Annotated in this window: 56 protein-coding genes, 1 other RNA gene and 2 pseudogenes (2 of these 59 cut by a window edge); 30 read left to right on the top strand and 29 right to left on the bottom strand. The window is 73.7% G+C overall.

Features of this window, described 5'->3' with window-relative positions; genetic code table 11:
- From AC069R_RS06300 to AC069R_RS06270, 7 genes are all read right to left on the bottom strand, one after another.
- Positions 1-390 carry the 5' portion of a contact-dependent growth inhibition system immunity protein gene (locus AC069R_RS06300; protein ID WP_478764980.1) on the bottom strand. 279 nt of this gene lie to the left of the window's left edge, so 390 of the gene's 669 nt are visible here — the first part of the coding sequence; it begins with the start codon at positions 388-390; the stop codon falls past the left edge of the window.
- A gap of 28 nt (positions 391-418) precedes the next feature.
- Entirely contained in the window at positions 419-718 is a 300-nt protein-coding gene (locus AC069R_RS06295; RefSeq protein WP_478764978.1) for an RNase A-like domain-containing protein, read from the bottom strand.
- An 8-nt stretch (positions 719-726) separates the two neighbouring features.
- The gene (locus AC069R_RS06290; protein ID WP_478764976.1) at positions 727-1284 is read right to left on the bottom strand and encodes a hypothetical protein; all 558 of its coding nucleotides are present in this window, start codon (positions 1282-1284) and stop codon (positions 727-729) included.
- Between the two features lie 17 nt (positions 1285-1301).
- Positions 1302-2981, bottom strand: a complete 1680-nt coding sequence (locus AC069R_RS06285; RefSeq protein ID WP_478764974.1) for an RNase A-like domain-containing protein — start codon at positions 2979-2981, stop codon at positions 1302-1304.
- On the bottom strand, positions 2981-3292 hold the full coding sequence (locus AC069R_RS06280) for a WXG100 family type VII secretion target (protein ID WP_478764973.1): 312 nt from the start codon (positions 3290-3292) through the stop codon (positions 2981-2983). Before AC069R_RS06280 ends, AC069R_RS06285 begins: the two co-directional genes overlap by 1 nt.
- A gap of 60 nt (positions 3293-3352) precedes the next feature.
- Positions 3353-3778 carry a WXG100 family type VII secretion target gene (locus tag AC069R_RS06275; RefSeq protein WP_478764971.1) on the bottom strand — a complete coding sequence of 142 codons (426 nt, stop codon included), beginning with the start codon at positions 3776-3778 and terminating at the stop codon, positions 3353-3355.
- Between the two features lie 104 nt (positions 3779-3882).
- The gene (locus tag AC069R_RS06270; protein ID WP_478764970.1) at positions 3883-4206 is read right to left on the bottom strand and encodes an ATP-binding protein; all 324 of its coding nucleotides are present in this window, start codon (positions 4204-4206) and stop codon (positions 3883-3885) included.
- A gap of 66 nt (positions 4207-4272) precedes the next feature.
- On the opposite strand from AC069R_RS06270, the gene AC069R_RS06265 reads away from it, so the two are divergent.
- A complete protein-coding gene (locus AC069R_RS06265) occupies positions 4273-4461 on the top strand; it encodes a DUF397 domain-containing protein (protein WP_478765291.1) in 189 nt (62 codons plus the stop codon).
- A 4-nt stretch (positions 4462-4465) separates the two neighbouring features.
- On the opposite strand, the gene rnpB is transcribed toward AC069R_RS06265, so the two are convergent.
- The 4 genes and pseudogenes from rnpB to AC069R_RS06245 form a co-directional block, all read right to left on the bottom strand.
- An RNA gene (gene rnpB, locus AC069R_RS06260) (RNase P RNA component class A) lies at positions 4466-4872 on the bottom strand.
- A gap of 67 nt (positions 4873-4939) precedes the next feature.
- A pseudogene (locus tag AC069R_RS06255) lies at positions 4940-5734 on the bottom strand (DMT family transporter); the annotation flags it as partial.
- Between the two features lie 55 nt (positions 5735-5789).
- The gene (locus AC069R_RS06250; RefSeq protein WP_478764968.1) at positions 5790-6635 is read right to left on the bottom strand and encodes a helix-turn-helix domain-containing protein; all 846 of its coding nucleotides are present in this window, start codon (positions 6633-6635) and stop codon (positions 5790-5792) included.
- Positions 6636-6720: 85 nt separating this feature from the next.
- Positions 6721-7377: a TetR/AcrR family transcriptional regulator gene (locus AC069R_RS06245; protein ID WP_478764966.1), complete on the bottom strand. Its 657-nt coding sequence runs from the start codon at positions 7375-7377 to the stop codon at positions 6721-6723.
- 47 nt (positions 7378-7424) lie between these two features.
- On the opposite strand from AC069R_RS06245, the gene AC069R_RS06240 reads away from it, so the two are divergent.
- The 3 genes from AC069R_RS06240 to AC069R_RS06230 are packed head-to-tail and all read left to right on the top strand — an operon-like array spanning position 7425 to position 10369.
- The gene (locus AC069R_RS06240) at positions 7425-9017 is read left to right on the top strand and encodes an FAD-dependent monooxygenase (protein ID WP_478764965.1); all 1593 of its coding nucleotides are present in this window, start codon (positions 7425-7427) and stop codon (positions 9015-9017) included.
- Positions 9018-9050: 33 nt separating this feature from the next.
- Positions 9051-9806, top strand: coding sequence for a MerR family transcriptional regulator (locus AC069R_RS06235; protein ID WP_478764963.1), 756 nt, complete (start codon positions 9051-9053; stop codon positions 9804-9806).
- The gene (locus AC069R_RS06230) at positions 9803-10369 is read left to right on the top strand and encodes a hypothetical protein (RefSeq protein ID WP_478764961.1); all 567 of its coding nucleotides are present in this window, start codon (positions 9803-9805) and stop codon (positions 10367-10369) included. Before AC069R_RS06235 ends, AC069R_RS06230 begins: the two co-directional genes overlap by 4 nt.
- Here AC069R_RS06230 and AC069R_RS06225 read toward each other — a convergent pair.
- Positions 10356-11254: pseudogene (locus AC069R_RS06225) on the bottom strand (RNB domain-containing ribonuclease). The gene AC069R_RS06230 and the pseudogene AC069R_RS06225 sit on opposite strands and share 14 nt — an antisense overlap.
- A 67-nt stretch (positions 11255-11321) precedes the next feature.
- Between AC069R_RS06225 and yaaA the strand changes: the two are divergent.
- Both yaaA and eda read left to right on the top strand, forming a co-directional pair.
- Positions 11322-12104 carry a peroxide stress protein YaaA gene (yaaA, locus tag AC069R_RS06220; RefSeq protein WP_478765290.1) on the top strand — a complete coding sequence of 261 codons (783 nt, stop codon included), beginning with the start codon at positions 11322-11324 and terminating at the stop codon, positions 12102-12104.
- A gap of 70 nt (positions 12105-12174) precedes the next feature.
- Positions 12175-12864 (top strand): bifunctional 4-hydroxy-2-oxoglutarate aldolase/2-dehydro-3-deoxy-phosphogluconate aldolase, encoded by a 690-nt coding sequence (gene eda, locus AC069R_RS06215; protein ID WP_478764960.1) that lies wholly within the window; start codon positions 12175-12177, stop codon positions 12862-12864.
- Here eda and AC069R_RS06210 read toward each other — a convergent pair.
- Genes AC069R_RS06210 through AC069R_RS06200 form a run of 3 tightly spaced genes read right to left on the bottom strand, consistent with a single transcriptional unit; the run spans position 12850 to position 15667 of the window.
- Entirely contained in the window at positions 12850-14058 is a 1209-nt protein-coding gene (locus AC069R_RS06210) for a bifunctional RNase H/acid phosphatase (protein WP_478764958.1), read from the bottom strand. The genes eda and AC069R_RS06210 overlap by 15 nt on opposite strands.
- A gap of 12 nt (positions 14059-14070) precedes the next feature.
- Positions 14071-14814 carry a zinc ribbon domain-containing protein gene (locus tag AC069R_RS06205; protein WP_478765289.1) on the bottom strand — a complete coding sequence of 248 codons (744 nt, stop codon included), beginning with the start codon at positions 14812-14814 and terminating at the stop codon, positions 14071-14073.
- Between the two features lie 13 nt (positions 14815-14827).
- Entirely contained in the window at positions 14828-15667 is an 840-nt protein-coding gene (locus tag AC069R_RS06200) for a Nif3-like dinuclear metal center hexameric protein (RefSeq protein ID WP_478764956.1), read from the bottom strand.
- A 186-nt stretch (positions 15668-15853) separates the two neighbouring features.
- Here AC069R_RS06200 and AC069R_RS06195 point away from each other — a divergent pair, with 186 nt between their 5' ends.
- Together AC069R_RS06195 and AC069R_RS06190 are read left to right on the top strand one after the other, a co-directional pair.
- Positions 15854-17152 carry a hypothetical protein gene (locus tag AC069R_RS06195; RefSeq protein ID WP_478764955.1) on the top strand — a complete coding sequence of 433 codons (1299 nt, stop codon included), beginning with the start codon at positions 15854-15856 and terminating at the stop codon, positions 17150-17152.
- A 96-nt stretch (positions 17153-17248) separates the two neighbouring features.
- Positions 17249-17407: a hypothetical protein gene (locus AC069R_RS06190; protein WP_478764954.1), complete on the top strand. Its 159-nt coding sequence runs from the start codon at positions 17249-17251 to the stop codon at positions 17405-17407.
- A 61-nt stretch (positions 17408-17468) separates the two neighbouring features.
- Here the strand turns inward: AC069R_RS06190 and AC069R_RS06185 are convergent, their stop codons facing one another.
- Positions 17469-18329 (bottom strand): MaoC/PaaZ C-terminal domain-containing protein, encoded by an 861-nt coding sequence (locus AC069R_RS06185; protein ID WP_478764952.1) that lies wholly within the window; start codon positions 18327-18329, stop codon positions 17469-17471.
- A 212-nt stretch (positions 18330-18541) separates the two neighbouring features.
- Here AC069R_RS06185 and AC069R_RS06180 point away from each other — a divergent pair, with 212 nt between their 5' ends.
- From AC069R_RS06180 to AC069R_RS06165, 4 genes are read left to right on the top strand one after another with little or no spacing between them, the layout of a single operon-like run.
- Positions 18542-19564, top strand: coding sequence for an ABC transporter ATP-binding protein (locus AC069R_RS06180; protein WP_478764950.1), 1023 nt, complete (start codon positions 18542-18544; stop codon positions 19562-19564).
- A complete protein-coding gene (locus AC069R_RS06175; RefSeq protein ID WP_478764949.1) occupies positions 19564-20280 on the top strand; it encodes an ABC transporter permease in 717 nt (238 codons plus the stop codon). The genes AC069R_RS06180 and AC069R_RS06175 overlap by 1 nt, the downstream gene beginning before the upstream one ends.
- 17 nt (positions 20281-20297) lie before the next feature.
- Positions 20298-21593, top strand: a complete 1296-nt coding sequence (locus tag AC069R_RS06170) for a sensor histidine kinase (RefSeq protein ID WP_478764947.1) — start codon at positions 20298-20300, stop codon at positions 21591-21593.
- Between the two features lie 24 nt (positions 21594-21617).
- Entirely contained in the window at positions 21618-22244 is a 627-nt protein-coding gene (locus tag AC069R_RS06165) for a response regulator (RefSeq protein WP_478764945.1), read from the top strand.
- Between the two features lie 327 nt (positions 22245-22571).
- Here AC069R_RS06165 and AC069R_RS06160 read toward each other — a convergent pair whose 3' ends face one another.
- Positions 22572-24002 carry an MFS transporter gene (locus tag AC069R_RS06160; protein ID WP_478764943.1) on the bottom strand — a complete coding sequence of 477 codons (1431 nt, stop codon included), beginning with the start codon at positions 24000-24002 and terminating at the stop codon, positions 22572-22574.
- Between the two features lie 222 nt (positions 24003-24224).
- Here AC069R_RS06160 and AC069R_RS06155 point away from each other — a divergent pair, with 222 nt between their 5' ends.
- The 5 genes from AC069R_RS06155 (at position 24225) to AC069R_RS06135 (ending at position 29291) form a co-directional block, all read left to right on the top strand.
- A complete protein-coding gene (locus AC069R_RS06155) occupies positions 24225-25970 on the top strand; it encodes an MFS transporter (protein WP_478764942.1) in 1746 nt (581 codons plus the stop codon).
- A gap of 88 nt (positions 25971-26058) precedes the next feature.
- Positions 26059-26712 (top strand): class I SAM-dependent methyltransferase, encoded by a 654-nt coding sequence (locus tag AC069R_RS06150; protein ID WP_478765288.1) that lies wholly within the window; start codon positions 26059-26061, stop codon positions 26710-26712.
- Between the two features lie 22 nt (positions 26713-26734).
- Positions 26735-27637, top strand: a complete 903-nt coding sequence (locus AC069R_RS06145; RefSeq protein ID WP_478764940.1) for an N-acetylmuramoyl-L-alanine amidase — start codon at positions 26735-26737, stop codon at positions 27635-27637.
- A 147-nt stretch (positions 27638-27784) separates the two neighbouring features.
- Positions 27785-28315 carry a hypothetical protein gene (locus tag AC069R_RS06140; RefSeq protein ID WP_478764939.1) on the top strand — a complete coding sequence of 177 codons (531 nt, stop codon included), beginning with the start codon at positions 27785-27787 and terminating at the stop codon, positions 28313-28315.
- Between the two features lie 184 nt (positions 28316-28499).
- Positions 28500-29291, top strand: coding sequence for a hypothetical protein (locus tag AC069R_RS06135; protein WP_478764938.1), 792 nt, complete (start codon positions 28500-28502; stop codon positions 29289-29291).
- 98 nt (positions 29292-29389) lie between these two features.
- Here AC069R_RS06135 and AC069R_RS06130 read toward each other — a convergent pair whose 3' ends face one another.
- From AC069R_RS06130 to AC069R_RS06115, 4 genes are all read right to left on the bottom strand, one after another.
- Positions 29390-29977, bottom strand: coding sequence for a hypothetical protein (locus AC069R_RS06130; protein ID WP_478764936.1), 588 nt, complete (start codon positions 29975-29977; stop codon positions 29390-29392).
- Positions 29978-30087: 110 nt separating this feature from the next.
- Positions 30088-31155, bottom strand: a complete 1068-nt coding sequence (locus AC069R_RS06125; RefSeq protein ID WP_478764934.1) for a prenyltransferase/squalene oxidase repeat-containing protein — start codon at positions 31153-31155, stop codon at positions 30088-30090.
- Entirely contained in the window at positions 31152-31898 is a 747-nt protein-coding gene (locus tag AC069R_RS06120) for a class I SAM-dependent methyltransferase (protein ID WP_478764932.1), read from the bottom strand. The genes AC069R_RS06125 and AC069R_RS06120 overlap by 4 nt, the downstream gene beginning before the upstream one ends.
- The gene (locus tag AC069R_RS06115; protein ID WP_478764931.1) at positions 31892-33328 is read right to left on the bottom strand and encodes a glycosyltransferase family 4 protein; all 1437 of its coding nucleotides are present in this window, start codon (positions 33326-33328) and stop codon (positions 31892-31894) included. The genes AC069R_RS06120 and AC069R_RS06115 overlap by 7 nt, the downstream gene beginning before the upstream one ends.
- Positions 33329-33548: 220 nt before the next feature.
- On the opposite strand from AC069R_RS06115, the gene AC069R_RS06110 reads away from it, so the two are divergent.
- Positions 33549-34199, top strand: a complete 651-nt coding sequence (locus tag AC069R_RS06110) for a TetR family transcriptional regulator (protein ID WP_478764930.1) — start codon at positions 33549-33551, stop codon at positions 34197-34199.
- Positions 34200-34240: 41 nt separating this feature from the next.
- Positions 34241-34687, top strand: a complete 447-nt coding sequence (locus tag AC069R_RS06105) for a nuclear transport factor 2 family protein (RefSeq protein ID WP_478764928.1) — start codon at positions 34241-34243, stop codon at positions 34685-34687.
- Here the strand turns inward: AC069R_RS06105 and AC069R_RS06100 are convergent.
- The 5 genes from AC069R_RS06100 to AC069R_RS06080 all read right to left on the bottom strand — a co-directional run bounded on the left by AC069R_RS06100 (position 34671) and on the right by AC069R_RS06080 (position 39936).
- Positions 34671-36077, bottom strand: a complete 1407-nt coding sequence (locus AC069R_RS06100; protein ID WP_478764926.1) for an NAD(P)/FAD-dependent oxidoreductase — start codon at positions 36075-36077, stop codon at positions 34671-34673. The two genes, AC069R_RS06105 and AC069R_RS06100, sit on opposite strands and share 17 nt — an antisense overlap.
- A 110-nt stretch (positions 36078-36187) precedes the next feature.
- On the bottom strand, positions 36188-37363 hold the full coding sequence (locus AC069R_RS06095; protein WP_478764924.1) for an MAB_1171c family putative transporter: 1176 nt from the start codon (positions 37361-37363) through the stop codon (positions 36188-36190).
- A gap of 15 nt (positions 37364-37378) precedes the next feature.
- The gene (locus AC069R_RS06090) at positions 37379-38515 is read right to left on the bottom strand and encodes a DUF6545 domain-containing protein (RefSeq protein WP_478764923.1); all 1137 of its coding nucleotides are present in this window, start codon (positions 38513-38515) and stop codon (positions 37379-37381) included.
- A complete protein-coding gene (locus AC069R_RS06085) occupies positions 38512-39060 on the bottom strand; it encodes a toxin (protein ID WP_478765287.1) in 549 nt (182 codons plus the stop codon). Before AC069R_RS06085 ends, AC069R_RS06090 begins: the two co-directional genes overlap by 4 nt.
- Positions 39061-39264: 204 nt before the next feature.
- On the bottom strand, positions 39265-39936 hold the full coding sequence (locus AC069R_RS06080; protein WP_478764921.1) for a phosphotransferase: 672 nt from the start codon (positions 39934-39936) through the stop codon (positions 39265-39267).
- Positions 39937-40278: 342 nt separating this feature from the next.
- Between AC069R_RS06080 and AC069R_RS06075 the strand changes: the two genes are divergently transcribed.
- The 7 genes from AC069R_RS06075 (at position 40279) to AC069R_RS06045 (ending at position 47573) form a co-directional block, all read left to right on the top strand.
- Complete coding sequence (locus tag AC069R_RS06075; protein WP_478764919.1) at positions 40279-41490, top strand: prenyltransferase/squalene oxidase repeat-containing protein; 1212 nt, start codon at positions 40279-40281, stop codon at positions 41488-41490.
- Positions 41487-42146, top strand: coding sequence for an SCO2322 family protein (locus tag AC069R_RS06070; protein WP_478764918.1), 660 nt, complete (start codon positions 41487-41489; stop codon positions 42144-42146). The genes AC069R_RS06075 and AC069R_RS06070 overlap by 4 nt, the downstream gene beginning before the upstream one ends.
- Before the next feature lie 110 nt (positions 42147-42256).
- Complete coding sequence (locus AC069R_RS06065) at positions 42257-43414, top strand: CbiQ family ECF transporter T component (protein ID WP_478764916.1); 1158 nt, start codon at positions 42257-42259, stop codon at positions 43412-43414.
- Positions 43411-45126, top strand: a complete 1716-nt coding sequence (locus tag AC069R_RS06060; RefSeq protein ID WP_478764914.1) for an ABC transporter ATP-binding protein — start codon at positions 43411-43413, stop codon at positions 45124-45126. Before AC069R_RS06065 ends, AC069R_RS06060 begins: the two co-directional genes overlap by 4 nt.
- The gene (locus AC069R_RS06055; protein WP_478764913.1) at positions 45123-45998 is read left to right on the top strand and encodes an ECF transporter S component; all 876 of its coding nucleotides are present in this window, start codon (positions 45123-45125) and stop codon (positions 45996-45998) included. The genes AC069R_RS06060 and AC069R_RS06055 overlap by 4 nt, the downstream gene beginning before the upstream one ends.
- A 292-nt stretch (positions 45999-46290) precedes the next feature.
- Positions 46291-46707, top strand: a complete 417-nt coding sequence (locus tag AC069R_RS06050; protein ID WP_397986164.1) for an aggregation-promoting factor C-terminal-like domain-containing protein — start codon at positions 46291-46293, stop codon at positions 46705-46707.
- Positions 46708-46850: 143 nt separating this feature from the next.
- Positions 46851-47573, top strand: a complete 723-nt coding sequence (locus AC069R_RS06045; RefSeq protein WP_478764911.1) for a YoaK family protein — start codon at positions 46851-46853, stop codon at positions 47571-47573.
- Between the two features lie 22 nt (positions 47574-47595).
- Here the strand turns inward: AC069R_RS06045 and AC069R_RS06040 are convergent, their stop codons facing one another.
- Positions 47596-49623, bottom strand: coding sequence for a bifunctional glycosyltransferase 87/phosphatase PAP2 family protein (locus tag AC069R_RS06040; RefSeq protein WP_478764909.1), 2028 nt, complete (start codon positions 49621-49623; stop codon positions 47596-47598).
- Between the two features lie 409 nt (positions 49624-50032).
- Here AC069R_RS06040 and proP point away from each other — a divergent pair, with 409 nt between their 5' ends.
- From proP to AC069R_RS06025, 3 genes are all read left to right on the top strand, one after another.
- Entirely contained in the window at positions 50033-51412 is a 1380-nt protein-coding gene (gene proP / locus AC069R_RS06035) for a glycine betaine/L-proline transporter ProP (protein WP_478764908.1), read from the top strand.
- A 232-nt stretch (positions 51413-51644) separates the two neighbouring features.
- Entirely contained in the window at positions 51645-52760 is a 1116-nt protein-coding gene (locus AC069R_RS06030) for a DUF2330 domain-containing protein (protein WP_478764906.1), read from the top strand.
- A 115-nt stretch (positions 52761-52875) separates the two neighbouring features.
- Entirely contained in the window at positions 52876-53547 is a 672-nt protein-coding gene (locus tag AC069R_RS06025; protein ID WP_478764904.1) for an O-methyltransferase, read from the top strand.
- Between the two features lie 9 nt (positions 53548-53556).
- Here AC069R_RS06025 and AC069R_RS06020 read toward each other — a convergent pair whose 3' ends face one another.
- Positions 53557-53949 (bottom strand): hypothetical protein, encoded by a 393-nt coding sequence (locus AC069R_RS06020; RefSeq protein WP_478764903.1) that lies wholly within the window; start codon positions 53947-53949, stop codon positions 53557-53559.
- 102 nt (positions 53950-54051) lie between these two features.
- Here AC069R_RS06020 and AC069R_RS06015 point away from each other — a divergent pair, with 102 nt between their 5' ends.
- Entirely contained in the window at positions 54052-54462 is a 411-nt protein-coding gene (locus tag AC069R_RS06015) for a DnaJ family domain-containing protein (protein ID WP_478764901.1), read from the top strand.
- 115 nt (positions 54463-54577) lie between these two features.
- On the opposite strand, the gene AC069R_RS06010 is transcribed toward AC069R_RS06015, so the two are convergent.
- Positions 54578-54617: the end of a hypothetical protein gene (locus AC069R_RS06010; RefSeq protein WP_478764899.1), read on the bottom strand. It continues 773 nt past the right edge of the window; the window shows 40 of its 813 coding nt (coding positions 774-813); its start codon lies beyond the right edge, outside the window — the gene reads right to left on this strand; it ends in the stop codon at positions 54578-54580.

Raw genomic sequence — 54617 nt, 5'->3', positions numbered from 1 at the left:
CAGCTCCGGGAAGTGGGCGTGCCACTCCCAGTGGGTGGCGGGGGCCGCGGGCGGCGGCACCTCTCCCGTCTCGATGCTGTGCTTGATGTGGTCGGCGAGGCAGCGCAGCCAGGGCTGGATCTCGGCCTGGGGCAGGCCGACGTCGGGGATCGCGTAGAACTCGCCGAGCCGCAGCCGGAGCCGCCCCGGCGGGTTGTCGGCGTACTCCCGCAACTGCCGTTCGGCGGCGGCGAGGGCCCACGGCCGGCTGTGCCAGGTGTGCCGGAGGTAGGCGGTCAGGGCCGGGCCGGGCTGTTCCGGGGTGTCGTCGGCCGGCTGCCCGAGGTAGGCGCGCATGACCTGGTCGAGTTCGCCGTAGCGGCGGTCGTGTTCGAGGGGGCTCAGGGGCACGGTGGTCAGCCTCTACGGGTCTACGGGTCTACAGATAGATCGGCAACGAGGAGTGCACGGTGAAGCCGTGCGGGCGGGCGGGGTCCCTCCTGAGGACCACCCGAGCGGCCCGCACCTCGACGGGCTCCCGGCCCGCCAGCATCATCGCCTGCAACAGCACCCGCCCGACCGGCTCCTCCCGCGCGGGCCAGGCCGCCTCGATGCTCAGCCGCGCCCGCGTGGACTGCGCGAGCCAGCGGTGGATGAGCTGCTCGTTGGCGGTGACGACCTGCTGGGTGGCCCATTGGGCGGTCTCGCGGTCGGGGTAGGTGGCGGATCGGGTGCGCATGATGGATTTCAGTCCTCGGAGAAGGCCCAGAAGACTCCGACCTCAGAGTCGGAAACAACGACGAGGCCGCAGTCTGTGGTGAACTCGGACAGGCAGTTCCACTCGGTATCAGGGTTCATGAGGTTGACGTTCGGATCATCCCGAGCCTCGGCCGCATTCGTATAGCATCTGGCATCCTCACCGAAGCGGGAAAGAATTTTCTTGGCGCAGGCGACAAGCCGCTTCTCACGGTTTGCGAAATCCGGAATATTGGCCGACTGGTAGAACTCCCCTTGCAGGGCGACCAGCAACTGTGCGGCGGATTCCCTCACCACCGGGTACAGGAGCCTGTCGAATTCTTCGAGGCGGAGATCGGCGAACGGCTTCTCGTCGGTCGCCGCGGAGGCACTGCTCGGTGGGGGGACGACCAGGGCGCTCCAGCCGCGCGGGTCCCTGGCCTTGAGCATCATGACCGCCTGCACATCGCGGCGCCAGTCGTCCCGGGTCCGCGGACCCACCGCCGCGAAGGCGAAAGCCCCCCCGAACAATTCCAGCAGGCCGGCCTGCCAGGAAGCGGAATCGAGCACCCTGTCTCCTTTCGTGGCTACGGCTGAACCGTGTCGCTGGGCATCGAGGTGAGCACGACATACGGAGGATGGCCACCTGGGCGTGGCTTCAGCGTCACGTTGACACTATGCGAGTCATGGGCGGAAGAGTCACCCCGAGTCCACGTCCTGCCCACGACGTCGGAGAAAGTGAGGCCCAGGGTCCTCTTGGACCGCGCCGGATCCGGATTGCCCGCCAGCCACCGGGAAATCTTCTGTTGATTGCCCGGATCGTCGAGAACCCCCTGTGTGTAACGCTGCGCCGAACCCAGGTCGGTGAATGTCGAGGCGGCGATCGGCGCGACCGTGCCATCCGGGCGGACCCTCGCCTGATCGCGGAGCCGCTGCTCCAACTGGGCGTCTGTCTTGCCCACATGTTTGTCGATGACGTGCGAGCCCGAAACACCTTCCTGATTCGCGAGATCGACGGGGAAACGGTGGTGGGACTCGTCGTCTCCGGGAACCGTGTAGAGCGGATCCCCCTTGAAGTCCGTCAGGGCTCGCGCGCCGAATGCCTCGGCCCTCGCCGTTTCGGCGTTGAAGCTCGGAGCACTGGTATAGGCCTCGTCCAGCGCCGCCATCAGGTCCTCGATGCGCCGGACCTGGCGGTTGACCCGGTTGTCGTAGGCGGTGACGGCGTCGTTCATGGCGCCCTCGTCGATGTCCAGGACGATACCGACCGAGAGGTCCGTCACCACGCCCTTGCCCATGTGCCACAGCCCCTTGAGCACGCTCGTGGGGTGGCTGATCTCCATCTTCTCCGGGTCCAGCTGCCGGATGCTGTCCTTCACGGCCTGGGTGTAGATCCGGTGCAGGTCGCCGCGCACGTCCTCCGCCGCCAGGGCCACGTTGTAGACCGCGTCGACCATGGTGTCGCAGGTGTCGAACAGGACGGCGAAGACGGGGTGGCTGGTCCCCGGCTTGCGCGCGCCGTCGTTCGCCCAGTCGTAGCCGTCGCGGGTCTGGCCCCAGGCGGACGTTCCCCACAGCGTGCTGCAGAACGCCCGCATCGCGTCGTACCACTCCTGGTTGGCCTGGTCGGTGATGCCGCTGATGTAGCCGGTCAGCATCCCCTCCACCATGCCGAGCGTGCCCTGCGGCATGCGCCACGCCTCGGAAATCGAGTACAGCCGCAGGTGGTTGGGGAGCGGGAGGATCTTCGCCGCCTTGCCCCACCGGCACTCGTGCTCCAGCAGGGGCCGCATGACGGTGAGGACTATGCCCTCGAATCCCTCCAGGATCTCTTGCGCGAAGCTCTGTCCGGCATCGACGTCACCCCACTTGAAATCGGTGACCGGGCCGTACGTGGGCGGCGTGTCGATCACCTGCGGGGCGGGGCGCTGCGCCGGAGGACCGCTCGGCGAGGGGTGCGTGGCGTGGTCGGCCGCCGCGTAGTTGTTGGCGGTGCTGTTGAAGCCGACCGCCGCACCGCCCACGCTCACCACGGACTTGGCCCAGACGTCGAGGAACCGGTTGGCGATCTTCACGTAGGACGTGGTGAAGCCCTTCATCGCCGATCCGTTGCCGCCGCCGTCCGGATACCGCGCCAGCTCGGTGAGGAACGCCTTGACGCCCTGGTCGAGAGGGTCCTGCTGGCCCGCCACGTTGGCGGACACCTGGTGGAGGACGGAGGGCGTCACATCGATGGTCCCCTGACCGGGCTGCGCCGGGGTGGCCATCAGGCGGCTCCCCAGCCGCGCAGCACCGCCCGGTGCGCGGCCGCGTAGTTGGCGTGCCCGGTGGTGACGTATGCGTGCAGCCACTTCTGGGCCGCCTGCACGTCCTGTGCGGAGCGGTCCCATTCGTCCAGCTTCTCGACGAAGATCTCGCGGGCCTCGCCCTTCCAGGACAGCACGACCGGTTCGACGCGGTCGTACAGATCACCCAGTTCGCCGTTGAGCTTCTTGAGGATGTCCTCCAGGTCCAGGGCGAGTTCATGGAGCGTGGCGAACGAGACGGTGATGTGGTCGCCCTCGGCACCGGTCGACATGGTTCCCCCCTGTTGTTCGGTTTCACCGCGGTGGTGAGACGGCACGTGGTGCCGTGCGTGTCAGAAGCCGTCCAGGCTGCTGTGCGGGCGCGTCGACGCGCCGTCCGCCGCGGTGTTCGGCGTGGACAGCTTGTCGACCTCGCTGTCGACGTCCACATGGATGCGCCGCATCTGCTCCAGCACGTGCAAGTCGTCGCTGCTGAAGCCGTCACGGCTCAGCCGCACCGCCTGCTCCAGGCCCTTCATCACTTCCCGGATGCGCACGGCGTCCTCGGCCGCCGCGCGGTGGAACTTCCGGTACGCCGTCGCCGCGGGCCCGCGCCAGCCGGCCTCGACGCGGTCGACCAACTCGTCCATGCGGCGGACCTGTTGATCGAGGTGGCTCTGCATGTGGTCGAGGTCGTTCGCCAGCTTGGTGAGATCCTCGGACGACACGTGCAGGTCGGCGCCTTGTTGATGGCCCGGCCCCGTCCCCCGTGTGCCCATGTCGTGTCTCCCCCCGATTACCAGCGGTACCAGTGGCCCGCCGACAGCGTTCATTCTACGGCGGTCCCGTCGGAAGGCCTTCTGCCGGCCGGGGAGTTGGTCCGTCAGAGCGCGTACTCCGCCCACACCGTCTTGCCGGGGCCCTCGGTACGCGGGTGCCAGCCCCAGCGGGCCGCCAGGTGGGACACGAGGAGCAGCCCAGTGACTTCGACGCGGACAGTCCCGGAACGGGGCGCCAGTTGAAGCTCGAAGTGGAAGTCCCGGCCGGGTACGCGACCATGCTGTACGGCGTTCGCGGTCAGCTCGGCGACGAGCAGCACGATGTCGTCGTGCGACCCGGTGCCGTACGGGATGCCCCAGGCGTCCAGCCGTACGGCGGCCAGCCTGCGAGCGAGGCGGGCTCCGCGCGGGGTGGAGGTGAAGCGCATCTGGAAAGTCGCGAGTTGTGCAGTGCCAGGGGTGCTGGCGGGTTTCGCCGTCACGCTGAGCCCTCGATCGTCACATCCAGTCTCACCTGGTTCAAAAGCAGCTACAGCGGAACCGAGGGCGGTCAGTGTGTGGAGGTCGCGGCCGGTATGGCCGCCGTCCACGTCCGGGACTCCAAGGCCGTCACCGGACCCCTGCTCACCGTGTCGCGCCAGGCGTGGGCCGGGTTCGTCGGGATGGCCTCGTCGGAGGCGTAGGCGGCAGACGAGTCGGGCTGTACGCCGGGTTCTGTTCTCCGGGGTCCTCGCGGGCCCCGGAGCGACGGCCATCCATCTAGGGCCGGCGTTGCCGCCGGCCTCGTGCGGTCTACCCGCGGACTCGGGCGGGCAGCCCTCGAACGTCCGCGCAGAGCGCTTGTGACGGCGCTCCTTTTGACCTTGCTCCGGGTGGGGTTTACCTAGCTGCCCAGGTCGCCCTGGGCACTGGTGGTCTCTTACACCACCGTTTCACCCTTACCCAGTGCCTGAGCACTGGGCGGTTTGCTTTCTGTGGCACTGTCCCGCGGGTCACCCCGGATGGCCGTTAGCCATCACCCTGCCCTGTGGAGCCCGGACGTTCCTCGGGAAGCCCCCTAGAGGGGGACTCCACGCGGCCGTCCGCCCGGCTCGTCTGCCGTGCCGACCATGGTACCGGTCGTACGCGCCGCCGCGGACCGGCCGCCGTCGCCAGCACCGAGCCCGCCAGGATGAACGCGAAGGCCAGGAGCACGGTCAGGGTCAGGGGCTCGTGCAGGACGGCGGCGCCCGCGGCCACCGCCACCGCCGGGTTCACGTAGGTGATGACGGTGGCGCGGGCGGGCCCCGCCTCCTTGATCAGCTCCAGGAAGGCCACGAAGGCGAGGGCGGTGCAGAGCACGCCCAGCGCGGCGAGCGCGGCCAGGGCCCGCGGGGAGGGCAGGGCGGTCGGGTGGGTGAGGGCGGCGGCGGGGGCGTAGACGAGGGCGGCCAGGGTGAGGCAGGGGGCGGTCAGGTGCAGGGAGGGGACGTCCCCTAGGTGGCGGGCGGCTATCAGGGGTGCCATGGCGTAGCCGACGACGGTGAGCAGGACCTCGGCGAGGGAGCGGGCGTCGCCGCCGGTGAGGTGGGGCAGGGCCAGGACCGCCACCCCGGCGAGCCCCAGGGTGAGGCCGGCCAGTCGCCGGGCGCCGAGCTGTTCAGCGGTGCCGAGGAGGCGGGCCGCGAGCAGGCCCACGATCGGCACCCCCGCGATGAGCAGGCCAGACGTGGAGCTGGACAGGTGCCGTTCGGCGTCGGTGAGGGTGAACCAGGGGACGACGATCTCCAGGACCGCGAAGGCCAGCATGGGCCGCCAGTGGGTGCGGGCGGTGCGGGGCAGGCCGCCCTGGCGCAGCGCGAACGGCAGCAGCAGGGCCGCGCCCAGCGCGCAGCGGGTGAACACCAGGACGGGTGGGGACACCTCGGCCACCGCGACCTTGATCAGCAGATAGGGGATGCCCCAGACCACTCCCATCAGGGAGAACAGGAACCAGCCGCGTGCAGTCATGCGGCGAGCCTCGGCCACTTCCTCACCGGGTGTCTTGAACGCTGTTGCGGTACGCCGCCGGGGTCACCCCGAGCACCCGGCGGAACCAGCGGGTCAGATGCGCCTGGTCCGCGAAGCCGACGAGCCCCGCCACCTCCGCCGGCCGCAGCCCCGCCGCCAGCAGCGCCCGCGCCCTGCCCACCCGGTACTGGGCGAGCCAGGCGTACGGCGGTATGCCCGTCGCCGTACGGAAGGCCCGCAGCAGCTGGTACCGGGACAGGCCCAGGTCGGCGGCGAGCGAGGCGAGCGACGGCGGGGCGGTCAGCTCGTCGGCGAGCCGGTCGCGGACCGTGCGCGCGATGCCGGCCGCGCCGGGGACGCGGTCGGGCACCGGCCGGGCGGTGGAGTGCCGCCGGGCGAGCGCGGTGAGCAGCCAGGGAAACCGGGACTCGGCCTCCAGCGGGTCCGGGCAGGCGCCGAGTCCGGTGTGCGCGCGGGCCAGGGCCAGGGCCAGCTCGGGGTCGTCCAGCAGGGGTTCGGGGAAGTGCGGGGCGCCCCCGGTGGTGCCCTCCCCCAGCAGGGACGGCTCGGCGTACAGCGCGCGGTAGGCGTAGCCGTCGGTGGCGTTGCCGGGTCCGCCGGTGTGCATCTCACCGGGGTCCAGTACGACGATCGTCCCGGCGCCGGTGCAGATGTGGCCGCCCCGGTAGTCGATCACCTCGTACCCGCCGACGCAGACGCCGATCGTGTACTCGTCGTGGGCGTGCGGGGCGTAGGTGTGCCGCCGGAAGCTCGCGGTGAGCAGGTCGAGCGGCGGCCCCCCGCGGCCGAGTCTGGTCCGCCGCCACAGGGCCCGTTCGGGTCCGGATGCGGTCACTGTCCCGGTCATGGACGCCCCCTCGTCGTACGGCGGTCGCGCCGCCCGCCGTGGGAACGCCCGCCGGGTCCCGCTTCCTTCCCCGCGGGTGGGCGGGTCAGCGGTCGAGTCCCGTCCGCTCCAGCGCGGTGAACGCGGCCTCCAGGCGGGTCCGGTGGTCCTCGGCCACCCGTGCCACCGGATCGCCGGCGAGGAGGCGGCGGGCGGTGGTGAGGAAGACGGTGCGGTACGCGGCGACCGTGAGGGCCGCGAGGAGGTCCGGGTCGGGTGTGCCGGCGTCGGCGAGGGCCGCCGCGAGGGCCGTCTCCACCTCCTCGGCGCCCTCGCGGGCGCGGGCGCGCAGGGCCGTGGAGCCGGTCACGATGCGCCAGAACGGGACGTAGTGCTCCCCGACGGCGCTCAACGGGTGCCGTTCGTCCAGGAGTCGGAGGGCCAGGCGCCGTAGCGCGGTCAACGGGGTCTCGTGCGGGGCGCGTTCGCGTACGGCGGCGGCGAAGAGGCCGGCGGCCTCGGGGATCCGGTCGAGGAACAGGTCCTCTTTGCGCGGGAAGTAGTTGAAGACGGTCATGGCGGAGACTCCCGCCGCGCGGGCCACCTCGGCGACCGTCACCGCGTCGAACCCGCGCTCCCCGAACAGTTCCGTCGCGATGTCGGAGATCCGGCGGCGCGTCGCGCGCTTCTTGCGCTCCCGCAGCGGGAGCGCGCTCTCGGCGTCCGGTCCGGCGTCCGATCCGGTATCCAGCTCATCGTTCATGAAAAAACTATAGCGGATAAAAACTTTTAGTGACTATAGTGCGGCTCATGACGATGACACAGGGCACGGAGTACGACGTGGTGGTGGCCGGAGCCGGCCCCGTGGGGCTCTTTCTCGCCGCCGAGCTGCGGCTCGGCGGGGCCGCACGGGTGCTGGTGGTGGAGCGGCTGACCGAGGTGGACGAGACGATCAAGGCGGGCTGGATCAACAACCCGAGCGTGGTCGCCCTGAACCGGCGGGGGCTGCTGCCCGAGCTGGCGGCGGCGCGGGAGGCGGTGCGGGAAGGGCTCCGGGCGTTCCAGGGCGACAGGGAAGGCAAGGGCGCCGAGGGCGACACGGGCGGTGGCGGTACGGCGAAGCAGCCACCCAGGACCGCCGGGCACTTCGCCGGGATCATGCTGGACCCCGACCTGTTCGACCCCTCCGGCCCGGAGTGGGCGGACGCCGATCCCGCCGTCGGTCCCGGACTCGTAATGCCCCAGGTCGAGTTGGAGCGGGTTCTGGGCCGCTGGGCCGACCGGCTCGGGGTGGAGGTGCGCCGGGGCGTGGAGCTGACCGGCTTCACGGCGGACGCGGACGGGGTCGCCGTACAGCTCGGCGGGCAGACCGTGCGGGCGGGCTGGCTGGTGGGGTGCGACGGTGGCCGGAGCACCGTGCGCAGGCTGGCCGGGTTCGAGTTCCCGGGCACGGACCCGGAGATCACCGGCTACCAGGCGGTGGCCGAACTGACCGGCACCGAGGGGCTGAAGCCGGGCTGGAACACGACGGACGTGGGGACGTATGTGCACGGGCCGTTCCCCGGCCGGGTGCTCAGCGTCGAGTTCGACAGCCCGCCGGCCGACCGGTACGCGCCCGTCACCGCCGAGGAGTTGCAGACGAGCCTGCGCCGCGTGTCGGGCGTGCCGGAGGTGACCGTCACCGGACTGCGCACGGCGACCCGGTTCACGGACAACGCCCGGCAGGCCACCGAGTACCGCAACGGCCGGGTGCTGCTCGCGGGCGACGCGGCGCATGTGCACTCGCCGTTCGGCGGGCAGGGCCTGAACCTCGGTCTCGGGGACGCGCTGAACCTCGGCTGGAAGCTCGCCGCCGTCGTCCGGGGCCGGGCGCCCGAGTCGCTGCTGGACACCTACACCGCAGAACGGCATCCGCTCGGCGCCTGGGTGCTCGACTGGACCCGCGCCCAGATCGCGCTGATGCGCCCGGACCGGCACGCCCGCGCCCTGCGCCGGGTGGTCGTGGACCTGGCGGGGAGCACCGCCGGCACGACGTACCTGGTCAACCAGGTCTCCGGCGTCTGGCAGCGCTACGACCTGCCCGGCAGCCACCCGCTGACCGGGGCGAGCGCCCCCGACCTGGAGCTGTCCGACGGCACCCGCCTGGGCGAGCACCTGCGCACCGGCCGCCCCCTCCTCCTCGACCTCACCGGCTCCCCCGCCGTGCGCGCCCTGGCGGCCCCCTACGGCGACCACCTGACCCTTCTCACCGCCACCTGCCCGTCCAGGCCCACCCTCGCGGCCCTCCTCGTCCGCCCGGACGGCTTCGCGGCCTGGGCGGCGGACACGGAGGGCGAGAAGAAGGACGCCGAACTCGTCGAGGCCCTGGAACGCTGGGTCGGAACGGCCGGGGCGACCGCTTGACCTTGACGCCGCGTCAACGTCTGTACTGGTCCCATGCGGATCGGAGAACTCGCCGCCGCCGTCGCTGTCTCGACGCGCACCGTGCGGCACTACCACCAACAGGGCCTGCTGCCGGAGCCGGAGCGGCGCGCCAACGGCTACCGCGACTACACCCTCCGGCACGCCGTCATCCTCGCCCGGATCCGGCGGCTGACCGAACTGGGCCTGGGACTCGCGGAGATACGGGACGTGCTCGCCGACGACGCCGGGCGGGAGCTGGTCGTGGTGCTCGCCGCGCTGGATGCCGATCTGGCGCGGCAGGAGGCGGAGTTACGGGAGCGCCGGCGGCGGCTGCGCGCCCTGCTGGCCGCCGGGGAGCTGCCCGCCGAGGGGCCGGTCTCGCCCGAACTGGACGGGATATTTCGCGTGTTGGGGCCGGTCGAAGGCTCCCCCATGACCGCCGGGGACCGGGAGTTCCTCGCGCTGATCGACACCGGGGCACCGTCCGGAGAACGCGCACGCCTGCTGTCCGCGCTGCGCGGCGCCCTGGACGACCCGGACGCCGTGACGCGCGTCCGGCAGGCGTACGCCCTGCTCGACGCCCTGGCAGACGCCGGTCCGGACGACCCCCGGATCGCGGAGGCCGCCCGGTCGCTGGCCCGCTGCGTACCCTCCGAACTGGTGCCGCCCGAGGGCACGGTGACCGGTGATCACGCCGTTCTGGGCGCCCTGTACGCCGAGGTCGCCCCGGCTCAGGCGGAGGCCATCCGGCGTGCGTCACAGCTGGTGAGCGCAAGGGAGGACGCATGAGGAGCGTGCAACGGCTGGTGCTGCACGAGGCGCGGGTGTTCGGAAGTCTCGCGCTGTGGATGGGACGGCGTCGCCAAGGGACGGAAGGCGGACGGGAGTTCGGGTACGCGCGGGGGCAGGGGGCGACGCTGCTGGGGCTCGCGTTCGTCTGCGTGGTGGAGACGATCGGGGTGTCCGTGATGCTGCGTGACTGGCCCACCGCGCACGACGCCATGCTGGTGCTGGACGTCTACACCGTGCTGCTCGTCCTCGGCCTGCACGCGGCCGGTGTCGTGCGGCCGCACGTGCTGACCGGGGACACGCTGCGGGTGCGGTACGGGGTGAACGTGGACGTGCGGATACCGCTGGACGCGATCGGCGCCGTACGCCGGGAGACCCGGATGACGCACGAGCGGGCGGAGGGGCAACTCGATCTGCCCGTCGGGTCGCAGACAACGGTGACCATCGAACTCACCGAGCCTGTGAGTCACTTGACGCTGCTGGGGCGGCGGAAGGACGTACGGGTGGTGCGGCTGTACACCGACGAGCCCGCGGCGCTCGTGGGGGCGCTCACGCCGGCGTGAACAGGGGCTTCGCCGTGCCGGGGGGTGCCTTGGCGAGGCGGACCCGTAGGGGGTCGCCCAGGGGGAGGTCGGGGCCCTCGACGCGGCCGCGGACGGCCGGGGCGGACAGCTGGACGGTGCCGACGTCCGGATGGTGGTCGTCCAGGTCCACCACGCAGGCGTCGAAGACCTCCCCCACGCTCGGCTTCGCCCGCACGGTACGGCGCAACCGGGCCACCGCGCCGTCCGGGGCGGGCGGCGGGGCGCGGTACGCCGGCGCGTAGGTGTGGTCCCGCTCGGTGATCTCCTGCTCGGGCACGGTGAGCGAGATGCCGCCGCCTCCTGCCGCTGCCGCGCCCGGCCGGTCTCCCTGAGCAGCGCGACCGGCTCCTCCGCCGTGCCCGAGTCGATGGCCCGCTGGGCGCCCGCGTAGTCGAGCCGGGCACGGCTGCGCACCAGGGCCCGGCGCACCTCGGCCGCGACTGTCCACCCTCGCACCTCGGCCGCGACCGTCCGCCCCTCCGCGTCCAGGTCGATCGTCCACAGTACGGCGGGCGGGGTCCGGCCGGGCGGCAGGCCGGCGGCGGCCTCGCTGAGCGCCTCGGGGTGCAGCGGGACGCGCTCGTCGGGGAAGTACAGGGTGTTCACCCGCCGCCGCGCCTCCGCGTCCAGCGCCCCGCCGGGTACGGCGAAAGGCGGCGATGGCGTACCGCACCCGGTAGCCGGTGCGCCGCCGTCCGTGGCGTCGTACGACGGAGGCGGCGGGGCCTTCGCGGCGCGTTCCGCCGCCTCCCCCACCTCGGGCGGGACCCTCTCCGGGATGCCCAGGCGGGCGCGCAGGGCCGCGAGCGCGACCCTCGGGGGCGCCTCGGGGGCGCCCCTGACCCGGATCCTGCGGCTGAGCACGAGTCGAGCGCAGGGCGCGGGCAGCACCCCGTACGCTGGCGGCTGAGCGCAAGAGAAGGAGTACGTGTTGCTGGTCCTGCTGCCGCCCTCGGAAGGTAAGGCCGACTCGGGCAAGGGCGCCCCGCTGCGGCTGGAGTCGCTGTCCCTGCCGGGGCTGACCGGCGCGCGCGAGGCCGTGCTCGGGGAGCTGGTCGGGCTGTGCGCGGGCGACGAGGAGAAGGCGCGCGAGGTGCTGGGGCTCAGCGAGGGGCTGCGCGGCGAGGTCGCGAAGAACGCGGCTCTGCGCACGGCCGGCGCCCGCCCCGCCGGGGAGATCTACACCGGTGTCCTGTACGACGCCCTCGGTCTGGCCTCCCTGGACGCGGCGGCGAAGCGGCGGGCGGCGCGCTCGCTGCTGGTGTTCTCCGGGCTGTGGGGCGCGGTCCGGGTGACCGACCGCATCCCCTCCTACCGCTGCTCGATGGGGCTCAAGCTGCCGGGGCTCGGCGCGCTGGCCGGGCACTGGCGGGCGCCGATGGCCGAGGTGCTGCCGGAGGCGGCCGGGGACGGGCTGGTGCTGGACCTGCGCTCGGCCGCGTACGCGGCGGCGTGGAAGCCGAAGGGCGAGATCGCGGGGCGGACGACGACGGTACGGGTGCTGCACGCGCCGACCCGCAAGGTCATCAGCCACTTCAACAAGGCGACGAAGGGGCGGATCGTACGGTCCCTGCTGTCGGACGGCGCCCTGCCGCGCGACCCCGCCGAACTGGTGGACGCCCTGCGGGAATTGGGTTACGAGGTGGAGGCACAGGCCCCGGAGCGGGCGGGGCGGCCGTGGGGGCTGGATGTGCTGGTGGAGGAGATCCACTAGGGCCGCAGGGAGCGTTGCGCTGTGCGCAACAGTGATTGCGGAGGGTGTGGCGGCTCGGGACGATGAGGGCATGATCCCGCCCGAGCCCATGCCGTTGCCGCCACCGCCACCGTCGCCGCCGCCGGTCGACTCCGTGCTCGATCTCGCGCCCGTCGTACCGGTGCTCGTGCTCCCGGACGCCTCCACCGCCGTACCGCTCGCGCGGGCGCTGGTGCGCGGGGGGTTGCGAGCGGTCGAGGTGACGCTCCGTACGCCTGACGCGCTGGAGGCGGTCCGGGCGATCGCGGAGCAGGTGCCCGAGGCCGTGGTCGGGGCGGGGACGGTGATCACACCGGGGCAGGTCGCGGAGTGCGTCGCGGCCGGGGCGCGGTTTCTCGTCAGTCCCGGTTGGACGGAGGGGCTGCTGGCGGCGATGCGGGGGTGCGGGGTGCCGTTCCTGCCGGGGGTGTCGACGGCGTCGGAGGTCGTGGCGCTGCTGGAGCGCGGGGTGCGGGAGATGAAGTTCTTCCCGGCGCAGGCCGCGGGCGGTACGGCGTATCTGCGGTCGCTGGCCGGGCCGTTGCCGCAGGCGCGGTTCTGTCCGACCGGCGGGATCGGGCCCGCGAACGCGGCGGAGTATTTGGCCCTGCCCAACGTCGGCTGTGTGGGCGGGAGTTGGATGGTGCCGGCGGACGCGGTGGCGGCCGGGGACTGGGCGCGGATCGAGACGCTCGCGCGGGCGGCGGCGGGGCTGCGGGGGCCGGCGTCAGCGCAGGTGTGAGGTGTCGTTGAAGAGGCGGACGCTCGCGTTGCCGTCGGCGTAGTACGCCACGGCGGACAGGGAGGCGGCCGAGAGTTCCATCCGGAACAGGGACTCGGGCGGGGCGCCGAGGGCGAGGCGGACGAGGGTCTTGATCGGGGTGACGTGGGTGACGAGCAGGACGGTGCGGCCCGCGTGGGCGGTGACCAGCTCGTCCTTCGTGACGGCAATACGGGCGGCGACCTCGGCGAAGCTCTCGCCGCCGCCCGTGGGGCGGGCGGCGGGGTCGGCGAGCCAGGCGTTCAGGTCGTCCGGGTAGCGGTCGCGGACCTCGCCGAAGGTCAGGCCCTCCCAGGCGCCGAAGTCCGTTTCGCGCAGGCCGTCTTCGAGGACGACGTCCAGGTTCAGGCGCGCGGCGACGATCTCGGCGGTCTCGCGGGTGCGGGCGAGGGGGGAGGCGAGGATGGCCTGGACGGTGCCGCGGCTCGCCAGGGCGGCGGCGACGCGGTGGGCCTGTTCGCGGCCGGCGTCGGACAGGGGCGGGTTGGTGCCGCCGCTGCCCGAGAAGCGCTTCTGGGGGGTCAGGGGGGTCTCGCCGTGCCGGAGGAGGACGAGGGTGGCGGGGTCGCCGAGGTCGGGGGCGGCGGACCAGCCACGGGCCGCGTGCTGCTCCGGGCCCGAGCTACGGAAGTGCTGCCGGCCGGGGGCTTCGGGGCGCTGCTCGCTGTGCGGTGCCGCTGCGGCGGCCGTAGCAGCCGTACCAGCCTCCAGCTCCGCCGCCGACTCCCCCGCGCTCCACTGCTCCCCCCGCGCCCCCGCGTCCATCGCCTCGTTGGCCAGGCGGTCGGCGTGCTTGTTCTCGGCGCGGGGGATCCACTCGTACGTCACGCGGTCCGGCGGGAAGACGTTCCGGGCCTGAGTCGCCCATGGCTTCAGCGAGGGGTGTTTGATCTTCCAGCGGCCGGCCATCTGCTCGACGACCAGCTTGGAGTCCATGCGGACGCGGACGGTGGCGGCGGGGTCCAGGGTGTGGGCGGCGCGCAGGCCGGCCAGCAGACCGCGGTACTCGGCGACGTTGTTGGTGGCGATACCGATGTATTCGGCGGCCTCCAGCAGCGTCTGACCCGTCGCCGCGTCGCGGACCACCGCGCCGTAGCCCGCGGGGCCGGGGTTGCCCCGCGAGCCGCCGTCCGCCTCGACGATGAACTCCCGCACGCCGTAAGCCCCCTACAGCCCGGACTCGGCCGTACGCACCAGGATCCGGCGGCAGTTCTCGCAGCGCAGCACGGTGTCGGGGGCGGCCGAGCGGACCTCGTTCAGCTCGGTGATGGCCAGCTCCTGGCGGCAGCCCTGGCAGGTGCGGGCGTACAGCTTGGCCGCGCCGATGCCGCCCTGCTGCTCGCGCAGCTTGTCGTACAGCTTGAGCAGGTCCGCCGGGACGGAGGCCGCGACGACCTCGCGCTCCTTGGTGACGGACGCGGCCTCGCGATCGATCTCCTCGAACGCGGCGTCCCGGCGGCCGGTCGCGTCGTCGATCTTCGACTGGACGGAGGCGACCCGCTCGGTCAGCTCGTTCACCCGCTCCTGCGCGGACTCGCGGCGCTCCATGACCTCCAGGACGACGTCCTCCAGGTCGCCCTGCCGCTTGGCGAGCGAGGCGATCTCGTGCTGGAGGTTGGCCAGGTCCTTCGGCGAGCTGACCGCGCCGGAGTCCAGGCGCTGCTGGTCGCGGGCAGCGCGCTGGCGCACCTGGTCGACGTCCTGCTCGGCCTTGGTCTGCTCGCGGGCGGTGTCGCTCTCCTCGGTCTGCGCGGCCACGAGCAGGTCGCGCAGCTGGGTGAGGTCCTTGTTCAGCGTCTCGATCTCGGCGTGCTCGGGCAGCGACCTCCGCTTGTGCGCGAGCTGCTGCAAGCGGACGTCGAGGGCCTGGATGTCGAGGAGACGGATCTGGTCGGCGGGCGCGGCGTTCAGTTGGGGGCTCCCATTAACTAGTGGTGACGGAGGACGCCGCGTGGGCGGTCCAGGGGTCGGTGACCGTCTTGGAGACATGGACCCGCAGGTCCCAGCCGTGACGGTCGGAGATCTCGTCGAGCTGGCCTGCGGCCTGTTCGCACCAGGGCCACTCGGTGGCCCAGTGCGCCGCGTCGAGCAGCGCGAGCGGGGACTGCGCGACGGCCTCGGAGGCCGGGTGGTGGCGCAGGTCGGCGGTGAGGAAGGCGTCCACACCGGCCGCGCGCACCTGGTCGAAGAGGCTGTCGCCGGAGCCGCCGCTGACCGCGAGGGTGCGGATGACGGCCTCGGGGTCGCCGGCCACCCGGATGCCCTGCGCGGTGGCGGGCAGCCGCTCGGCGGCGCGTGCGGCCAGTTCCCGCAGGGTGAGCGGGTGGTCGAGTTCGCATACCCGGCCGAGGCCCCGCCGCCCGTTCGGATCGGTGGGGTCCGGCACGAGGGGCCGTACGACACGGACGCCGAGCGCGCCCGCGAGGGCGTCGGAGACGCCCGGATCGGCGGTGTCGGCGTTGGTGTGGGCGACGTGCAGCGCGATGTCGTTCTTGATCAGGGTGTGCACGATCCGGCCCTTGAAGTGCGCGGCCGCGACCGTGGTGGTGCCGCGCAGATAGAGCGGGTGGTGGGTGACCAGCAGGTCGGCGCCGAGCCGCACGGCCTCGTCGACGATCTCCTGGACGGGGTCGACGGCGAACAGGACTCGGGTGACCTCCTGGTCGGGGTCGCCCACGACCGTGCCGACCGCGTCCCAGGACTCGGCCCGCTCGGCGGGCCACAGGTTCTCCAGCGCGGCGATGACTTCAGACAGACGGGGCACGGGAAAAGGCTACCTGGCTGTTCGCCGGGGCCGTACCGCGTCCGCCCCGCCCGGCCGCCCGCAGCACAGTCATGCCCGCTTCCTCAGAGGAATCGCTTCTGCGCCACCCGTATGTGTGAAGCGGGGGTCGGCCCCCCGCACGGCCGTGCGTTCAAAACTAGCTTCGTCGCCGGAGGTGACCGAACGATGACGGTCTGTGCCATCGATTCCCCGTCCGCCGGTACGGACGACCGCTCCCCGGAGCGCGGTTGCGTGCTCACGGCGGACGGCGCGTACGCCGCGCGGCTCGCGCGGAACGGTGACTCCTGGTTCCCGGAGCGCTGGACGCTGGACGGCCCGGAGCCGTACGCGGTGCCGCTGCCCGGCAACCAGCCCGAGGAGCCCGGCACCGAGCTCCAGCCGCTGGCCGACGGGCGGGTCCTGATCCACCGGCGGGCGGGGGTACGGCACCTCTTCGCGCTGCTGTACCCGACCGGGCCCGGCACCGGGGAGCTGCCGCTGGGCGCCATGGAGTGCGCCGGGCCCGGTGTCCGGCTCGGGCTACTGCCCCCGGCGCCGGGTGGCGCGCGGGCGTACGCCGTCACGGTCGGCCCCCGCGGCAGCGCGGTGTGGCAGGTGGCCGGCGGACCGGGCGGGCCCGAACGGCTGGTGGAGGTGCCGGGGCGCTGTTCGGGCGGGGTCTGGCTGGACCGCGCCGGGCGGCTGCTGGCGCTGGACCGGGAGCTGGAGGGGTGCGTCAAGACGGTCGTGGTGGACCTGGAGCGGGGCGAGGTGACGCCGCTGCTCCAGATCGCGCCGGGCAGCGACGACCGGCTGCTCATGGCCGACCCGGACAGCGGGCTGCTGCTGATCTCCTCCGACGCGCCCTCGCCGGGCCGGCCTCGTCTGGGCTGGGGCGTCCTCGGCTCGACGCTGCCGGTGCGCTTCCCGACCTCGCTGCGGCTGCCGGAGTGCACGGCGGTGCCGTTCGCGATCCAGCCGGGGCAGGTGCTGGAGCCGGAGAGCTGCGGAGTGGCGCTGCGCATCGAAGGTCCGGTGGGCACCTGGGTGGGCGTCTGGCGGCCGGCCGAGCGGCGGGTACGGCATGTCGCCGCGCCCAAGGGCTGGTTGGCCGGGGCGGGGCTGTGGACCGCGGAGGGGGTGCTGCGGCTGCCGTATTCCACCCGCGAGACACCGTGCGGAGTGGCCGAGCTGCGGGCACCGGCGGCCGAGCCGCGCACGGAGGCGGGGGGCGGGGGCGGCACGGCCTGCGGTACGGGCGGGACCGATGCGGCCTCCGGTGTGGGCAGGACCGGTGCGGCCTCCGGGGCGGCCTCCGGCGCGGGCTGGGCCGGCGCGGACCGCGGTGCGCGTGAGGCCGGCACGGCCTGCGGGGCACCCGGCGAGGAGATCGCCGAGGCGGCCGATCCGGGCTCCGCGGAGCCGGCGCCGCCGCGCCCGGTGCCCTTGGCGCAGGCGCCTCTGGGACGTCTTGTAACGAACTAGTGCCGGTTGGCGGGTGCGCCTGGATTCGGCCCGTGGTGTGCCGGTTACACTCCTCCGGCTGTACGAAAGATGATGTTGACGGGGTGAATACGTCCGATGAGCGACACCAGCACGACGCAGCAGCTGTCTGCCGACTCTCTGGAGAACGCCGGCCACGGCCGGCACCGCGGCCCGGTCTCGGCCACGGAGACCGACGCGTCTCCGCACGGCCGGCACCGCAAGACCGCCGAGGAGACCACCGAGGCGGCTGCCTGAAGGTAGCGAGGACAGGAGGGGGCACCCGGCGGGTGCCCCCTCCTGTCGTGTCGGCACCGGTTCAGGAGTGCGCCACGACGGTGTCCGCGAGCACGGGCGCGTCGCCCCGTTCGGCGGCGGTGACGGCGACCCGCAGCCGGCCCGCTTCCCCGCGCCAGACGCGGATGCGCAGGCTCTCGCCCGGAAAGACGACGCCCGCGAACCGGGCGGTGTACGAGCGCACCCGGCCCACGTCGCCGTCGAGGAGGGTGTCGACCACGGCCTTGAGCGTCATGCCGTAGGTACACAGCCCGTGCAGGACGGGCCGGTCGAACCCGGCGAGCCTGGCGAACTCGGGGTCGGCGTGCAGGGGGTTGAGGTCGCCGCAGAGGCGGTAGAGGAGGGCCTGGTCGGGACGGGTCGGACGCTCGACGGTACGGTCCGGCTCGCCGCCCGGTTCCGGCAGCCGGGCCGAGGGGCCCCGGTCGCCGCCCCAGCCGCCCTCGCCGCGCACGAAGATCCGCGCGTCATCCGTCCACAACGGGCCCTCGGCGTCGGCCACTTCGGTGCGCAGCACCAGCACGGCGGCCGTGCCCTTGTCGTACACGGCCGTGATGCGGGAGGTGGCCGTGGCGTGGCCCTCGACCGGGATGGGCCGGTGCACGCGCAGGGCCTGTCCGCCGTGCAGCACCCTGGCCAGATCGACGTCCACGCCCGGCATGGACAGCCCGCCGGTCACACCGGGCTTGCCCGCGCCCGCGACGGTGGCGAAGCTCGGCAGCACCCGCAGCCGGTCCTCCAGCGTGTAGCGCAGCTCGCCGGGGTCGGTGGCGGGGCGGCCCGCGCCGATGCCCAGGTGGTAGAGCTGGACGTCCCTGGCACTCCAGGCGATCCCGACCGAGCGGGGCGCGGCGGCGAGGGCCTTGGCTGCGTCGATGGGCATGGGGCTCCTCACAGGTCCTCGGGCTGGAACGCGTTTCAGCCCGCCGCCCCTTTGTATAGCCAGGCCCTCCGCTTTGCATAGCCAGGCCCTCCGCGGTTGTGAAGCCACCTGACGAGGCGTCAATTCATGGGCGGACCCGTGACATTTGTCCTGCCCGAGTCGGTACAGGCGCGTCTACCGGTGCGGTGGGCCCGGCTCGTACCGTCGCAGGCATGACACAGAGGGACGAGGACACCGCCACCGCCGTGTCCTTCACGGGGGCGGTCCGCACGTTCGGGTCCGTGCGCGCCGTGGACGGGGTGGACCTGAGGATCGGGCACGGCGAGACCGTGGCCCTGCTGGGCCGCAACGGCGCCGGCAAGTCGACCACCATCGGGATGCTGCTGGGCCTGTACCCGCCGGACGCCGGCCGGGTGGAGCTGTTCGGGACCGGGCCAAAGCGCGCGGTGCGGGCCGGCCGGGTGGGCGCGATGCTCCAGGACGCCCGGCCGGTGCCCCGGATCACCGTGGCCGAGCTGGTCGGCTTCGTGGCCTCGCGCTATCCGGCGCCGATGCCGGTGGCGCGGGCCCTGGAGCTGGCCGGGATCGCCGCGCTGGCCGGACGCCGGGTGGACCGGCTGTCCGGTGGGCAGGTGCAGCGGGTGCGGTTCGCGGTGGCGCTGGCCGGCGATCCCTCGCTGCTGGTCCTGGACGAGCCGACGGCGGCGCTGGACGTGGAGGCGCGGCACGCTTTCTGGGAGTCGATGCGGGGGTACGCCCGGCGCGGGCACACCGTGCTGTTCTCCACCCACTATCTGGAGGAGGCGGACGCCTTCGCCGACCGGATCGTGGTCATGGACCGGGGGCGGATCGTCGCGGACGGCACCGGCGAGGAGCTGCGGCGGGCCGCGGGCGGCAGCCTGGTCTCCGTGGACCTCGGGGGCCGGGCCCCGGACGGCCTCGCCCTGCTGCCCGGCGTCCGCTCCCTGGAGGTGGCCGGCGACCGGGTGCGGCTGCGCACGGACGACTCCGACGCGACGGTGATCGCGCTGGCCCGACTGGGCGCGATCCGGCGCCTGGAGGTGGCTCCGGCGTCGCTGGACGACGCGTTCCTGGCCCTCACCTCGCCGGCGGCCTCGGGACACCACCCCAGCGGCACGGGCGACCGCGCGACCGACCACGACGCGCCCGCACCCGCACCCGCACCCGCACCCGCACCCGCACCCGCGGGCACACTCACCGCGAAGGCCCTGTGATGCTCACCTACGTCCGGCTGGAGATCCGCCGTACCCTGCGCGACACGGGATTCGTGATCGGCGGGATCGCGATGCCCGTCATGATGTACCTGCTGTTCACCAACCTCGGTCAGAACAGCGGCACTTGGCGGACCGCGGCGATGGTCGGCATGGCCGCGTACGGCGCCGTCGGCTCCGCCCTGAACACCGGTGGCGCGGTCGCCGAGGACCGTGCGGTGGGCTGGCTGCGGCAGCTGCGGGTGACGCCGATGACCCCGCGCGAGGTGGTGGCGGGGCGGACGCTGACCGGGGTGGTGACCGTGCTGCCCGCCATCGTCGCCGTACTGGCGGCGGGCGGACTGGTCGACGGGGTGCGGCTCGCGGTGTGGCAGTGGGCGGCGATCGCGCTGCTGCTGTGGCTGGGCTCGGTGCCGTTCACGCTGCTGGGCCTCGGCAACGGGTACCGGCTGACCGGTCCCGCCACGGGCGTGGCCAACATGGCGTGCAATCTGGGCCTTGCCGTGGTGGGCGGGCTGTGGTTCCCGACCAGCCTGTTCCCCGGCTGGCTGCGGTCGGTCTCGGGCTACACGCCCGGCAACCGGTTCGCCGAGCTGGGCGGGGCGATCGCCGAGGGGCATGCCCCCGGTGCCGGTGCGATCATCGTGCTGACGGGCTGGCTGCTGGTCTTCGGATCGTACGCCGTGCTGTCGTACCGCCGTGCGGCGGGAACCGTCTGACCAGGGGGAACGAAGAGATGTCGGCGTGGCGGAAGATACGGTGCCAGGTGCGGGCCTGGCAGGCGGCGCGGCTGGAGTGGAAGGCGCGGCTGGACCGCTGGAAGGCGGAGAACGAGCGGTTCAAGGCCGACGCGCGCGCCGCCCGGAAACGGGGTGAGGCACCGGCCGTCAGCGATCCCGGACCGCCGCCCACCGGCTTCGCGCTGCTGCCCTGGCTGCTGCTGGGGATGGGCGCCTTCTCCAACCTGCTCCAGGGGAAGACCCCGAACCCGCTGATCGGCGGCCTCGGCCTGTTCGTCTTCAACTCCCTGTACGTCTACATCACGTTCCGCTCCTTCGACCGGGCCAAGCGCGAGGAGCCGCGCACACGGGTGGCGCTGCTGCTGATGGCCCTGCTGACCACGGGCCTGGCGGTCGGCTACGGCGGCAACTGGCTGGCGTTCTTCCCGCTGCTGGGCCTGGCCGCGGGCGCCGCCCTGCGCGGCCCGTGGCTGGGCCGCTCGGCCATCCTGCTTGCGGTCTACGCGGCCGCGCTCTCCGGGGTGCGCGGCGACTGGTCGGACGCGACGAACGTCGGGTACGCCACCTTCCTGTCCACCATGGTGACCGCCGCGATCCTCGGACTGTCCGAGGCCGTACGGGAGTTGCGCGCCGCCCGTGAGGAACTGGCCCGGCGCGCGGTGGAGAAGGAGCGGCTGCGCTTCTCCCGCGACCTGCACGACCTGCTCGGGCACACCCTGTCGGTGATCGTGGTGAAGTCGGAGGCGGCCCGGCGGCTGGCACCGCGCGACCTGGACGCGGCGCTGGGTCAGATCGCGGACATCGAGTCGGTGGGCCGGCAGGCGCTGACCGAGATCCGCGAGGCGGTCACCGGCTACCGCGAGGGCAGCCTGGCGACGGAGCTGGTCCGGGCCCGCTCGGCCCTGCTGGCGGCGAGCGTCGAGCCGGTCTTCCGCCAGTCCGGCACCCCCCTCGAACCGCGGACGGAGGCCCTGCTGGGCTGGGTGGTCCGCGAGGCGGTCACCAATGTGATCCGGCACAGCGACGCGAGCCGCTGCGAGATCGCCGTGACCAGCGCCGCGGAACGCGTCCGGCTGACGGTCACCGACGACGGCTCCGGCGCCCCGGTGAGCCGCCCCGCGCAGGGCATCGGCGGCACCGGCCTCACGGGCCTCACCGAACGCCTGGCCGCCGCGGGCGGCTCCCTCACGGCCGGCCCGGCTCCCCGCGGCGGCTTCACGGTGACGGCGGAACTCCCGCTGGCCGACGGGGAACTCGCCTCGGTGGGGGCGCGGCCGCCCGGCGCGGGCTGAGCGGGGCGGCCGTACGCTGAGCCCATGGACGAGACACCTCGGGAGGCGATCCGGGTTCTGCTCGCCGAGGACCAGGGCATGATGCGCGGCGCGCTCGCCCTGCTGCTCGGGATGGAGGCGGACATCGAGGTCGTGGCGCAGGTGGCCGCGGGGGACGCGATCGTGGCCGAGGTGCTCCGGCACGAGCCGGATGTGGCGCTGCTGGACATCGAGATGCCCGGAATGAGCGGGCTGGACGCGGCGGAGGAGCTGCGGACGCGGGCGCCGGGCTGCCGGGTGCTGATCCTGACGACCTTCGGGCGGCCGGGGTATCTGCGGCGGGCCCTGGAGGCCGGGGCGGCCGGGTTCCTGGTCAAGGACGGGCCGGTGGAGGAGCTGGCGGCGGCGATCCGGCGGGTGCTGGCCGGGGAGACCGTGGTCGATCCGGCGCTGGCGACGGCCGCGCTCAGCGCCGGGCCGAACCCGCTCACCCAGCGCGAGCGCGAGGTGCTGAACGCGTCCGTGGACGGGGCGACCGTCGCCGATGTCGCGGGCCGGCTGCACCTGTCCGAGTCCACCGTGCGCAACTACCTCTCCTCGGCCATCGGCAAGACCGGCACCCGCAACCGCACGGAGGCGGTACGGGAGGCCCGTCAGCAGGGGTGGCTGTGAGCCCGTGACCGGGAGCGCCGGCCGGGGCCGACCAGGCGGCGGCTGTGGTGGCGGGGCCGGCCGCGGGAGTGGCGCGACCGCGGTGGCGGAACCGGCCGCGGTGGCGGGACCGACCGCGGCAGCGGCGGCACGACGGGCCACCGCAGTGCCGGACCGGCCACGGCAGTAGCGGCCGGACCGACGGACGAGACGGTCAGGAGACCGACGGCCGGGGCGGACCCGGAACCGGCGGCCAGGGCGGTCCCGGAACCTGCGGCGGCCAGGGCGGACCCGGAACCTGCGGTCGGGGCCGTCGCGGGACCGGCGTTGGGGATGGCCGCCGCGCGGTCACTTCTGCGGCAGGTGGCGTGGCAGCCACAGCAGCATCAGCAGGGCGCCGCCCAGCAGGACCGCCGTGGAGGCGCGGAAGGCCAGTGCGTAGCCGTCGGTCAGGGCCTGCGGGCCGGTGCCGGTGCCCGTGCCGGTGGCGGCGATGGTGGACATCACCGCGAGGCCGAGCGAACCGCCCATCGTGCGCGAGGTGTTGATGAGCCCCGAGACCACCCCGGCCTCGTGGTGCGCCGCCCCCGATGTGGCGAGCGCGGCCAGCGGGGTCATCGCCAGGCCGCCGCCCAGCATCATCAGGATGCCGGGGCACATGATCGCGGTGACGTACGCCTCGTGCGCGCTCATCGTGGACTGCCAGGCGAACCCGCCCGCGGCGATCAGCGTGCCCACCACCGCCACGCCGCGCGGCCCCGCCGTCCGCATCAGCCGGGGCGCCACCTTGGAGCCGATGATCACGGCCAGCGAGCTGGGCACCAGCGCGGCGCCCGCCTCCAGCGGGGAGTAGCCGAGCACGTTCTGCGCGTACAGCGTCATGAAGTACCACATGCAGAACATCGCCGAGCCGGACAGCAGCATCGCCGCGTTCGCCGAGGCCACCGGGCGCCTGCGCAGCAGTCCGAGCGGCATCAGCGGGGCCGGTGTGCGCGCCTCGGCCAGCAGGAACAGGGCGAGCAGCAGCACCCCGGCGGCCAGCGGCAGGAGGCTGGCCGGGGCGGTCCAGCCCTTCTCCTGGGTGCGCGAGATGCCGTACGCCAGCGTGCCCAGTCCTCCGGTGACCAGCAGCGCGCCGGGCAGGTCGAGGCGGCGGCCGTCCCCGGCGCGGCTCTCCACCAGCCAGCGCAGCGAGCCGGCCAGGACGACCGCGCCGACCGGCACGTTGATCAGCAGCACCCACCGCCAGGACAGCACGTCGACCAGGACGCCGCCGACGAGTCCGCCCGCGGCGCCGCCGCCCGCGCCGACCGCGGCCCAGGTGGCGATGGCCCGCGCGCGGGCGGCGCCCTCCGGGACGGCGGCGGTCAACAGGGTGAGCGTGGAGGGCGCGAGGACGGCCGCGCCGAGCCCCTGCACCGCGCGGGCGAGCAGCAGTTGCCAGCCCTCCTGGGCGAGGCCGCCGCCCAGCGAGGCCAGGGTGAACAGGCCGAGGCCGACGAGGAACATCCGCTTGCGGCCGTACAGGTCGCCGGCCCGGCCGCCGAGGAGCATGAACCCGGCGAAGGCGATCGCGTACGCGTTCACCACCCATTGCAGGCCGGACGCGCTGAGGCCGAGGTCGGTGCGCATGGAGGGCAGTGCGACGTTCACCACGGAGACGTCCAGTACCACCAGGAACTGCCCGGCGCAGGCCAGGGCCACCACCAGCCAGGTCGGGGGTGTCGTACGGCGGGATATGAGGGGCGGGGTGTCGGCGGTCTCCAGCATGGATGTCATGGTCCCAGGCCGGTTGCGGTCCTTGCATCGGCATTTCGGACCAGGGGGTCCTACCCCGCGCGGACTACGTCCCCCGGCCCGTCCCGATCCCATCCGGTTGTCTGACGGGTATTCAGAAGCCAATAGGATGGTCAAATAATCATTAGAGGCCCGAAGCAACGGAATAGTTGCTTGTGCATACGAGGTTTACCCGGCACTTATGTCTACGGGAGGCCGCACTCAATGACCCACACGACGACCGACGAACCGCGGCGCGAGGCGAGCGGGGCCGTCGTCCCGGTGCTCGCGTTCGCGGGCATCGTGGTCGCGGTGATGCAGACCCTGCTCGTGCCGGTCATCAAAGACCTGCCGCAACTGCTGCACACCGCGCCCAGCAACGCCAACTGGGTGCTCACCTCGACCCTGTTGTCCGGCGCCGTCGCCACCCCGATCATGGGCCGGCTCGGCGACCTGTACGGCAAGCGGCGCATGCTGATCGCCAGCCTCGCCGTGATGGTGATCGGCGCGCTGGTCAGCGCGCTCACCAGCCAGCTGCTCGTCATGATCGCCGGCCGTACCCTCCAGGGCTTCGCGATGGGCGCGATCCCCCTCGGCATCGGCCTGATGCGGGACATGCTGCCGCGCGAACGCCTCGGCTCCGCCATGGCCCTGATGAGCTCCTCCATAGGCGTGGGCGGTGGCCTCGCCCTGCCCGCCGCCGCGCTGGTCGCCCAGCACACGGACTGGCACGCGCTGTTCTACGGCGCCGCCGGCCTCGGCGTCCTCGCCATCGCCCTGACCCTGCTCACCGTCCCCGAGTCCCCGATGCGCGCGGCGGGCTCCTTCGACCTGCCCGGCGCGCTCGGGCTGTCCGCCGGTCTGGTGCTGCTCCTGCTGCCCATCACCAAGGGCAGCGACTGGGGCTGGTCCTCGGCGACCACCCTCGGCCTGTTCGGCGCGGCCGTCGCCGTGCTGCTGCTGTGGGGCCTGTACGAGCTGCGCGCCAAGGCGCCGCTGGTCGACCTGCGCACCACCGCGCGCCCCGCGGTCCTCTTCACCAACCTGGCGTCGATCATGGTCGGCGTCGCGTTCTACGTCGTCTCGCTCGTCCTGCCCCAACTGCTCCAGCTTCCGCGGGCCACGGGCTACGGGCTCGGCCAGTCGATGGTCGTCGCCGGTCTGTGCGTGGCGCCGCTGGGCCTGACCATGATGTTCACGGCGCCGGTGTACGCCCGCCTGTCCGCCCGCTACGGCCCCAGGACCACGCTCATCATCGGCCTGCTGATCATCGCGCTCGGCTACGGCGGCGGGCTGGGCCTGATGCAGGCGGCCTGGGAGACGATCCTCACGTCCGTGATCCTCGGCGCGGGCATCGGGCTCGCGTACTCCTCGCTGCCCGCCCTGATCGTCGGCGCGGTGCCGGCGTCGGAGACCGGCGCGGCGAACGGGCTCAACACGCTGATGCGGTCCATCGGTACGTCGGTGTCGAGCGCCGTCGTCGGGATGGTGCTCGCCAACACGGCGCACACCGTGGGGGGTGTGGCGATCCCGACCATGCACGGGTTCCGGGTGTCCTTCCTCATCGCGACGGGGGCGGTGGCGGCGGGCCTGGTGCTCGCCCTGTTCCTGCCGAGGGCGGGCCGCCCGGTGCGGGAGCTGCGGCTGCGGGCCGGCAGCGCGGAGGACGACGCCGTGCTGGAGGCGGCGGAGGAGGTGCTGCGGGGGTTCCGCGGGCGGGTTCTGGACGCGAGCGGTGTTCCGGTCGCCCGTGCCAAGGTGACGCTGATCGACCGGCGGGGCCGGCAGGCGGGGACGGCCGTCTCCGACGAGGACGGCCGGTACGAGCTGGTGGTGCCGGCGCAGGGGGCGTACGTCCTCGCCGCGAGGGCGTTCGGGCACGGGCCGCTCGCTTCGGCCGCGACGCACTCCGGGAAGGAGGGGGCGGTCGAGGTGGACCTGGCCCTGCCGGGTGAGACGGTGAGTTTGTAGCGCCTTGAGGGGCGCCCCCGTGACCCCCCTTGAAGAGGTGTACGGCAGCATGGGGCGCACACGCTGCCGTACGACCGAAAGGGCGCCCATGCCGGTCCTCGCCCCCCAGCCCGAGATTCTCGCCGCGTTCGAGGCGGCCAAGGGGTTCATGCCCGTGGACGAGGGGCTGGCGCTGTACGCGGCGGCGGTGGAGGCGGGGGCGCTGGGGCTGCCCCTGCTGGAGGTGGGCACGTACTGCGGGCGGTCGACCCTGCTGGTGGCCGACGCGGCGCGGGCGGCGGGGGTGACCGCGCTGACCGTGGACCACCACCGGGGCAGCGAGGAGCAGCAGCCGGGCTGGGACTACCACGACCCGGAGACCGTGGACCCCGAGGTCGGCCTGATGGACACGCTGCCCGCCTTCCGGCGCACGCTGTTCCGGGCGGGTCTCGAAGATCACGTGATCGCGCTGGTCGGGCGGTCGCCGCAGGTCGCGGCCGTGTGGGGCAGCCCGCTGGGGTTCGTGTTCATCGACGGCGGCCACACCGACGAGCACGCCAACGCCGACTACGAGGGCTGGGCCCCGCACCTCGCCGACGGCGGGCTGCTCGTCATCCACGACGTGTTCCCGGAGCCCGCGGACGAGTTCACCGGCCAGGCCCCCTACCGGGTGTACCTGCGCGCCCTCGGCTCCGGAGCGTTCACCGAGGTGGCGGTCACCGGTTCGCTGCGGGTGCTGCGGCGCACGGGGGCGGGGATCTGAGGTCCCGGTTAGAGTCGCTGACGTGTCCTACACCGGTCCGCAGTCCGAACCCCCGCAGCCGCGCCGTCCCCGGCGGGGGCCGCTTGTCGTCACGCTCGCCGCGCTGCTGGCCGGGGGGCTCATCGGGTGGGGCGTGTACGAGGTGACGGGTGACGGGGGTCCGGCGGATGCCGGGGCCCCGGCGACACCGGCCGCGCGTACCTCGCCGTCCGCCGCCGCCTCCCCCCGTGCCGACGGCAAGGCCGCCGCCCCGCTCGCGGGCAAGGTCGTCGTCATCGATCCGGGGCACAACACCGGCAACTTCCGGCACACCGCCGAGATCAACCGCCAGGTGGACGTCGGCAACGGCCGCAAGGAGTGCGACACCACCGGCACGGCCACGAACGACGGGTACCCGGAGGCCCGGTTCACGCTCGATGTGGCGCACCGGCTGCGCGCGTTGCTGGAGCGGCAGGGGGCCACCGTGCGGCTGACCCATGACGAGAAGGGCCCGGACTGGGGGCCGTGCGTGGACGAGCGGGCGCGGATCGGCAACGAGGCGCACGCGGACGCGGCGATCTCGATCCACGCCGACGGGGCGCCGGCGGGCGACCGGGGCTTCCATGTGATCCTGCCGGGGACCGTGCACGCGGGCGCCGCCGACACCCGGCCGATCACCGGGCCCTCGCGTGAGCTGGGCGAGCGCGTCGCGGCGGACTTCCGCCGGGTGACCGGTGAGCCGCCGTCCAACTACATCGGCCACGGCACCGCGCTCGATACCCGCACCGACCTCGGCGGTCTCAATCTGTCAACGGTTCCCAAGGTGTTCATCGAGTGCGGCAACATGCGCGACGCCCAGGACGCGGCGCTGCTGACCAGCGGCTCCTGGCGACAGAAGGCCGCGCAGGGGTTGTCTGAGGGAATCGTGGAATTCCTGAATAAGTAGGCCGGTGAAGCGGGTTACCGGAGCCTCAGCCGGGCATGCTCAGTTTTCCCTCAACCACGTTGCGGCACTCCCCCTTTCCATGGTCAACTTGCGTTGACCAAAGCGAGGCTCACATGGAGTCTTCGCTGTTGTACCAAGGGGGATCCCATGGACTTTCGAAATGCCCGTAGCGGCGCGCTGGTAGCCGCACTGACCATGAGCTGCGTCGGCGTGACCTTCGCAGCTCAGGCACATGCCGCACCTCTCCACACGCCCACGCACCGCGCCGTGACGGCCAAGGCATCGAGCGGTTGGCTCGCCGAGCGGCTGATCAACGTCCGGTCGATCGGGACTTCTTGCGGAAAGACGCCCATCGCCGAGGCGTCCGGGCGAGGCAAGATGACGCTCCGCATCGACCAGACCCGGTCCATCAGCACCTCTTTGTCGGCGAACATCGGCGTTTCCAAAGGTGTCATCAGCGCGGGCGTCGGCTGGGACGTGACGAAATCACGCAGCATCACGGTGAGTGGCGCGAAGGAAGTTCCCAGCGGTAAGTACGGAACCCTGAAGGCCTACGCGAAATACTCCGGAAAGAAGTTCGACGTCCAGGGAAGCAACGGGGGCACCTGGATGACCGTCGGCATCAACAAGACGGCGTACGAACCGATCGGCGTCTGCTTCAAGTACAGCCAGCGGTAGCGGCGCGGCGCTGAGCTCGGGTCCGTCGTGAGGGAGCTGCCCCGGTGCGCCCCGACGCATGGGGTCTCTGAGGGAATCGTGAGATTCCCGCGCGAGTCCTGACCGGGGCCGTGACCGGCCGGACAGCCGGATCTTGCGGGCGGTAGTGTCTACCGACGACGAGACGACTCACGAAGGACCTGAAGTGAACATCCGCTCCCTCACTAGAGGCGACGGCGTGGTGATCGGAGCAGCGGTGTTGCTGTTCATCGCGTCGTTCCTCGATCTCTACTCCTACTCGGCCGCCGGATACTCGGGCAGCCAGAGCGTGTGGGACAACCTCGGGACGGGCCTCGGCACGTACATGGGGGCCGTCATCGGTGCCGCGCTGATCGTGCTCAACCGCTGCCTGCCGCAGCAGCGCAAGGTGCTGGGCCTGGATCTCGGCGCGGTGGGCACGGCATTCACGATCCTCTCGGCCTGGACTCTGTTCTGGACGCTGGTGGACGTGCCGACCGGGTTCGACGCGAGCGCCGGGCTCGTGCTCGGGTTCATCGCCGCGCTGGTGCTCGCCGGCGCCGCCATCGCCACCCCGCTGGTCCCGGCGCTCCAGGGCGCGCTGCTCCCGGCCCCCAAGCCGGTCGCCCCGGCGCCCTACGGCGCCCAGCCGCCCGCCGGTTACGGCTATCCGGGCGCCCCGCAGCAGCCGTACGGCGCCCAGCCGCAGCAGGGCCAGCCGTACGGTCAGCAGCAGCCGGCGCCCGCGCAGGGTGCCGCGCCGCAGCAGGCCGCTCCGGGGGACTTCTCGCCGTTCTGGTTCGCGGTGCCGGTGACCCGTCCGCTGTTCGCGGAGGACGGCTCGCCCACCCCGATCGCCGAACTGGCGCCGGGTACCTGGTACTTGGCGGTCGAGCAGCGCGGTGCCGCGCTGGTCGCGCAGACCCAGGACGGCCGTCGCGGTGTGCTCCAGGACACCTCGGGCATCCAGCGCGGCTGAACAGCATCACCAGGCGTACGGCCCCTCGCCCTTGCGGGCGGGGGGCCGTTGCCGTACAGCCGCCTTCCGGCTGTGAGCTGACGACCAGTCAGGGGCGCTCAGTGGCCGCCGCTGCGGAGCTGGGCCGCCGACGGCACCTTGTTCTGGACCGGGGCGCCCGCGCTCTTCCCGGCGTCCTTCACGTGGTTGATGACGTTGTTGAAGTCGCCGGCCGCGCCGGTGTCACCGTGGCGCAGCTTGGCCGGCAGGTCCTTCAGGTTCTCGATGCTCTTGCTCAGCGGCGCGAGGGCCTTGGAGAGCAGCGGGTCGCCCTTGGCGTTGCGCTCGGCGGCCTTCAGCCGGTTGTAGGTGAACAGACCGGCGACACCGGCCTTCACCAGGGCCAGCCTGCGCCCGTGGGCACCCTTCTTGAACTTGCCCGCCTTCCACGGCTTGTAGATCCACTCGTAGGTGGCACCGGCCGCGAGGCCCGCGTTCGCCACGAACCTGGTCTTCGCGAACCGCTGTTTCTCGGCGGAGGTGGTGGGGCTTGGCGCGGCCGCGGGCTGGTTCAGGGCCGCGGCGGTGACGTTCGCCTTGCTGTCGTGGCGGGCGCCGGCGCTGCTGTTTCCGCAGGCCGTCACACCGGCCACCAGGGCGCAGCACAGAGTCAGCGCCACGCACAGACGCCGTATCGGTACAGGCACGAGGTCCTCCCGACGTGTCTTTCCGAGTGGGGAGCTTCCTTCTCCACCGTTACTCCGCCTCCGCGGTTACGCCACTCGGGGGACACGCCGGGGGAACGTGCCGGGTCGGCTCAGCAGCAGTCCGGGTCCAGGCCCGCCGGGAGATGCGCCCCGCCGAAGACCGCGCAGGTGGCCTCGTGTCCGCCGAGCGCGGCGACCGCGAGCAGCAGGGAACCGGCGGTCCAGGTGGTCAGTTCGCGCGGCCATATCGCGTCGTCGTCGAAGACGTAACCCGTCCAGTACAGGCCGGACTCGGCGTCCCGCAGGTGCTGGACGGACTTCAGGATCTCCAGGGCCCGGTCCGACTCCCCCACCGCCCACAGCGCGAGCGCCAGTTCGCAGGACTCGCCGCCGGTCACCCAGGGATTGGGCACGACACAGCGCACCCCGAGGCCCGGTACGACGAACCGGTCCCAGGACGCGGCTATCCGTGCCGCGGCCTCCGCGCCGGTCAGGGCGCCGCCGAGGACCGGGTAGTACCAGTCCATCGAGTAGCGGTCCTTGTCCAGGAACCGCTCCGGGTGCCTGCGGATCGCGTGCCGCAGCGCACCGGCCGCCAACTCCCAGTCGGGCTGGGCCTCTTCGCGCTGCTCGGCGATGGCGAGCGCGCAGCGCAGCGCGTGGTGGACGGAGGAGCTGCCGGTGAGCAGGGCGTCCGCGGTGGGCGCCCCGTCGTCCTCGCGCCGCCAGCCGATCTGCCCGCCGGGCTGCTGGAGCCCGAGCACCCACTCCATGGCCGCGTAGACGCAGGGCCACATGCGGTCCAGGAACGTGTCGTCGCCCGTGGACAGGTAGTGGTGCCAGACGCCGACGGCCGGGTACGCCACGAAGTTGGACTCGCGGGCGCGGTCGGTGACCTCGTCGTGGGCGCCGTCCGCGTAGGCCGCGTACCAGGAGCCGTCCTCGTTCTGGTGCCGGGCGAGCCACAGGTAGGCACGCTCGGCGGCCTCGTGCTCACCGGCCGCGTCCAGGGCCATCGCGGCCTCGGTGTGGTCCCACGGGTCCAGGTGGTGGCCCCGGAACCACGGGATCGCGCCGTCCTCCCGCTGCACCGCGAGGATGCCGCGTACGGTCGCGGCGGCCTGTTCCGCGGTGAGGACTCCGGGCAGGACGAGGTGTTCTGTCCGGGGGGTGGTCACTGGGCGGCCGCCTCCCCGGCGAGCCGGGGCAGGTGGGGCTTGGTCGCGTAGACCACGAAGCTCTTGCCCATCACAGGGTTGAGCGCCCGCTCGGCGAGCCGGGTGGCCAGCGGCTTCTTCATGATGTCCCAGACCAGGAGCTTGTGGTACGCGCGCACGGGCAGCGCCTTGTCGTTGTCGACGCCGAAGGCGCACTTCAGCCACCAGTAGGGGGCGTGCAGGGCGTGCGCGTGGTGGCTGCCGTACGGCTTCAGGCCGGCCTCGCGGACCCTGGCCACCAGTTCGTCCGCCTTGTAGATGCGGATGTGGCCGCCCTCGACCTCGTGGTAGGCGTCGGACAGCGCCCAGCAGACCTTCTCCGGGCCGTAGCGGGGCACGGTGATCGCGATCCGGCCGCCGGGGCGCAGCACGCGCACCATCTCGGCGAGGACGCCCTTGTCGTCGGGGATGTGCTCCATCACCTCGGAGATGATCACCACGTCGAAGGAGTCGTCCGGGAAGGGCAGCGCCAGCGCGTCGCCCTCCAGCGCGGTCGCGGTGGCGCCCTCGGGGGCCTCGCCGGCCTCCTCCATCGCCGCGAACCACTTGGTGACCTCGCGGATTTCCTCCGCGTTCTGGTCGAGGGCCACGACGCGGGCGCCGCGCCGGTAGCACTCGAACGCGTGCCGGCCGGCTCCGCAGCCGAGGTCCAGGACGCGGTCTCCCGGAGCGATGGGGAACCGGGAGAAGTCGACGGTCAGCACGTGGCCCTGCTTTCGGGATAGACGCTGGTGTCACTCGGGGAGGCCGTGGAGACGGCGGCGACGGGAGCGGCCGGGGGGCGGCCGGGTGCCTGGGGCGCCGGGCGGCGGGCGGCCGCGGTGGCGGCGCCGGAGGAGCGGGCGATGGCCTCCCGGTACCGCGCCACCGTGCCCTGTGCCGCGCGGGCCCAGGTGAAGTTGGCCAGGACCCGCTCGCGGCCCGCCGCGCCGAGCCGGGCGCGCAGCCCGGCGTCGCCCAGCAGCCGGCCGAGCCCGGCGGCCAGCGCCCCCGCGTCGCCGGGCGGCACCGCGAGGCAGGTCTCGCCGTCGCGGCCCGCGACCTCGGGGATGGCGCCGCCGGTCGTGGCGAGCAGCGGTGTCCCGGTGGCCATGGCCTCCGCGGCGGGCAGCGAGAACCCCTCGTACAGCGAGGGCACGCAGGCGACCTCGGCGGAGCGGATCAGGTCGACCAGTTCGGCGTCCGAGATGCCCTTGACGAACTCGACGGCGCCGTCCAGGCCGTACCGTTCGATCGCCTGGGCGACCGGCCCCTCGGCGGGGCGCTTGCCGACGACGACGAGGTGCGCGGCCGGGTGCTCGGTGCGCACCTTGGCCAGCGCCTCCACGAGGAACACCAGCCCCTTGAGCGGCACATCGGCGCTGGAGGTGGTGACGATCCGCCCCGGCACCTCGGGCACCGCGGGGTCCGGTGCGAACAGGTCGGTGTCGGCGCCGATGTGCACCACGTGGATGCGGTCCTGCCGCACCCCGAGGTGGTCCACGATCTCCTGCCGGGAGGTGCCGGAGACGGTGAGCACCGAGGGCAGCCGGCGCGCGACCCGCTTCTGCATGCGGGTGAAGGCGTACCAGCGGCGCACCGAGTACCGGCGCTGCCAGCCGTCGGCCGCGTCCAGTTCGAGCTGCCGGTCCACGGTGATGGGGTGGTGGATGGTGGTGACCAGCGGCGCGCCGATGTCGCCGAGGAGGCCGTAGCCGAGGGTCTGGTTGTCGTGCACGACGTCGAAGTCGCCGCGCCGGGCCCGCAGCATCCGGCGGGCGCGCAGCGAGAAGGTGAGCGGCTCGGGGAAGCCGCCGGTCCACATCGTGCCCACTTCGAGGGCGTCGATCCAGTCCCGGTACTCGTCGCGGCCGGGGGTGCGGAAGGGGTCGGGCTGGCGGTAGAGATCGAGGCTCGGCAGCTCGGTCAGGGTGAGTGCGGGGTAGCCCTCGTCGAGCACGGGGTAGGGCTGGGAGCCGATGACCTCGACGCGGTGTCCGAGGCGGGCCAGTTCGCGCGAGAGGTGCCGTACGTAGACGCCCTGCCCGCCGCAGAACGGGTTCCCTTTGTAGGTGAGGAGCGCGATGTCGAGCGGTCGCTCCCCGTCGGCGGCGAAGTCCTCACGGGCACCCGCTTGCCGGGCCTCGGCGGTCACTCTGTGCCCCCTTCTGCCTGCACTGTCCCGCGAGACTACGACGGGACGCTAATCTAGAACAAGTTTCAGACTTGATCGTTCAAGAGCCTCTGAATCTACCGGCAGGTAGGGGTGCTGTGAGCAGTGGATCAGGTGATCCGCGCCACGGCGCGCGGCCCTGCCGTACCGTCCGATCACGTGCCCTGCCGACGCCCTCACCGATTGTCACGGAACGGGACCCATGCCTGCGGAAGCCAGTACGTCGCGCACTCCCCCGCCGGCCCTCACGGAGCGTCAGGAGGCCCGCCGCCGCCGGATCCTCCAGGCGAGCGCGCGGCTGGCGGGGCGGGGCGGCTTCGACGCGGTGCAGATGCGCGAGGTGGCCGAGTCCTCCCGGGTGGCCCTGGGCACGCTGTACCGCTACTTCCCGTCCAAGGTGCATCTGCTGGTGGCCACGATGCAGGACCAGTTGGAGCGGATGCACGGCACCCTGCGCCGCCGGCCGCCCGCCGGGGACACCGCCGCCGAGCGGGTCGCCGAGACCCTGATGCGGGCCTTCCGGGCGCTCCAGCGCGAGCCGCACCTGGCCGACGCGATGGTCCGCTCGCTGACCTTCGCGGACCGCAGTGTCAGCCCCGAGGTGGACCAGGTCTCCCGGCAGACCACGGCGATCATCCTGGACGCGATGGGCCTGGAAGGCGATCCGACCCCGGAGCAGCTCTCCGCCGTCCGGGTCATCGAGCACACCTGGCACTCGGCCCTCGTCACCTGGCTCTCCGGCCGGGCCTCGATCGCCCAGGTGAAGATCGACATCGAGACCGCCTGCCGCCTGATCGACCTGCCCGCACCGGCGGCCGGCCGTGACCGGCCCGCAGGGCGGCGGCCCCGGTAATTCCCTTGGCGGCACGCGAGCTCGGGCTGGTACACAGGGCCATGGACCCCGTGCAGCGGCTGCTCGCCGAGCGCGCCTGTGAGCGCCTGATCCTGGAGTTCGTCCACCGCCTCGACCTCGGTGAACCGGCCACGGTGGCCGAGCTGTTCACCGAGGACGGCAGCTGGGAGTGGCCCCCGCCGGGAGACGGGCGCGCGGTGCGGGGCCGGGCGGCGCTCGGGGAGTACTTCGGCGCCCGGCCCGCGGACCGGCTCTCCCGCCGGCTGATGTCCAACGTCCTGGTCACGGTGGCCTCCGCGGAGACGGCGACGGCGGTGTCGTACTTCTCCACCCACCGCGTCGACGGCCACACCGGCGGCCTGGTGCCCGCCGGGCCGCCGGTCCAGGTGGGGCACTACGAGGACCGGTTCCGCCGGGTCGGCGGGCGCTGGCTGCTCGCCTCCCGCGTGCTCCACCTGCCCTTCGGCGGGCCTACGCCCAGGGTGTGAGGCCGGCCAGGAAGTCCCGCTCGGCGGGGGTCAGCGGCGGGCCCGCGAGGGCGGGCAGCGGCGGCCCGGTCAGGGCGTGCAGGAGGGCGTCGGGGCGGAAGAGGCGGCCGGGCGGGGTGCCGAGGGTGGTGACGTCCCAGAGGGCGGCGGCCGCGGCGTAGGAGCCGGTGGCCGCGCGGTTCAGCCGCCGGGAGTAGGCGGCGGTCAGCCGGTCCACGGGCGTGGCGCGGCCGCCCTCCACCCCCGGATACAGGACATCGGTGCTGACGGCCGCCGTCCACGCCCCCTGCGCCGCGCGGGCCACCGCCCGCTGCACCCGCCGGGCCAGCCCCGGCGCCTCGACGCCGTGCTCCCGCACCGCCCGCGCGAGGGCGCGGGCGCCGAACGCGGCGGCCGACATGCCCTGCCCGTAGATCGGGTTGAAGGTGGCCGCCGCGTCCCCGATCGCGACCAGCCGCTCCGGCCACAGGCGCGCCTTCTCTAGGTACCGGCGGGAGTTGCTGGTGCTGCGGCTGACGTGCACCGGGCCGAGCGGCTCGGCGGCCTCGATCAGCCGGCCCACCAGGGGGCTCGGCAGATCCAGCGCGTACGCGACGAAGGCGTCCGGGTCCTTCGGTGGCTCGCTGCCCCGCATCCCGCCGAGGCTCACCATCCACTGGCCGTCCTCGATCGGCACGATCATGCCGCTGCGTCCGGGCCGCCCGCTCCAGGGGTCGGCCTGCACCAGGGTCATCGGCCAGTCGGGGGCGGCGGGCGGGGTGCGGTAGACGCGAGTGGCGTTGGCGAGGCCGCTGTCGATGTGCCGCTCGCGGATGCCGTGCACGCCGAGGACGTCGAGCCAGGGCAGCAGCCGGGTGCCCCGGCCGCTCGCGTCCACCACCCAGTCGGCGTCCAGGTCCTCGGGCGCGGTGCCGTCGGCCCCGGCCAGCCGTACGCCGGTCACCCGGCGGGCGCTGCCGCGCAGCCCGCTCACCCGGCCGCGGCGCACGCTGACGTTGGGGTTGGTGTCCAGCACCGCCCGGCGCACACCCCACTCCAGCAGCGGTCTGCTCGCGGTCATGGTGACGAAGGTGCGGTGCCGCCAGCGCCGGAACCAGCCGACCGGGGCGAGGGTCAGCAGGTCCGAGCTGAGCGCCGTCTGTCTGGCCCCGGCCGCCACCAGCCGCCCTCGCAGGTCCGCCCCCGGCAGCAGCTCCTCCATCACCGCCAGGCCGCCGGGCATCAGCAGATGGGCGTGCCGGGACTGGGGCACCCCCCTGCGGTGCTCGGGCCCCTCGGGCAGCTCGTCGTGGTCGAGTACGACGACCTCGGCCACGGCGGGTGCGAGCGCCGCGGCGGCGAGCAGACCGGCCGGTCCGGCCCCGATGACAACGGCTGTTCGTGCGTTCACGGTTCCCCATTCCTTCGCTGGGACGTCCGGCGGGACGTCCGGTGACACGTGTGCGCGGGCATCCGTGCGCGCGCCCGCTCGGGGCGGGCGCGCGCCTCGGGTCCGCTCCCTCAGCTGCGGGCGGTGCGTGCCGCGCCCTCCCGCGCCGCCCTGACGACCGGCGAGCCGGCCAACGCCCGTGCCAGCCGCACCAGTTCCCCGGTGTCGGAGAACAGCGCGGTGTGCAGCCGCGAGCCCGGCTCCGGGTCCTGCGGGGGCCGCGGCCGTCCCGCCTGGCGCGCGGCGTCCACGACCATGGCGGCCGCCGCGATGAAGTGCGCCTCGCCCGGCGGGCTGCCCTGGCCGCGGGCCTGCCGGTACGCCGTCTCGCGCACCCGGCCGTCGCAGCGGGACTGGAGGGCGAGCAGCGCGTCGAGGATGCGCAGCTCGCGGTAGTACAGCCGGCCGCGCGGCAACTGCCAGCGCGGAGGCGCGGGTTTGGGCGCGGTCGGCACGTCCCGCAGCTCCGCCCACAGGGGGCCGAGCGCCCGGTAGTCCCAGATGCTGTGCCACTGGGCGAGGGTCGCGGGCAGCAGCCGGGGCAGCACGAAGCCCGCCGCGCACAGCAGGGCGCCCAGCGCGGCGGCGCGCGGGGCCAGCCCGGTGGACAGCCGGTCCAGATCCCAGCCCGCCCAACGGGCCGCCACCGCCGTGGACTTGGCGCACTCGAAGCCGAGCACGTCCACGGCCAGGCCCGCCATGATGAGCCGCAGCCCCATCCGCAGGATGCCGGTCACCTCACGGGACCAGCGCAGGCACACATAGATGGTGATCACCGCGCAGGCGCCGTGCCCGAGGAGATAGAGCACGATCATCTCGCGCATGTACGGCGTGTTCGCGTAGTAGGTGTCGAGGTCCCGCAGCCGTTCGACGGGCGCGTGGGCGAGCGCGAACAGCGTGATGACGGCGATGATCACCAGGCTGTACACGGTGGCGACCCGCACCACCTGGCGCCGTACCCGCTCGGCGGGGCCGCCGCGCCAGTTGATCAGCAGGATCAGCAGGGAGGCGCTGTAGGCGGAGATGACGCTGTAGGTCATCGGGGCGCCGAAGTTGGGGACGTGGGTGAGGTGGTTGACCGCGCCCAGGGTGACGGGGGCGGAGCAGAAGAAGCAGAGCCCGCCGAGGAAGATCGACACACAGGTGGAGGCGGTCAGCGGGTCCCGCAGGGCGAGCCGGGGGCGGCGGAAGATCAGCAGGGCGGTCGCGGTGAACAGGCTCGCCACCGTGTACACGATCAGGCTCATGGTGCGGCGGCCCCTTCAGCAGACGGCCAGGGCGCGGTCGCCGGTGCCCTCGGCGAGGGCGTCGGAGATGCGCAGCAGCGCCGGGAGGTCGGGCCGGTCGGCGAGCGGTACGACCGCGTCGTCCCGTTCCTCGTGCAGCGCCCGGACGGCGGCGGCGATGGCCGCGGCCCACGCGGCGGCCTCCGCCTGCTGCGGGTCCGCGCCGCACCGCGAGTGGTCGGCGTACGTCTGCCGGAACAGCCCCGCGTCGAGGTGGCGCCCCAGGTGGTGCAGCCCGTTGTAGATGGAGCTCTGCCGCCAGGTCAGCCAGCGGGTCGCGGAGGGCCACAGCGGGCGCGGCGCGCGCAGGCTCTCGCGGGTGAGCAGCCCGGTCAGCGTCCGCTCCAGCGGGCCGAGCCGCGCGTACGCCCGCCAGCAGCGCGCCCGCAGGGCCAGGAAGGGGGCGAGCAGCGGGATGACGATGCCGACGACGGTGACCGCGGCCCCGAGTCCGGCGCAGGCCGCCGGGAGCGTCGTACCGAGCGCGGACCAGTCCCGGCCGCACCAGCGGGCGGCGACGGCGAGGAGTTTGGCCACGCTGTAGCCGCCGCCGACGAGGTTGCCGACGCCCATCAGCACCAGGCCCGCGCGCAGCGAGCCGCGCAACCGCCGGGCCCAGGACAGGGACCGGCAGGCGGTGACGAAGACGGCGGTCAGGTGCGCGCCGAGGTACAGGACGATCATCTCGGCGATGTACGGCGTGGTGGCGTAGTACGTGTCGAAGTCCGTACGGCGTTCGACGCTCGCGTCGCCGAGCAGGAACAGGGCGGCGATGCCCGCGAGTACGGCGGTGTAGCCGAGGGTCCAGCGGCGGATCGCGCGGCCGGTGCCGGGGCCGCCGCGCCAGCGCAGGACGAGCGCGAGGGAGGCGGCGCCGTACGCGGTGACCGTGCCGTACGTCAGCGGGGCGGCCAGGTTGGGCACGCCGCTGGTGCCGTTGACGAACCCGACCGTGCCGGGGGCGCCGAGCAGGAAGCACAGCGAGGCCAGGGCCAGCACACCGCTGAGGGTGAGCAGGAACGGGTCCCGCCAGCGGCGCGCCAGATCGGGCGCCTTGGCCAGCAGGCCGAGCCAGAGCAGCCCGCAGCTGGCGTAGTTGATCAGGTCGCTCACCGCCTGGCACCGCGGTAGTTGAGGGCCGCGCCGATGCGTCCGGCGAGGTCGTCGTGGCCGGAGGTGTGTGCTGCGTACACGGAGTCGGGGGACGCTTTCAGCCAGGGCCGCAGCCGGTCGCCGATCAGCATGCCGAACAGGTCCGCGCGCTGCTCCGCGGCCTCCAGGAAGCGGGTGCGGGCGGCGGTCGCCACCGCCGCGCCGGCGCCGGCGGGCGCGGGGGCGCCCCCGGTGTGCGCGGCGCGGTGGGCGGGGTCGTCGTCGGCCATGTGCCACAGCTCGTGGCCCAGGATCACGAGCTTCATCCAGGGCGGGGCGTCGGCCTCGATGACGATGTCGTCGCGGCCGCCGCGCTCGATCCACAGTCCGGTCGCGGCGGTCCCCGGCGGGAAGTTCGCCTGGTGGACGACGATGGGGCGACCGCGCCAGCGGATCGCGGACTCCACCAGGGCGTCCAGCAGATCGCCGGGGTCGGCGGGAATCGGCACGCGCAGGGGGTCGATCAGCTCGTTGGCGAACCGGCGCATCTTCCTGGTTGTTCGCACCATTCCCCCGGAGGCTGCAAGCGGTCACGTCTGACCGCAATATGCCAACTCCGCGCCGCTCGGGCCAGCTTCACCCGCACGGCCCGGTCGGCACAAATGCGATGTACCTCGCCAACGGGACACCGCCCGCCCCGCCCCCTGGCCGAAACCGCCACTGCACGCCCCCGCGGGCCACCGGTACTTTCAGCCAACCCGAAAGAGCGCTCAGGCCAGTTGTGCCACGCTGCGCACCAACTCCCCCGCCTCGACCAGCGATTCCGTCTCCCGCGTGCTCATCGTCGGGTTCCCCGCCCGGCGCCGCAGCGCCTCGGCGAGCCCGTCCCCGGTGAGCCGGGAGGGGTCGGCGAGCAGGGCGGCGAGCAGCGCGCGGGCCGGTCCGGCGAGGCCGGTGGGGCCGACGGCGACCTGGGCGAGGATCACCGCGGACATGCCCCAGTCCAGGTCCGGGCGGCCGTCCTCGGCGTTGGACCAGTCGATGACGCGGGGCCCGTCCGGGGTGAGCATCACATTGTCGGGGTGCAGGTCCAGGTGCAGCACCCGCGCACCGGGGTCCGCCGCGTCCCGGCCGGGCAGGGCGTGCAGCCGCCGCAGCAGCCCGGCGAGCAGCGCGCCCGCCTCGGCCGCGCCCACCCGGCCGTCGAGGAGGGCGGCGAGCAGGGTCGGGCCGGACAGCCGCTCCAGGACCAGCTCGGTGCGCGAGCCGGTGGGGCGGACGCGGGGCGCCGGATAGCCGTGCCGTCGTACGTACGTCATCACGGCCGCCTCGGCCGCCGCGTCCCCGAAGCCCTCGCGGTCGCGGCGCAGCACCCACGCGGTGTCGATCTCGTAGACGTCGGCCGTGCGGCCCGAGCCGAGGAGCTTTCCCGGTGTTGTCATGGCCGTGACCCTAATCACCGTCACGGTGTGCTCACGGGCCCTCCCCGGCGCCGGTGGGGCTGCCGGTAAAGTGGCGGGGTCGTCATCACGCCCGTACGGGGGGAAGCCGGTGCAATTCCGGCGCTGACCCTTCCCCACTTCTCGACTTCGCTCGAAGCGGGGAGACCCCGATCCGTGAACCGGCCCCCAGGCCGGTGAGCCGGAATGCCCCGCAGCGGACGTGACCGGCTCGTGTGCGTCGGCCGCTCGCCGCGCACGGCACCGTCGAGGTATACGGAGCCGAGCCGCTCGGGGCCTCCCGTGCGCTGCCCGGCTCCCCGCAGGGAGAGGCACCCGCCGATCATGAACGTCCGCCGCACCGCCGCGGCTCTCGCCGCCATAGGCGTGCTGGCAGCCGCCGCACCCGCCGTGGCCGCCGGCCCGTCCCCTTCCCCCAAGGCATCGGTCCCCGCCGGTCTCTACGGCACGTCGGACCCCACTTACGACGGTGTGTGGCGCCAGTCGCTCACTCTCGTCGCCCAGCGCACCCTCGGCTACCGGCCGGCCACCGCCGCCGTCGACTGGCTCACCGGTCAGCAGTGCGCGAACGGCTCCTTCGCCGCGTTCCGCGCCGCCCCCGCCAAGGCGTGCGACGCCAAGACCGTGGTGGACACCAACAGCACGGCCGCCGCGGTGCAGGCGCTGCACGCGACCGGCGGCCACGACGCCGCCGTCACCAAGGCCGTCGACTGGCTCAAGTCCGTGCAGAACAAGGACGGCGGCTGGGGCTACAACCCCGGCAGCCCCAGCGACGCCAACTCCACCTCCGTCGTCGTCGGCGCGCTGACCGCGACCGGCGCCGACCCGGCGGCCGTGCAGAAGTCCGGCAAGTCCCCGTACGACGCGCTGGCCTCCTGGTCCATCCCCTGCGACCAGGACGGCGGCGGCGCGCTGGCCTACCAGCCGGACAAGAAGGGCAAGCTGGCCGCCAACGCCGACGCCACCGCGGCCGGGGTGACCGCCGCGCTCGGCAAGGGCTTCGTGGCCGAGGCCGGCAAGGCCCCCGCCGCGGACGGCTGCGCCAAGGCCGGCCACCCCACCCCGGCCCAGGTCGCCGACAACGGCGGCGCGTACCTCGCCGCCGCGGTCGCCAAGACCGGCCACCTCATGTCCGTACTGCCCGGCGCCACCGACCAGCCGGACTACGGCAACACCGCCGACACCGTCGTCGCCCTCGCCGCGGACGGGCGCACCGCGGCGGCGAAGAAGGCGTACGCCTACCTGGAGAAGCACGCCGGTCCCTGGGCGGCGCAGACCGGGCCGGCGGCGTACGCCCAGCTCATCCTGGCCGCGCACGCGGTCGGCGCCCAGCCCGGCGACTTCGGCGGCACCAGCCTCGTGACCGCCCTTGACGCCCTCGGCCCGGCGCCGACGATGCAGGGCGCGGCCGAGAAGCCGGCCAAGGCGTCCGACGGCACCTCGCACGCCGGGGTCTGGTGGAGCGTCGGTATCTGCCTCGTCGCGGGCATCGGCATCGGGTTCCTGCTCAGCACCCGCAAGAAGCGGCAGCCGTGAGGGCCGTCCGCCGTGCCGTGCCGGTGCTGCTGGCCGCGCTCGCCCTGCTGCTCGGCGCGGGCGCGGGACAGGCGGCGGCCACGGGGTACCGCTACTGGTCGTTCTGGGAACGCTCCGGCGACCACTGGACGTACGCCACCCAGGGCCCCTCGCTCGCCCGGCCCGAGGACGGCGCCGTGGAGGGGTTCCGCTTCTCCGTGAGCGCGGACTCGGGCGACGCGAGCAAGCCGCGCGGTACGGCGGACTTCGGCACGATCTGTGCGGGGACGGCGGCGAAGCCGGGCACGAAGCGGGTGGCGCTGGTCATCGACTTCGGCGTCCCGGCGGACGCGCCGGACGGCGAGACCCCGCCGGCCCGCCGCACCGCGTGCGCACGGGTCGCGCCCTCGGCCTCCGCGGCTCAGGCCCTGGCCGCGGTGGCGAAGCCGCTGCGGTACGACACGAATGCCCTGCTGTGCGCGATCGCCGGGTATCCGCGGAAGGGGTGCGGTGAGCAGGTCGGCTCCGCCGGTTCGGCCGCCGCCGGGAAGCCCGCCTCTTCCTCTTCGTCCAGTGGTTCGTCCAGTGGCCCGTCGCTGGGGCTGCCGATCGGTGCCGGTGTCGTCGTCCTCCTGGCGGGGGCGGCGGTGTGGCAGTTCCGCCGGCGCCGCGTATGACTCCGTCGGAGGGGCCGGTGGGGGCGGATCGCGTGGTTTCTCGTGGGCGGGAGGGTGTCCGGGGCGGGGACCGTTCCGCCCCGTCCGCCGTACCCGGCCGCGGGCCGTCCGTGGCTGGTCGCGCGGTTCCCCGCGCCCCTTACGGGGCTTCCCTCGCCGCGCCCACCCGGCGAGCGCCGGTCAGCGACCCGGCCCCCGGACAGCGGCGGCGCGCGACCGTGCATCCCGGTGCCTGGTGGCTCTGGGCGATAGCGCTGGGGACGGCGGCGACCCGTACCACCAATCCGCTGCTCCTCGCCCTGCTCATCGCCGCGTCGGCGTACGTCGTGGCGACGCACCGCTCCCCCGCCCCCTGGGCCCGTTCCTACTCCGCGTTCGCCAAGCTCGCGTTCGCCGTGCTGCTCATCCGCCTGGTCTTCGCGGTGGCCCTCGGCTCCCCGATCCCCGGCACCCATGTGCTGCTCACCCTCCCGGAGATCCCCCTCCCGCACTGGGCGCAGGGCATCCGGCTCGGCGGCGAGGTCACCGCGGAGGCGCTGGTCTTCGCGGCGTACGACGGGCTGAAGCTGGCCACCCTGCTGATCTGCGTCGGCGCCGCGAACGCCCTCGCCAGCCCGTCCCGCCTGCTGAAGTCCCTGCCCGGCGCCCTGTACGAGACCGGCGTCGCCGTCGTCGTCGCCCTCACCTTCGCGCCGCACCTGATCGCCGACGTCCAGCGGCTGCGCGCCGCCCGCCGGCTGCGCGGCCGCCCGGACCGGGGCGTGCGGGGCCTGCTCCAGGTCGGACTCCCGGTCCTGGAGGGCGCGTTGGAACGCTCCGTCGCCCTCGCCGCCGCCATGGAGGCCCGCGGGTACGGCCGCACCGCCGACGTCCCCGCACGGGTGCGCCGTACGACCGCCGCCCTCACCCTCGGCGGTCTGCTCGGCGTCTGCGCGGGCACGTACGGGCTGCTCACCGCCGAGGGCGGCGGCTACGGCGCCCCGCTGCTGCTCGCCGGGGTCGTCGCCGCCCTCGCCGGACTGCGCCTGGGCGGCCGCCGCTCGCCGCGCACCCGGTACCGTCCCGACCCCTGGGGCGCCCGCGCCTGGCTGGTCACCGGTTCCGGCGTCGCCGTGGCCGCGCTGCTGACCCTCGCCTCGGCCCGCGCCCCCGAGGCCCTGCACCCCGGCGTGGTCCCGCTGACCGCCCCCGCCCTGCCCCTGTGGCCGGCCGCCTCGGTCCTCCTCGCCCTGCTGCCCGCCTTCGTCGTCCCGAGGGAGCACTCGTGATCCGCTTCGAGCAGGTCGGCGTCACGTACGACGGTGCCGCCGAACCCACCGTCCGCGACGTCGACTTCGAGGTGCCGGAGGGCGAACTGGTGCTGCTCGTCGGCCCGTCCGGGGTCGGCAAGTCCACCGTGCTCGGCGCGGTCAGCGGCCTCGTCCCGCACTTCACCGGCGGCACCCTGAGCGGCCGGGTGACCGTGGCCGGCCGGGACACCCGCACCCACAAGCCCCGCGAACTCGCCGATGTCGTCGGCACGGTGGGCCAGGACCCGCTCGCGCACTTCGTCACCGACACCGTCGAGGACGAACTCGCCTACGGCATGGAGTCGCTGGGCCTCGCGCCCGAGGTGATGCGCCGCCGCGTCGAGGAGACCCTCGACCTGCTGGGCCTCGCCGGGCTGCGGGACCGGCCCATCGCGACCCTCTCCGGCGGCCAGCGCCAGCGCGTCGCCATCGGCTCGGTGCTCACCCCGCACCCGCAGGTCCTCGTCCTCGACGAACCGACCTCCGCGCTGGACCCCGCCGCGGCGGAGGAGGTCCTCGCGGTCCTCCAGCGCCTCGTGCACGACCTCGGCACGACCGTCCTCATGGCCGAACACCGCCTGGAACGCGTCATCCACTACGCCGACCGTGTCGTCCTCCTGCCCACCCCCGGCGCACCCCCCGTCACCGGCACCCCCGCGGACATCATGTCCGTCTCCCCGGTCCACCCCCCGGTCGTCGCCCTGGGCCGCCTGGCCGGCTGGTCCCCGCTGCCCCTGACCGTGCGCGACGCCCGCCGCAAGGCCGGCGACCTGCGGGAACGCCTCGCCCTCAGCGCGGGCAATGGTGCAGCTGGAGCGACGGGGAGGGTGGGCGCGACGGCCCCCCGCGAGCACCGGCAGGCGACCCCGCCCCCGGCCACCAGCACCAACGGGCGCCTCTTCCGACGCCGTACCAAGACCACCACCGAAACCCACGCCACCCCCGCCGCCACCGCCCACGGCCTCACCGTCCGCCGCGCCACCCGCACCGCCCTCCGCGACATCGACATCACCGTCACCCCCGGCGAGACCATCGCCCTGATGGGCCGCAACGGCGCCGGCAAATCCACCCTCCTCAACACCTTCGTCGGCCTCCTCGAACCCACCGCCGGCACGGTGACCGTCGGCGGCCGTACCCCCCACCGCACCCCGCCCCGCGACCTGATCCGCCACGTCGGCCTGGTCCCCCAGGAACCGCGGGACCTCCTCTACGCCGACACCGTGGCGGCGGAGTGCACCGCCGCCGACCAGGACGCCGACGCGCTCCCCGGCACCTGCCGCACCCTCCTGGACCGGCTCCTGCCGGGCATCGCCGACGACACCCACCCCCGCGACCTCTCCGAGGGCCAGTGCCTCGCCCTCGCGCTGGCCGTGGTCCTGGCCGCCCGCCCGCCCCTGCTCCTGCTGGACGAGCCGACCCGCGGCCTGGACTACGCCGCGAAGGGCCGCCTGGTCACCGCGCTGCGCGAACTCGCCGCCGAGGGGCACGCGATCGTCCTGGCCACGCACGACGTGGAGCTGGCCGCGGAGATCGCCCACCGGGTGGTGCTGCTGGCCGAGGGAGAGGTGATCGCGGACGGCCCGACGGCGGAGATCGTCGTGTCCTCGCCCTCCTTCGCCCCGCAGGTGACCAAGATCCTCGCCCCCCAGCGATGGCTGACCGTCTCCCAGGTCCGGGAGGCCCTGGGATGACCCAGCCCCCGCCCGCACCCGCCACCGCCCCCGCGCCCACCACTGCCGCGCCCGTCGCCCCCCGCGTCCGCGCCGTCCGCCTCGGCCCCCGCTCCGTCGCCGCGCTCGCCCTCGTCACCGCCGTCGGCGTGGTCGCCTTCGGCTGGCCCTTCCTCGCGCCGCCCGCCTCCCAGCTCAGCGCCCACGCCCAGGACGCCCCCTGGCTGTTCGCGGGCCTGCTGATCCTGCTCGTCGCGGTGGTCGCGGCCACCATCTCGGAGTCGGACCTCGGCCCGAAGGCGGTGGCGATGCTGGGCGTGCTCGCCGCCACCGGTGCCGCGCTGCGCCCGATCGGCGCGGGCACCGCCGGGATCGAGCCGATGTTCTTCCTGCTGGTGCTCAGCGGCCGGGTCCTCGGCCCCGGCTTCGGCTTCGCGCTGGGCTCGGTGACGATGTTCGCCTCCGCGCTGCTGACCGGCGGTGTCGGCCCCTGGCTGCCGTTCCAGATGCTGTCGATGGGCTGGTTCGCGATGGGCGCGGGCCTGCTGCCGGGCCCGGTGCGGCTGCGCGGCCGGGCCGAGCTGCTGCTCCTGGCCGGGTACGGCTTCTTCGCCTCCCTCGCCTACGGCACGGTGATGAACCTGGCCGGCTGGCCCTTCATGGGCGCCACCGCCTCGGGCATCTCCTTCCATCCGGGCGCCTCGGTCGCCGCCAACCTGGCCCGGTTCGTCGCCTACTGCCTGGCCACCTCCCTGGGCTGGGACCTGGGCCGGGCCCTGTGCACGGTGGTGCTGACCTGCGCGCTCGGCCCGGCGGTGCTGCGCGCGCTGCGCCGGGCCACCCGGCGGGCCGCGTTCGAGACGCCGGTCACCTTCGACGGCCCCGGTGCGTGAGGGGCCGTACCCACGCGGTGAGCGGGCCGGTGAAGCAGCCCACATGACGCAGCTCACCTACGAAGCGGGACCGTAGCGGCTTTTGTCCGATACGTTCCGCTCCGCACCGACTCTGACCTGCGGTTTGAGAGCTGCGCCACAGAACGCCCATTCTCTCCCCATCCGGCCACAACTAGTAAAAGGGGTGATTGCGGACGGATTTCCGGGCTGCTTATCTGGTCGGCGTCGCCAGGCACCACGAGCCCCCGAGGCTCACGCCGGCTCCCCCCGTCCCCGACGCAAGAGGTGCTCCGTGTCCGTCTCCGTCATCCGTCGCATCGCTTCCCCGAAGAAGGCCCTCACCGTCGCCGCCGTGGCCGCCGCCACCGCCGGCATGGCGCTGTCCGCGGCGCCCGCCCAGGCCGCCGCCCCGGCCTCGGCCTCCTCGGCGCAGGCGATCGCGCACAAGATGATCCCGGACGCCGCGCAGTTCAACGCGTTCAGCCAGATCGTCCAGCGCGAGAGCGGCTGGAACCCGACCGCCACCAACGCCTCCTCCGGCGCCTACGGCCTGGTCCAGGCGCTGCCGGGTTCGAAGATGGCCTCCGCGGGTGCCGACTGGAAGACCAACCCGGCCACCCAGATCAAGTGGGGCCTGGACTACATGAACTCCCGCTACGGCAGCCCCGCCAAGGCCTGGGCCTTCTGGCAGGCCAACCACTGGTACTGAGCCGGCCCGCGCCGCAGCCAGGACACCGGAAAGCACCCCCGCCGCCCCGCTCGGCGAGGGTGCTTTCCGCATGTCCGGGCATTGCCGGCCAGCCCGTGGTGAAGTGGTCCCCGGCCCTGTCCGCCCGGCGAACCGGAGGAACCGTGACGACACCACCGACACCCCCGGCGCCGCCCGCCCCCGGACCCGCGGCGGCCCCCGCGCCGGACCCGGAGGCGCGCGGGCTGCGGCTGGTGCTCGTGCTGATCGCGCTGACCGTGGTGAGCGGTCTGATCGACGCCGTCAGCTATCTCGGCCTGGGCCGGGTCTTCACCGCGAACATGACCGGCAACGTGGTGGTGCTGGGCTTCGCGGCGGCCGGGGCGGCCGGGTTCTCGGTGCCGCGCACGGCGACCTCGCTGTGCTGCTTCCTGATCGGCGCGGTGGTGGGCGGCCGGGTGGCGGCCCGCTACGGAGGCGGGTCCCGGCGCCGCTGGGCGCGGCTGACGCTGGCGGCCGAGGCGCTCCTGGTGGGGCTGTCGGCGGCGGTCGCCCTCGTCTGGCCGGGCCGCACCGGCACGGTCTACGCCCTCATCGCGCTGACCGCCTTCGCGATGGGCGTGCGCAACGCGACGGTCCGCAAGCTCGGGGTCCCCGATCTGACGACCACGGTGCTGACGATGACCCTGACCGGCCTGGCCGCCGACTCCCGCCTCGGCGACGGCACCGGGCACCGCTCCCCGCGCCGTACCGCCTCGGTGGTCGCGATGCTCGGCGGCGCGTTCCTCGGCGCGTGGCTGGTGCTTCACCACGGCCTGGGCCTCCCGCTGCTGATCGCGGCCGTCGGCTCGGCGGCGCTCGCGGTGTCCGCCTCCGGCGAGGAGTGACGGCGCCCGGCCGACGCGCCCGCTATTTCACCGGCACCGGTTCCATCAGCCCGGCCTCCGCGCGGGCCGTACTCCTCGCCGCCCGCGGCCCCTGGACCACGTACGACAGGGCGAAGCCCGCGGTGACCACCACGGCGCCGCCGGCCGCGTCGAGCACCCAGTGGTTGGCGGTGGCGAGGATGGCGCAGACGGTGAAGAAGGGGTGGAGCAGGCCGAGGGCCTTCATCCACCACTTGGGGGCGAGGACGGCGATGACCACGCCGCACCACAGGGACCAGCCGAAGTGCAGGGACGGCATCGCCGCGTACTGGTTGGTGAGGGCCGTCATCGCGCCGTAGTCCGGGTGGGCGAGGTCCTGCGCGCCGTGCACGGTGTCGATGAAGCCGAGGCCCGGCATCAGGCGCGGCGGGGCCAGCGGGAACAGCCAGAAGCCGATCAGGGCGAGGAAGGTGGCGAAGCCCAGGGAGGTGCGGGCCCAGCGGTAGTCGACGGGGCGGCGCCAGTACAGCACCGCGAGGACCGTGAGCGGCAGCACGAAGTGGAAGGACTCGTAGTAGAAGTCGAAGAAGCCCCGCAGCCAGCCGATCCCGGCGACCGTGTGGTTGAGCCAGTGCTCGATGTCTATGTGCAGGAACCGCTCGATGTGCACCACGATCCGCCCGTGGTGCTCGGCGACCGCCCGCCCCCGGTCGTCCCCGCTCGCGCCCGCGGCCAGCCGGACCTGCGCGTACGCGGCGTACACGACCCGGATCAGCAGCAGCTCCAGCAGGAGGTTGGGGCGGGTGAGGACCCGGCGCAGGAAGGGCAGCAGCGGGATGCGCCGGAAGCGGGCGGGGACCGCGGGGGCGTACTCGGTGGGGACGGGCTCCCGGTAGTACGGCGAGGTCCGGGACAGGAACGGTACGGCGACGGCGGCGGCCAGCGCCGCGACCAGCACCAGGTCGTCGCGCAGGGCGTACAGCGCCGGGGTGTTCGGCAGCATCATCTTCGCCGGCAGGGTCGTCACCAGCACCACCGCGACCGGCCACACGGTGCGGTCCGAGGCCCGGCGGCCGACCCGGCCGACCACCGCGAGCAGCAGCCACAGCAGCTGGTGCTGCCAGGTGGTGGGCGAGACGGCCACCGCGGCGCAGCCGGTGATCGCCACGGCGAGCAGCAGCTGCCCGTCGTGCGCGTAGCGGACCGCGCGGCGCAGCGCGAGCACGGAGACGGCCGCGCCGAGCAGCAGGAAGAGGGTGATCTCCAGCGGGCCGCTGAGGCCGAGGCGGAGCAGGGCGCCGTGCAGGGACTGGTTGCCGAGGGCGTCGGCCTTGCCGCCGAGGCCCACGCCGGCCGGGTGGCGCAGCCAGTAGGTGGCCGAGTCGTGCGGCAGCGCGGCCCAGGCGAGCGCGGTCAGCCCGGCGAAGGTGCCGGCGCCGGTGCGGGCGGCCCGGCGGCGGCCGGTGCACCACAGCAGCGGCACGAACAGCAGCACGGTGGGCTGGAGGGCCGCGGCGAGGCCCAGGCACAGCCCGCTCGCCCGCTGCCCCCGTACGGTGAAGCAGCCGAGCAGCACCAGCAGGACCGGGATGACGCTGGTCTGGCCGAGCCAGAGCGCGTTGCGCACCGGCAGCGACAGCATGAGCAGGCTGATCGCGACCGGCGTGGCCAGCAGGGAGGTGCGCCGGCTCACCGGCTGGGGCAGCGCGCGGGCGGCGACCACGCCGAGCGCGACCACCAGCAGCAGGCTGGCGAAGGTCCAGCTCCAGCCGAGGGCGGCCTCCGCGGCGCGGGTGAGCGGCTTGAGCACGAGCCCGGCGAGGGGGGTGCCGGTGAACTGCGTGGAGTCGTAGAGGGAGCCCTTGACGTGCAGGACGCCGTGCGGGCCGACCCAGGTCTCCAGGTCGGTCAGGCGTTTGCCGCTCGGGGTGGTGAGGACGGCGGTCAGCTGCCGGACGGCGAGGAGGGCGGCCACCGCCCACAGCGCGAACCGCGCCGCGCGCAGCCGCCCCCCGGCATCCGCCGGACCGAAGCCGTCCCCCGGTCCTGCGCCGTGTTCCACGTTCGCCACGCCTCGTCGGCCTCCCGCCCCGTTTCCGTCCCGGCTGTGCGTCGTTCACGCCGGGTCATCCCTACGCAACCCTACGAGGCTCGCAGACCCCCCGGAAGCGGAAACAGGCAACCCCTGGTTCACCTGGCGCCCGCTCCCCTTTTGTCCCGATGACGACGGCACGCGGGGCCCCCGTTGCGCCGCGGGGGCGCGAGAAGGGTCACAGCGGGGGCGCGGGCCGGCGGGTCGCGAGCGGACGGAGTTGCCTGTTGACGCGCCCTTTAGCTGCCCTGTGCACGCATCCGCGTACGCCACGTAAGGGCGCAATCAGTGCCTATGGTCGATTTTCGGCCCTTCGCACGTCCGGTGTTCACGCCGGTGCCGCCGGGGCCGCGTCTCTGTCCCCGTCGAAAGGCAGGCGAGCCCCGTTTTGGCGACCGTCACAGCCGTCACCCCCCAGACGAAGGCCCGCGGGGCCGCGCCCTCGGCCGCCCGCGACGTCACCGTCACCGATCCCGCGCTCGTCAAGCGCGCCGTGAAGGCGGCCGCGCTCGGCAACGCGATGGAATGGTTCGACTTCGGTGTCTACAGCTACATCGCGGTCACCCTCGGCAAGGTCTTCTTCCCGTCCGGCAACCCGACGGCCCAGCTGCTGTCGACGTTCGGCGCCTTCGCGGCGGCGTTCCTGGTGCGCCCGCTCGGCGGCATGGTCTTCGGCCCGCTGGGCGACCGGGTGGGCCGGCAGAAGGTCCTCGCGGTCACCATGATCATGATGGCGGCGGGCACGTTCGCGATCGGTCTGATCCCGTCGTACGCCTCGATCGGCGTGGGCGCGCCGCTGCTGCTGCTCGCGGCGCGGCTGGTGCAGGGCTTCTCCACCGGCGGCGAGTACGCCGGTGCCTCGACCTTCATCGCCGAGTACGCCCCCGACAAGAAGCGCGGCTTCTTCGGCAGCTGGCTGGAGTTCGGCACGCTCGCGGGCTACATCGGCGGCGCGGGTCTGGTGACGCTGATGACGGCGCTGCTGTCCTCGGCCGACCTGCTCTCCTGGGGCTGGCGCATCCCGTTCCTGATCGCCGGTCCGATGGGTCTCATCGGCCTGTACCTGCGGATGCGCCTGGAGGAGACCCCGGCGTTCGCGGCGGAGGTCGAGAAGGCGGAGGCGTCCCGGCCGAAGGCGCCGCTGCGGGAGATGGTGGCGGGCCAGTGGAAGGCGCTGCTGCTGTGCATGGGCCTGGTGCTGGTCTTCAACGTCACCGACTACATGCTGCTGTCGTACATGCCGAGCTACCTCACCAGTGAGCTGAAGTACGACGAGACGCACGGGCTGCTCGTGGTGCTCGGCGTGATGGCGCTGATGATGATCGTCCAGCCGTTCGCCGGGGCGCTGACCGACCGGGTCGGGCGCCGGCCGGTGATCGCGGCGGGGTGTGCGGGCTTCCTGTTCCTGTCCGTCCCCGCGCTGCTGCTGATCCGCCAGGGCAGCCTGCTCGCGGTGGCGCTGGGCATGGGCGCGCTGGGTCTGCTGCTGGTCTGCTTCACGGCGGCCATGCCGGCGGCGCTGCCCGCGCTGTTCCCGACGCGGGTGCGGTACGGGTCGCTGTCCATCGGGTTCAACGTGTCCGTGTCGCTGTTCGGCGGGACGACGCCGCTGGTGGTGACGGCGCTGATCGGGGCGACGGGGAACATGATGATGCCCGCGTATTACATGATGGCCGCGGCGGTCGTCGGCGGGTTCGCGGTGTGGCGGATGTCGGAGTCGGCGGGCCGCCCGCTGCCGGGTTCTGCGCCGGCGGTGGAGAGCCGGTAAGCGCGGCAGGGGGTTCGCCGGGGGGGGTGCGGGGTTCGCCGTAGGGGCGACGAGGGTCCGCCGTAAGGGGCGGGTTTCGCCGTAAGGGTGCGGGTGGATTGCCGGGTGCGGATCCGTCGTGGCCGGTCGCGCAGTTCCCCGTGCCTCTCCGGGGCGCCGCGTCCCCCTTGGGAACCGGAACCCCACCCCCCTCGTCTGTAGCCCTGGTATCGGCACGACGGGGGACGGGGACATGCGCAGGATCCGGGCCGCACGCATACTCTCGGTCGTACTCACTCTCCTCGGCATCCAGCTCACCTGGCTGATCTCCCCCGCCTGGGCCTGCGGCTGCGGTGCCATGGTCGTCGGTCCCGCCCAGCAGCTCGCCGTGTCGGACGAGCAGTCCGTCCTGCGCTGGGACGGCCGCCAGGAGCAGATCGTGATGCGCCTGACCGTCACCGGCGACGCCCGCGACGCCGCCTGGATCATGCCCGTCCCGCACCGCGCCACCGTCCGCCTCGGCGACCCCGCCGTCTTCGACCAGCTGGCGCGGGCCATCGCCCCGGTGCACCGCACCCGGCACCACTTCTGGCCGCGCGACGGCGACTGGCCCTTCGACGAGCACACGGACGGCGCCGCGGCCGCCCCGGCCCCCGCGCAGTCCGCCGTGGGCGTCGTCGGCCGCCAGCGCCTCGGCCCCTTCGACGTGGCGCGGCTGACCGCCACCGACCCGGCCGCCCTGGCCACCTGGCTGCGCGCGAACGGCTTCCCGCTCCCCGCCCGGCTGAAGACGGCCCTGACGCCGTACGTGGCCGAACACTGGGAGTACGTCGCCGTCCGCCTCGCCCCCGACACCGCGGGCACGGCCCTGCGCGGCGCCCTGGACCCGCTGCACCTCACCTTCGCCGCCGACCGCGCCGTCTACCCGATGCGCCTGTCCCGGCTGGCCACCACCCCCCAGTCGCTCGGCCTCTACGTCCTCGCCGCGCACCGCATGGAACCGGCCACCGCGATCGGCGGGCCGCCCCCGCGCACGGTCTACGCCGGCCGCCTCACCGCCCCCGGCGGCGCCCTCGGCACCCTCGCCCGCGGCACGCCGTACCTGACCGCGCTCACCCAGCGGTTCCCGCAACCCGCCCGCATCACCGGCGACCACGAACTGCGCCGGGCCGCCACCGACACCCCCGTCCAGCAGGTGAGCTACGACGACGAGCTGGACCGCGTCGCCGGCGTCCCCGCCTGGCTGCTCACGGCCGGCGTCCTCGCCGCGCTCCTCGCGGCCGCGGCCGGCGCCGTCATGGCCGTACGACACGCACGGCGTCCCGTGCCGCCCCCGCCGCCCGTCTCCGCTCCGCCGCCCCTGGCCTGATCCCTGCCCGGACTCCTGGCCGATCCTCTCCCCGTCCTCGCGCGGCAACTGAGATGATCGGAAGACGGCAGCGGGCCGGCGGCCTCGGCAGGCACTCGGGAAAGGCAGCAGGCACATGAGCGGGCAGCAGCTCTGGGACGACGTCGACGACTACTTCATCAGCACCCTCTCGCCCGACGACGAGGCGCTGCGGGCGGCCCTGCGGGAGAACGACGCCGCCGGGCTGCCGCCCATCGGGGTCACCGCGGCCCAGGGCAAGCTGCTCCAGCTGCTCGCCCAGGTGCAGGGCGCGCGCACCATCCTGGAGATCGGCACGCTCGGCGGCTACAGCACCATCTGGCTGGCCCGCGCGCTGCCCGAGGACGGCAGGCTGGTCACCCTGGAGTACAGCGCCCGGCACGCCGAGGTGGCCACCCGCAACATCGCGCGCGCCGGCCTGGACCGGATCGCCGAGGTGCGGGTGGGCCCGGCCCTGGAGTCGCTGCCGAAACTGGCCGACGAGAACCCGGCCCCCTTCGACCTGGTCTTCATCGACGCGGACAAGGCCAACAACCCGCACTACGTGGAGTGGGCGCTGCGCCTGACCCGTACGGGCAGCCTGATCATCCTGGACAACGTGGTGCGCGAGGGCCGCGTCGCCGACCCGGACACCACCGACCCGGAGATCATCGGCACCCGTACGGCCATCGAGCTGATCTCCTCCCACCCGAGGCTCAGCGGCACGGCCATCCAGACGGTCGGCAGCAAGGGCTACGACGGCTTCGCGCTCGCCCGCGTGCTGGGCTGACCCCGGCGCTCAGACCTCGTGGTAGAAGCCGACGTGCACGCTGCGCGGCCCGCCGCGGTCCTGGACGACGATCTCGCCGGAGCCCCCGCGCGGCAGCGGCACGGTGGCGCCGGGGGTCAGGGGCCGGGCGCTTCCCCCCGCCGTCAGCCGCACCTCCGACGCCGGTTCGGGCTGGGAGCCGCGCAGCCAGGTCAGCTCCCAGGTGCCGTCGGCTCCGCAGCGGAACTCCAGGTGCGCGCGGGAGACGAACAGCCAGTCCTCGGGGGTGACCAGCCGGCACCCGGCGGCGTCCCGGCCGACCCGCAGCACCGCGCCGGGCGCGCTCGGCGCCTGTGCCATCGTCATGCCGGCCGTGGCCCCCGCATCGGCCGCGGAGACGGCGGCCATGGTGAGTTCGAGCACCTGCGTTCCCCCTGAAACCTCGTCGCGCGACGGGCGGTTGCCCTGCGCGCCACCGCCGCATGATAAGACGCCCGGCCGGGCCCCGTCCGGCACAATGAGGTCATGACCGAGCGAAAGCCACCCGGCGTCCCGTTCGAGTCCCGGGTCGACAAGCAGATCCAGGACGCCCAGGCGCGCGGCGAGTTCGAGCGGCTGCCGGGCGTGGGCGAGCCGCTGCCCGCGGAGGTCGAGTCCGGCTATGACGAACTGTGGTGGGTCAAGCGGAAGATGGCGCGCGAGGGCCTCGCGGTGCTGCCGCCCGCGCTGGCCCTGCGCAAGGAGGCCGAGGACGCGCTGACGGCGGCGTACGCGGCGCCCTCGGAACGGATGGCCCGGAAGATCGTCGAGGACGTCAACGTCAAGATCCGCGACATGATGTTCAAACCGCCGCCGGGCCCCCCACTGGGCAAGAAGCCGTACGACGTGGAGGACGTCGTCCGCGAATGGCGGCGGCTCGGACAACCCGACCCCTGACCCGAGGGCCGGGGCCGTGGCCGGGGCCCTCGGGCCTCTCTTTCGGATCTTGTCGGGGTCGCGGGTCGGTTCCAGGGCCCCGTCGGCCAAGCCGACCTGATCCGAAAGAAAAGCCCTAGCCGTGCAGCAGGCGTTCCGCCAGGTCGCGGTAGTCG

The sequence above is a fragment of the Streptomyces sp. NPDC043952 genome, from assembly GCF_056435325.1.
Note: the sequence above shows the minus strand (reverse complement) of the source record. Positions and strands in the feature narration are given on the sequence as shown.

What these genes read in the sequence shown, in the direction of transcription:
- AC069R_RS06295 (WP_478764978.1), bottom strand. Translation starts at nt 718, where the DNA reads ATGCGCACCCGATCCGCCACCTACCCCGACCGCGAGACCGCCCAATGG.
- AC069R_RS06250 (WP_478764968.1), bottom strand. Translation starts at nt 6,635, where the DNA reads ATGACCGGGACAGTGACCGCATCCGGACCCGAACGGGCCCTGTGGCGG.
- AC069R_RS06190 (WP_478764954.1), top strand. Translation starts at nt 17,249, where the DNA reads ATGAGCGACACCAGCACGACGCAGCAGCTGTCTGCCGACTCTCTGGAG.
- AC069R_RS06230 (WP_478764961.1), top strand. Translation starts at nt 9,803, where the DNA reads ATGAGGAGCGTGCAACGGCTGGTGCTGCACGAGGCGCGGGTGTTCGGA.
- AC069R_RS06110 (WP_478764930.1), top strand. Translation starts at nt 33,549, where the DNA reads ATGCCTGCGGAAGCCAGTACGTCGCGCACTCCCCCGCCGGCCCTCACG.
- AC069R_RS06285 (WP_478764974.1), bottom strand. Translation starts at nt 2,981, where the DNA reads ATGGCCACCCCGGCGCAGCCCGGTCAGGGGACCATCGATGTGACGCCC.
- AC069R_RS06105 (WP_478764928.1), top strand. Translation starts at nt 34,241, where the DNA reads ATGGACCCCGTGCAGCGGCTGCTCGCCGAGCGCGCCTGTGAGCGCCTG.
- AC069R_RS06025 (WP_478764904.1), top strand. Translation starts at nt 52,876, where the DNA reads ATGAGCGGGCAGCAGCTCTGGGACGACGTCGACGACTACTTCATCAGC.
- AC069R_RS06270 (WP_478764970.1), bottom strand. Translation starts at nt 4,206, where the DNA reads ATGCGCTTCACCTCCACCCCGCGCGGAGCCCGCCTCGCTCGCAGGCTG.
- AC069R_RS06140 (WP_478764939.1), top strand. Translation starts at nt 27,785, where the DNA reads ATGGACTTTCGAAATGCCCGTAGCGGCGCGCTGGTAGCCGCACTGACC.
- AC069R_RS06080 (WP_478764921.1), bottom strand. Translation starts at nt 39,936, where the DNA reads ATGACAACACCGGGAAAGCTCCTCGGCTCGGGCCGCACGGCCGACGTC.
- AC069R_RS06245 (WP_478764966.1), bottom strand. Translation starts at nt 7,377, where the DNA reads ATGAACGATGAGCTGGATACCGGATCGGACGCCGGACCGGACGCCGAG.
- AC069R_RS06150 (WP_478765288.1), top strand. Translation starts at nt 26,059, where the DNA reads ATGCCGGTCCTCGCCCCCCAGCCCGAGATTCTCGCCGCGTTCGAGGCG.
- eda (WP_478764960.1), top strand. Translation starts at nt 12,175, where the DNA reads ATGATCCCGCCCGAGCCCATGCCGTTGCCGCCACCGCCACCGTCGCCG.
- AC069R_RS06095 (WP_478764924.1), bottom strand. Translation starts at nt 37,363, where the DNA reads ATGAGCCTGATCGTGTACACGGTGGCGAGCCTGTTCACCGCGACCGCC.
- AC069R_RS06240 (WP_478764965.1), top strand. Translation starts at nt 7,425, where the DNA reads ATGACGATGACACAGGGCACGGAGTACGACGTGGTGGTGGCCGGAGCC.
- AC069R_RS06280 (WP_478764973.1), bottom strand. Translation starts at nt 3,292, where the DNA reads ATGTCGACCGGTGCCGAGGGCGACCACATCACCGTCTCGTTCGCCACG.
- AC069R_RS06180 (WP_478764950.1), top strand. Translation starts at nt 18,542, where the DNA reads ATGACACAGAGGGACGAGGACACCGCCACCGCCGTGTCCTTCACGGGG.
- AC069R_RS06030 (WP_478764906.1), top strand. Translation starts at nt 51,645, where the DNA reads ATGCGCAGGATCCGGGCCGCACGCATACTCTCGGTCGTACTCACTCTC.
- AC069R_RS06155 (WP_478764942.1), top strand. Translation starts at nt 24,225, where the DNA reads ATGACCCACACGACGACCGACGAACCGCGGCGCGAGGCGAGCGGGGCC.
- AC069R_RS06275 (WP_478764971.1), bottom strand. Translation starts at nt 3,778, where the DNA reads ATGGGCACACGGGGGACGGGGCCGGGCCATCAACAAGGCGCCGACCTG.
- AC069R_RS06055 (WP_478764913.1), top strand. Translation starts at nt 45,123, where the DNA reads ATGACCCAGCCCCCGCCCGCACCCGCCACCGCCCCCGCGCCCACCACT.
- AC069R_RS06160 (WP_478764943.1), bottom strand. Translation starts at nt 24,002, where the DNA reads ATGACATCCATGCTGGAGACCGCCGACACCCCGCCCCTCATATCCCGC.
- AC069R_RS06235 (WP_478764963.1), top strand. Translation starts at nt 9,051, where the DNA reads ATGCGGATCGGAGAACTCGCCGCCGCCGTCGCTGTCTCGACGCGCACC.
- AC069R_RS06075 (WP_478764919.1), top strand. Translation starts at nt 40,279, where the DNA reads ATGAACGTCCGCCGCACCGCCGCGGCTCTCGCCGCCATAGGCGTGCTG.
- AC069R_RS06165 (WP_478764945.1), top strand. Translation starts at nt 21,618, where the DNA reads ATGGACGAGACACCTCGGGAGGCGATCCGGGTTCTGCTCGCCGAGGAC.
- AC069R_RS06185 (WP_478764952.1), bottom strand. Translation starts at nt 18,329, where the DNA reads ATGCCCATCGACGCAGCCAAGGCCCTCGCCGCCGCGCCCCGCTCGGTC.
- AC069R_RS06195 (WP_478764955.1), top strand. Translation starts at nt 15,854, where the DNA reads ATGACGGTCTGTGCCATCGATTCCCCGTCCGCCGGTACGGACGACCGC.
- AC069R_RS06170 (WP_478764947.1), top strand. Translation starts at nt 20,298, where the DNA reads ATGTCGGCGTGGCGGAAGATACGGTGCCAGGTGCGGGCCTGGCAGGCG.
- AC069R_RS06015 (WP_478764901.1), top strand. Translation starts at nt 54,052, where the DNA reads ATGACCGAGCGAAAGCCACCCGGCGTCCCGTTCGAGTCCCGGGTCGAC.
- AC069R_RS06175 (WP_478764949.1), top strand. Translation starts at nt 19,564, where the DNA reads ATGCTCACCTACGTCCGGCTGGAGATCCGCCGTACCCTGCGCGACACG.